The 52270-nt window shown below is 66.9% G+C and carries 60 protein-coding genes and 1 tRNA gene (1 of these 61 cut by a window edge); 40 read left to right on the top strand and 21 right to left on the bottom strand.

The window, feature by feature from the left end:
• The first annotated feature begins 167 nt into the window (after window positions 1-167).
• The 19 genes from ACWH43_RS15395 (at window position 168) to ACWH43_RS15305 (ending at window position 15874) form a co-directional block, all read left to right on the top strand.
• A complete protein-coding gene (locus ACWH43_RS15395; protein WP_260347955.1) occupies window positions 168-566 on the top strand; it encodes a hypothetical protein in 399 nt (132 codons plus the stop codon).
• On the top strand, window positions 481-2322 hold the full coding sequence (locus ACWH43_RS15390) for a terminase large subunit (protein ID WP_260347954.1): 1842 nt from the start codon (window positions 481-483) through the stop codon (window positions 2320-2322). The genes ACWH43_RS15395 and ACWH43_RS15390 overlap by 86 nt, the downstream gene beginning before the upstream one ends.
• Entirely contained in the window at window positions 2322-3722 is a 1401-nt protein-coding gene (locus ACWH43_RS15385) for a phage portal protein (protein WP_260348058.1), read from the top strand. The genes ACWH43_RS15390 and ACWH43_RS15385 overlap by 1 nt, the downstream gene beginning before the upstream one ends.
• Window positions 3723-3733: 11 nt before the next feature.
• Complete coding sequence (locus tag ACWH43_RS15380) at window positions 3734-4768, top strand: HK97 family phage prohead protease (RefSeq protein WP_260347953.1); 1035 nt, start codon at window positions 3734-3736, stop codon at window positions 4766-4768.
• Window positions 4769-4853: 85 nt separating this feature from the next.
• Window positions 4854-6224, top strand: coding sequence for a phage major capsid protein (locus tag ACWH43_RS15375; RefSeq protein ID WP_260347952.1), 1371 nt, complete (start codon window positions 4854-4856; stop codon window positions 6222-6224).
• A gap of 82 nt (window positions 6225-6306) precedes the next feature.
• Complete coding sequence (locus ACWH43_RS15370; RefSeq protein ID WP_260347951.1) at window positions 6307-6690, top strand: hypothetical protein; 384 nt, start codon at window positions 6307-6309, stop codon at window positions 6688-6690.
• Window positions 6691-6799: 109 nt separating this feature from the next.
• Window positions 6800-7426 carry a head-tail connector protein gene (locus ACWH43_RS15365; RefSeq protein WP_260347950.1) on the top strand — a complete coding sequence of 209 codons (627 nt, stop codon included), beginning with the start codon at window positions 6800-6802 and terminating at the stop codon, window positions 7424-7426.
• On the top strand, window positions 7426-7788 hold the full coding sequence (locus ACWH43_RS15360; RefSeq protein WP_448153534.1) for a phage head completion protein: 363 nt from the start codon (window positions 7426-7428) through the stop codon (window positions 7786-7788). The genes ACWH43_RS15365 and ACWH43_RS15360 overlap by 1 nt, the downstream gene beginning before the upstream one ends.
• A gap of 2 nt (window positions 7789-7790) precedes the next feature.
• Complete coding sequence (locus ACWH43_RS15355; RefSeq protein ID WP_260347948.1) at window positions 7791-8276, top strand: hypothetical protein; 486 nt, start codon at window positions 7791-7793, stop codon at window positions 8274-8276.
• Window positions 8273-8674, top strand: coding sequence for a DUF3168 domain-containing protein (locus ACWH43_RS15350; RefSeq protein WP_260347947.1), 402 nt, complete (start codon window positions 8273-8275; stop codon window positions 8672-8674). Before ACWH43_RS15355 ends, ACWH43_RS15350 begins: the two co-directional genes overlap by 4 nt.
• Window positions 8675-8751: 77 nt before the next feature.
• A complete protein-coding gene (locus ACWH43_RS15345) occupies window positions 8752-9018 on the top strand; it encodes a hypothetical protein (protein WP_260347946.1) in 267 nt (88 codons plus the stop codon).
• A complete protein-coding gene (locus tag ACWH43_RS15340; protein WP_260347945.1) occupies window positions 9011-9457 on the top strand; it encodes a hypothetical protein in 447 nt (148 codons plus the stop codon). Before ACWH43_RS15345 ends, ACWH43_RS15340 begins: the two co-directional genes overlap by 8 nt.
• A gap of 7 nt (window positions 9458-9464) precedes the next feature.
• The gene (locus ACWH43_RS15335) at window positions 9465-9932 is read left to right on the top strand and encodes a hypothetical protein (RefSeq protein ID WP_260347944.1); all 468 of its coding nucleotides are present in this window, start codon (window positions 9465-9467) and stop codon (window positions 9930-9932) included.
• A 74-nt stretch (window positions 9933-10006) separates the two neighbouring features.
• Complete coding sequence (locus ACWH43_RS15330) at window positions 10007-10147, top strand: hypothetical protein (protein WP_260347943.1); 141 nt, start codon at window positions 10007-10009, stop codon at window positions 10145-10147.
• Window positions 10144-10734, top strand: a complete 591-nt coding sequence (locus ACWH43_RS15325) for a hypothetical protein (RefSeq protein WP_260347942.1) — start codon at window positions 10144-10146, stop codon at window positions 10732-10734. Before ACWH43_RS15330 ends, ACWH43_RS15325 begins: the two co-directional genes overlap by 4 nt.
• Entirely contained in the window at window positions 10731-11297 is a 567-nt protein-coding gene (locus ACWH43_RS15320) for a class I SAM-dependent methyltransferase (RefSeq protein ID WP_260347941.1), read from the top strand. Before ACWH43_RS15325 ends, ACWH43_RS15320 begins: the two co-directional genes overlap by 4 nt.
• On the top strand, window positions 11294-12094 hold the full coding sequence (locus ACWH43_RS15315) for a hypothetical protein (protein ID WP_260347940.1): 801 nt from the start codon (window positions 11294-11296) through the stop codon (window positions 12092-12094). The genes ACWH43_RS15320 and ACWH43_RS15315 overlap by 4 nt, the downstream gene beginning before the upstream one ends.
• Window positions 12094-15489, top strand: a complete 3396-nt coding sequence (locus ACWH43_RS15310) for a tape measure protein (RefSeq protein ID WP_260347939.1) — start codon at window positions 12094-12096, stop codon at window positions 15487-15489. The genes ACWH43_RS15315 and ACWH43_RS15310 overlap by 1 nt, the downstream gene beginning before the upstream one ends.
• A gap of 1 nt (window position 15490) precedes the next feature.
• Complete coding sequence (locus tag ACWH43_RS15305; protein ID WP_260347938.1) at window positions 15491-15874, top strand: hypothetical protein; 384 nt, start codon at window positions 15491-15493, stop codon at window positions 15872-15874.
• 155 nt (window positions 15875-16029) lie between these two features.
• On the opposite strand, the gene ACWH43_RS15300 is transcribed toward ACWH43_RS15305, so the two are convergent.
• The gene (locus ACWH43_RS15300) at window positions 16030-16587 is read right to left on the bottom strand and encodes a hypothetical protein (RefSeq protein WP_260347937.1); all 558 of its coding nucleotides are present in this window, start codon (window positions 16585-16587) and stop codon (window positions 16030-16032) included.
• 75 nt (window positions 16588-16662) lie between these two features.
• On the opposite strand from ACWH43_RS15300, the gene ACWH43_RS15295 reads away from it, so the two are divergent.
• The 11 genes from ACWH43_RS15295 to ACWH43_RS15245 all read left to right on the top strand — a co-directional run bounded on the left by ACWH43_RS15295 (window position 16663) and on the right by ACWH43_RS15245 (window position 26738).
• Window positions 16663-17175 carry a DUF1833 domain-containing protein gene (locus tag ACWH43_RS15295; protein WP_260347936.1) on the top strand — a complete coding sequence of 171 codons (513 nt, stop codon included), beginning with the start codon at window positions 16663-16665 and terminating at the stop codon, window positions 17173-17175.
• A 2-nt stretch (window positions 17176-17177) separates the two neighbouring features.
• Window positions 17178-17825 (top strand): hypothetical protein, encoded by a 648-nt coding sequence (locus ACWH43_RS15290; RefSeq protein ID WP_260347935.1) that lies wholly within the window; start codon window positions 17178-17180, stop codon window positions 17823-17825.
• Complete coding sequence (locus tag ACWH43_RS15285; protein ID WP_260347934.1) at window positions 17822-18226, top strand: glycoside hydrolase; 405 nt, start codon at window positions 17822-17824, stop codon at window positions 18224-18226. Before ACWH43_RS15290 ends, ACWH43_RS15285 begins: the two co-directional genes overlap by 4 nt.
• Window positions 18223-21426 (top strand): host specificity factor TipJ family phage tail protein, encoded by a 3204-nt coding sequence (locus ACWH43_RS15280; protein ID WP_260347933.1) that lies wholly within the window; start codon window positions 18223-18225, stop codon window positions 21424-21426. The genes ACWH43_RS15285 and ACWH43_RS15280 overlap by 4 nt, the downstream gene beginning before the upstream one ends.
• A complete protein-coding gene (locus ACWH43_RS15275; RefSeq protein WP_260347932.1) occupies window positions 21426-21728 on the top strand; it encodes a hypothetical protein in 303 nt (100 codons plus the stop codon). The genes ACWH43_RS15280 and ACWH43_RS15275 overlap by 1 nt, the downstream gene beginning before the upstream one ends.
• Entirely contained in the window at window positions 21728-22396 is a 669-nt protein-coding gene (locus tag ACWH43_RS15270) for a hypothetical protein (RefSeq protein ID WP_260347931.1), read from the top strand. The genes ACWH43_RS15275 and ACWH43_RS15270 overlap by 1 nt, the downstream gene beginning before the upstream one ends.
• A gap of 19 nt (window positions 22397-22415) precedes the next feature.
• Window positions 22416-24170, top strand: a complete 1755-nt coding sequence (locus ACWH43_RS15265; RefSeq protein WP_260347930.1) for a hypothetical protein — start codon at window positions 22416-22418, stop codon at window positions 24168-24170.
• Entirely contained in the window at window positions 24167-24616 is a 450-nt protein-coding gene (locus ACWH43_RS15260) for a hypothetical protein (RefSeq protein ID WP_260347929.1), read from the top strand. The genes ACWH43_RS15265 and ACWH43_RS15260 overlap by 4 nt, the downstream gene beginning before the upstream one ends.
• A gap of 67 nt (window positions 24617-24683) precedes the next feature.
• Window positions 24684-25439, top strand: a complete 756-nt coding sequence (locus ACWH43_RS15255) for a hypothetical protein (protein WP_260347928.1) — start codon at window positions 24684-24686, stop codon at window positions 25437-25439.
• Entirely contained in the window at window positions 25436-25681 is a 246-nt protein-coding gene (locus ACWH43_RS15250) for a hypothetical protein (RefSeq protein ID WP_260347927.1), read from the top strand. The genes ACWH43_RS15255 and ACWH43_RS15250 overlap by 4 nt, the downstream gene beginning before the upstream one ends.
• A 727-nt stretch (window positions 25682-26408) precedes the next feature.
• Window positions 26409-26738 (top strand): hypothetical protein, encoded by a 330-nt coding sequence (locus ACWH43_RS15245; RefSeq protein WP_260347926.1) that lies wholly within the window; start codon window positions 26409-26411, stop codon window positions 26736-26738.
• Between the two features lie 446 nt (window positions 26739-27184).
• Here the strand turns inward: ACWH43_RS15245 and ACWH43_RS15240 are convergent, their stop codons facing one another.
• The 12 genes from ACWH43_RS15240 to gph all read right to left on the bottom strand — a co-directional run bounded on the left by ACWH43_RS15240 (window position 27185) and on the right by gph (window position 33298).
• Complete coding sequence (locus tag ACWH43_RS15240; protein ID WP_260347925.1) at window positions 27185-27547, bottom strand: hypothetical protein; 363 nt, start codon at window positions 27545-27547, stop codon at window positions 27185-27187.
• Window positions 27537-27752, bottom strand: coding sequence for a hypothetical protein (locus ACWH43_RS15235; RefSeq protein ID WP_260347924.1), 216 nt, complete (start codon window positions 27750-27752; stop codon window positions 27537-27539). Before ACWH43_RS15235 ends, ACWH43_RS15240 begins: the two co-directional genes overlap by 11 nt.
• Complete coding sequence (locus ACWH43_RS15230) at window positions 27745-28050, bottom strand: hypothetical protein (protein ID WP_260347923.1); 306 nt, start codon at window positions 28048-28050, stop codon at window positions 27745-27747. The genes ACWH43_RS15235 and ACWH43_RS15230 overlap by 8 nt, the downstream gene beginning before the upstream one ends.
• Window positions 28043-28456, bottom strand: a complete 414-nt coding sequence (locus tag ACWH43_RS15225; protein WP_260347922.1) for a hypothetical protein — start codon at window positions 28454-28456, stop codon at window positions 28043-28045. Before ACWH43_RS15225 ends, ACWH43_RS15230 begins: the two co-directional genes overlap by 8 nt.
• Complete coding sequence (locus ACWH43_RS15220; protein WP_260347921.1) at window positions 28453-29931, bottom strand: hypothetical protein; 1479 nt, start codon at window positions 29929-29931, stop codon at window positions 28453-28455. Before ACWH43_RS15220 ends, ACWH43_RS15225 begins: the two co-directional genes overlap by 4 nt.
• On the bottom strand, window positions 29928-30230 hold the full coding sequence (locus ACWH43_RS15215) for a hypothetical protein (RefSeq protein WP_260347920.1): 303 nt from the start codon (window positions 30228-30230) through the stop codon (window positions 29928-29930). The genes ACWH43_RS15220 and ACWH43_RS15215 overlap by 4 nt, the downstream gene beginning before the upstream one ends.
• Entirely contained in the window at window positions 30227-30709 is a 483-nt protein-coding gene (locus ACWH43_RS15210; protein WP_448153533.1) for a hypothetical protein, read from the bottom strand. Before ACWH43_RS15210 ends, ACWH43_RS15215 begins: the two co-directional genes overlap by 4 nt.
• Entirely contained in the window at window positions 30706-31419 is a 714-nt protein-coding gene (locus ACWH43_RS15205; RefSeq protein WP_260347918.1) for a DNA cytosine methyltransferase, read from the bottom strand. Before ACWH43_RS15205 ends, ACWH43_RS15210 begins: the two co-directional genes overlap by 4 nt.
• Complete coding sequence (locus tag ACWH43_RS15200; protein ID WP_260347917.1) at window positions 31416-31781, bottom strand: hypothetical protein; 366 nt, start codon at window positions 31779-31781, stop codon at window positions 31416-31418. The genes ACWH43_RS15205 and ACWH43_RS15200 overlap by 4 nt, the downstream gene beginning before the upstream one ends.
• A complete protein-coding gene (locus ACWH43_RS15195) occupies window positions 31774-32337 on the bottom strand; it encodes a hypothetical protein (protein WP_260347916.1) in 564 nt (187 codons plus the stop codon). The genes ACWH43_RS15200 and ACWH43_RS15195 overlap by 8 nt, the downstream gene beginning before the upstream one ends.
• 143 nt (window positions 32338-32480) lie before the next feature.
• A tRNA-Val gene (locus tag ACWH43_RS15190) sits at window positions 32481-32555 on the bottom strand.
• Window positions 32556-32608: 53 nt separating this feature from the next.
• A complete protein-coding gene (gene gph, locus ACWH43_RS15185; RefSeq protein WP_158444586.1) occupies window positions 32609-33298 on the bottom strand; it encodes a phosphoglycolate phosphatase in 690 nt (229 codons plus the stop codon).
• A 174-nt stretch (window positions 33299-33472) separates the two neighbouring features.
• On the opposite strand from gph, the gene ACWH43_RS15180 reads away from it, so the two are divergent.
• The 4 genes from ACWH43_RS15180 (at window position 33473) to ACWH43_RS15165 (ending at window position 36451) form a co-directional block, all read left to right on the top strand.
• The gene (locus ACWH43_RS15180) at window positions 33473-33865 is read left to right on the top strand and encodes a hypothetical protein (RefSeq protein ID WP_375796993.1); all 393 of its coding nucleotides are present in this window, start codon (window positions 33473-33475) and stop codon (window positions 33863-33865) included.
• Window positions 33866-33984: 119 nt separating this feature from the next.
• On the top strand, window positions 33985-34686 hold the full coding sequence (gene rpiA, locus ACWH43_RS15175) for a ribose-5-phosphate isomerase RpiA (RefSeq protein WP_158444585.1): 702 nt from the start codon (window positions 33985-33987) through the stop codon (window positions 34684-34686).
• Window positions 34687-34795: 109 nt separating this feature from the next.
• Window positions 34796-35293: a DUF2059 domain-containing protein gene (locus ACWH43_RS15170; RefSeq protein ID WP_158444584.1), complete on the top strand. Its 498-nt coding sequence runs from the start codon at window positions 34796-34798 to the stop codon at window positions 35291-35293.
• Window positions 35294-35407: 114 nt separating this feature from the next.
• On the top strand, window positions 35408-36451 hold the full coding sequence (locus ACWH43_RS15165) for an SDR family oxidoreductase (protein WP_158444583.1): 1044 nt from the start codon (window positions 35408-35410) through the stop codon (window positions 36449-36451).
• Here the strand turns inward: ACWH43_RS15165 and ACWH43_RS15160 are convergent.
• The 3 genes from ACWH43_RS15160 to ACWH43_RS15150 all read right to left on the bottom strand — a co-directional run bounded on the left by ACWH43_RS15160 (window position 36432) and on the right by ACWH43_RS15150 (window position 39484).
• Window positions 36432-37931, bottom strand: coding sequence for a tripartite tricarboxylate transporter permease (locus ACWH43_RS15160; RefSeq protein WP_158444582.1), 1500 nt, complete (start codon window positions 37929-37931; stop codon window positions 36432-36434). The genes ACWH43_RS15165 and ACWH43_RS15160 overlap by 20 nt on opposite strands.
• A gap of 16 nt (window positions 37932-37947) precedes the next feature.
• Window positions 37948-38427, bottom strand: coding sequence for a tripartite tricarboxylate transporter TctB family protein (locus ACWH43_RS15155; RefSeq protein ID WP_158444581.1), 480 nt, complete (start codon window positions 38425-38427; stop codon window positions 37948-37950).
• A 91-nt stretch (window positions 38428-38518) separates the two neighbouring features.
• Entirely contained in the window at window positions 38519-39484 is a 966-nt protein-coding gene (locus tag ACWH43_RS15150; RefSeq protein WP_158444580.1) for a Bug family tripartite tricarboxylate transporter substrate binding protein, read from the bottom strand.
• A gap of 225 nt (window positions 39485-39709) precedes the next feature.
• On the opposite strand from ACWH43_RS15150, the gene ACWH43_RS15145 reads away from it, so the two are divergent.
• The 3 genes from ACWH43_RS15145 (at window position 39710) to ACWH43_RS15135 (ending at window position 43896) form a co-directional block, all read left to right on the top strand.
• Window positions 39710-40981, top strand: coding sequence for an O-antigen ligase family protein (locus tag ACWH43_RS15145; RefSeq protein ID WP_158444579.1), 1272 nt, complete (start codon window positions 39710-39712; stop codon window positions 40979-40981).
• Entirely contained in the window at window positions 40974-42341 is a 1368-nt protein-coding gene (gor, locus tag ACWH43_RS15140; RefSeq protein ID WP_158444578.1) for a glutathione-disulfide reductase, read from the top strand. The genes ACWH43_RS15145 and gor overlap by 8 nt, the downstream gene beginning before the upstream one ends.
• Window positions 42342-42510: 169 nt before the next feature.
• A complete protein-coding gene (locus ACWH43_RS15135; protein WP_158444577.1) occupies window positions 42511-43896 on the top strand; it encodes a class II 3-deoxy-7-phosphoheptulonate synthase in 1386 nt (461 codons plus the stop codon).
• A 78-nt stretch (window positions 43897-43974) separates the two neighbouring features.
• On the opposite strand, the gene ACWH43_RS15130 is transcribed toward ACWH43_RS15135, so the two are convergent.
• Complete coding sequence (locus ACWH43_RS15130; protein WP_158444576.1) at window positions 43975-44844, bottom strand: outer membrane protein; 870 nt, start codon at window positions 44842-44844, stop codon at window positions 43975-43977.
• Window positions 44845-45022: 178 nt separating this feature from the next.
• On the opposite strand from ACWH43_RS15130, the gene gltX reads away from it, so the two are divergent.
• Complete coding sequence (gltX, locus tag ACWH43_RS15125) at window positions 45023-46378, top strand: glutamate--tRNA ligase (RefSeq protein ID WP_158444575.1); 1356 nt, start codon at window positions 45023-45025, stop codon at window positions 46376-46378.
• A gap of 113 nt (window positions 46379-46491) precedes the next feature.
• Here gltX and ACWH43_RS15120 read toward each other — a convergent pair whose 3' ends face one another.
• Both ACWH43_RS15120 and ACWH43_RS15115 read right to left on the bottom strand, forming a co-directional pair.
• The gene (locus tag ACWH43_RS15120; protein WP_158444574.1) at window positions 46492-47820 is read right to left on the bottom strand and encodes an MFS transporter; all 1329 of its coding nucleotides are present in this window, start codon (window positions 47818-47820) and stop codon (window positions 46492-46494) included.
• 197 nt (window positions 47821-48017) lie between these two features.
• The gene (locus ACWH43_RS15115; RefSeq protein WP_260347915.1) at window positions 48018-49181 is read right to left on the bottom strand and encodes a DUF2865 domain-containing protein; all 1164 of its coding nucleotides are present in this window, start codon (window positions 49179-49181) and stop codon (window positions 48018-48020) included.
• Window positions 49182-49597: 416 nt separating this feature from the next.
• Between ACWH43_RS15115 and ACWH43_RS15110 the strand changes: the two genes are divergently transcribed.
• Entirely contained in the window at window positions 49598-50548 is a 951-nt protein-coding gene (locus tag ACWH43_RS15110) for a phosphoribosylaminoimidazolesuccinocarboxamide synthase (protein ID WP_158444572.1), read from the top strand.
• Window positions 50549-50601: 53 nt separating this feature from the next.
• Here ACWH43_RS15110 and ACWH43_RS15105 read toward each other — a convergent pair whose 3' ends face one another.
• On the bottom strand, window positions 50602-51099 hold the full coding sequence (locus tag ACWH43_RS15105; protein WP_260347914.1) for a MarR family winged helix-turn-helix transcriptional regulator: 498 nt from the start codon (window positions 51097-51099) through the stop codon (window positions 50602-50604).
• 183 nt (window positions 51100-51282) lie between these two features.
• Here ACWH43_RS15105 and ACWH43_RS15100 point away from each other — a divergent pair, with 183 nt between their 5' ends.
• Window positions 51283-52170 carry a CHAD domain-containing protein gene (locus tag ACWH43_RS15100; RefSeq protein WP_260347913.1) on the top strand — a complete coding sequence of 296 codons (888 nt, stop codon included), beginning with the start codon at window positions 51283-51285 and terminating at the stop codon, window positions 52168-52170.
• 40 nt (window positions 52171-52210) lie between these two features.
• On the opposite strand, the gene ACWH43_RS15095 is transcribed toward ACWH43_RS15100, so the two are convergent.
• Window positions 52211-52270: the final stretch of a TRAP transporter substrate-binding protein gene (locus tag ACWH43_RS15095; protein WP_158448250.1), read on the bottom strand. Its footprint extends 1026 nt past the window's final position; the window shows 60 of its 1086 coding nt (coding positions 1027-1086); its start codon lies beyond the right edge, outside the window — the gene reads right to left on this strand; its stop codon occupies window positions 52211-52213.

The raw sequence follows: 52270 nt of genomic DNA, 5'->3' as shown, positions 1-52270 counted from the left end.
GCAAGGCGTGGAACCGGCGGGCCAAGCGGCCGGTGACAATCGACGGAAGTAAGGCGGTCTCCGTCGTAGCCAGACAAACCCGGAGCCACCCTAGCCCGCTGTAAGGCGTCGGGGCGCAAACGACGCAGGGCCGCCCGCAAGCGGCCACAACCATTTCTAGGCGCACCATGGCAGCAGTTCGCCGCCTCGCTGAGGCGCCCAGCACCATCACGCCGGCGGACAAGAACGTCGTGGCGCACCCCGCCTTTCGCGAGATCCCGAAATGCTTGTTTCCGCTCAAGACCGTGGAGGCGCAGTCGGAGTACGACGCCTTGGCGCGTGCGCTCTTCGACGTCGGCAAGCTGACGCTCGGCGCGCATCGGTCGCTGTCGAGCTACGCTATGCAGTTCGACACGATCACCGCGGCGGCGGCCGAGGGCAAGCAGGTTCGCGGCTCGTGGTTCGCGCAGCTCGATAAGGCTCGCAACGAGCTCCGTCTCGATGACATCGACAAGCCCATCGCTGCGCCGGCAGGCGCGCCGAGCAATAAGTTCTCGCGCGTCGGTTTCGCGTCGGGCCGCCGATAAGGTCTTCAAGCCTATCCTGATCGACGGGGACGAGTTCCCTGATTATCCGGGAATGGCGGTCTGGTACTGCTCGGAGGTGATCGCGGGCCGCGTGCCGGCCTGCAAGTTCGAGGTTCTGGCCTGCAAGCGCTTCCTGGAGATGCGCGGGATGGCGTTGAGCGGGAAGGCCGAGTTCGTCTGGTCCGACGATCATCTCGTAGATGCCTGCGCCTTCCTGGAGATGCTGCCGCACGTCAAGGCGTTCGATGGCACGATCGTCCTGGAGCCGGTGCAGTGCTTCTGGATCGCGGGCATCTTCGCGTTCCGCGAGAAGGCGACAGGGCTGCGATGGGTCCGATCAGTTCGGATCTGGTGCCCCCGCAAGAATGCAAAAACGACGACCAGCACGGGCGTCGTGCTCTTCTGCACGAACTATGAGGGCGAGGTCGGCGCCGAGGCCGTGATCTCGGCGGGCTCCGAGGCTCAAGCGAACATCCCATATAGCGCGATCCGCAAGACGCTGGAGATGGACGATGAGCTCGCGGCGGACATTGGCGCGCACCATACACGCGACGGCGCCGAGTTCTCGAAGACGGGCGGTTCGATCAAGATCGCTCACTCGCGGGCGAAGAACCTCGACGGCCTCAACCCACATCTGCTGCTGCAGGAGGAACTCCACGCGCAGGACCAGGAAGTCATCGGCGTTCTGAAGACCGCGCAGGGCGCTCGCAAGGCGCCGCTGGACCTTGGCATCAGTACCGCGGGCCGCGATGTCACCTCGGCGGCCTATGACGACTGGAAGACCTGCGTATCGGTGCTGGAAGGCCGGCTTAAGTCGACCAGGCTCTTCACGGTCATGTATGCCGGCGACGAGCACGACAAGGACCGGAAATTCGACCTCCACACGATCGAGAAGCTCAACCCGCTCTATGGGGTGGCGCTCAACCCGGTCGGCATCGAGGAGGAAATCTTCGAAGCCCGGAAGTCGGAGTCGAAGCTCAACGAGTATCTGCGCACCCGGCTCAACATCTGGGCGCGCGCCGCGGGCAACCTGATCTCGCTGGAGGAATGGGAACGCTGCGCTGACCCGAAGCTGAAGCTGGACCTGCTGAAGGGCTTCCCGCTCTATGTCGGAATCGACCTCGCCAGCCGGCAGGATCTGAACGCAGCCAGCTTCATGGTGAAGGTCGGGGACGTCGTCTACACCACGGCGCTGTACTGGATCTGCGAGAACGCGCCGCGCCTGCGCGACGATCGGTTCGCTGACGATTTCCTGCGCTGGCATCGGGAAGAGGCGCTTTCGCTGACGCCGGGCGCTTTCATCGACTACAAGGTCATCCTCCGCGACATCCTCGCGATGTTGGCTGGCCACAATGTCGTGGCGGTGGGGCTCGACGACTATCAGGCCAACCTCATGGCCACGGAGATCGAAGAAGCCGGGTATCAGGCGATCATCGTCAAGAAGACGGCACGCTACCTCACCGCGGCGACAGAGGACATCATCGCGCGGGTCGCCGATCCTGGGCTCTTCCAGCACGACGGGAACCCGGTGACGGCTTGGTGCGCTGGCAACGTCGTCGGCTACTGGGATTCGAACGACAACGTCCTGCCGAAGAAGGAAAAGCGCGGCTCGCGCTCCTCGATCGACGGCATCGACGCATTGATCACCGCCAACGCTCTGCGGATCGACGATGAGGCCGGCGTGCTCGGCCTCTCCGAGAAAGAGCGTGAGAAGGTCAACCCGTATCTCGAGCGTGGCCTGGCCGGAGCAGCTTGATGAATTTCAGCACTGGCGGCTCATTCTCGCTCGACATGAGCGGGAAGGGCGGCATCACCCTCGACGCCGGGCCGAATGCAGGCCCGCTCCAGGCCTCCTCCTCGGAGGGCTGGGACATGTTCGATGTCGGCTGGGATGACCTGTCCGAGTTTCTCGGCTTGGGTGGCCTTAGCCGCGGCTTCGGCATCGATGCGGTCGGTATGGCACTGGCGATCCAGTGCGCCGATGTGAAGGCCCGCGACATCTCGAAAACGGAGATGATGCTGTGGCGCCGGGAGAACCGGCAGTGGAGCATGGTGGAGCCGCGCGAGCACTGGTTCGCCAAGCTGCTCGCTCGCAAGCCGAACAGCGTCCATGGCTGGGTCGAGTTCTGGCGCATGGTTGTGCTTCATCTCGAGCTCGCGCAGAACGCCTACATCCTGCCGCGCATCACGCGCCGCGGCGAGGTGACGGAGCTGATCCCGATCATGCCGGCGCGCTGCCGGCCGCGTGTCAGCCCGAACGGCTCGCTCTTCTACGAGATTGCCGCTGCGACCGAATTCGAACGCTCCCAGATCGGCGACAGCTACATCATCGTGCCGGCGAGCCGCATTATCCACCTGCGCGGCCGTCTCTGGGATGGGCTTATGGGGTTGTCGAACCAGATCTTGGGCTCGCCGACCTTCCAACTTCTCCGGGCCATCAACGACTACCAGACCGGCCTCTTCGGCAACGACGGCAAGCAGCCGCTGGTCTTCGAGACCGACCATGTTTTCGGTAACAGCGACCAGTCCGACGCCGCGTTCCAGCGCCTGAAGCGGCAGCTCACGGAGCGCAGCCGCAAGCAGCGCGCCAACGGTGATCCGATTCTGCTGGAAGCTGGTCTGAAGGCGAAGGCCATCGCGATTGACTCGCAGGAGGCAGCCACGACGCAGACCTACAACCAGCAGGTCATGCGCGTCTGTGGCCTGATGCAGACCCCGCCGCACAAGATCTTCGCCTACGAGTCGGTGAAGTACGACAACATGGCGGCGGCCGACGCCCAGTACGCGAACGACTGCCTGGTGCCGATCGCCTGCAACATCGAAGAGAAGTTCCGCAACGCGCTCCTCACTGAAGACGAGTGGGACACGCTGTTCCCCGAGTTCGACCGCGAGATGATGGTCGCCGGCGACGTGAAGGCCCAGAACGAGCGGATCAAGGTCGGCATGCAGACCGGCCTGATGGAATTCGATGAGGGCCGCGCCCGCCTCGGCCTCAACCCGCTGGGCGGCAAGGCCGGCCGCCATCGCCTGATCCCCGTCAACATGGCTCTGGTCGACGAAGACGGCGAGATCGTCGCCGAAGCCGCGGACGGCCAGCCGAACAATGACGGCGAAACCGAGCGCACCACCCCGCGCCTCGCCGTCGACAACTCCTGAAAGGGCACGACATGGCCGACGATATCGTTTCCGTCGATGAGTTCCTCGCCGAGCGCAAGGCGTTCGTGAAGACCGTCGAGGGCCGGAGCGGCGATGTGCTGATGAAGGCCTCGCGCTCGGCGCCGTCGTCGTGGGATGCTTCGGCGCGCACGATCCGCTTTGTCATGTCGGCCGAGGTCGAGGATCGCGACAAGGACATCATCAGCCAGGCCGGTCTCGCCATCGACGAGTTCATGAAGAACCCCGTCGCGCCGTTCGCGCACCGCTCCTACGATTTCCCCATCGGGACGTGGTCGGATGTCGAGAAGGTTCTCGGGGGGCGGCCGAAACGCACCGAGGGCACGCTCAAGCTGGTGCCGGAGGGCGATGACGTCGCCGACCGGCTCGCCGTGCACCTCTCCGCTGGCACGATCCGCGCCTGCTCGATCGGTTTCATCCCGAAGCTGATCAAGCGCCGGGAGAAGCCGCAGGAAGCCGACGAGTGGAAGTGGCCCGGCTACGAAATCATTGAGGCCGAACTGGTCGAGTGCTCGCCCTGCGCGATCCCCTCGAATCCCGCCGCGCTGGCGAAGTCCGCCGCCAAGGGCGACGTGATGGCCCGCGAACTGATCGAGGAGGTGCTCGACACCTGGGCGAAGCATCCCGAGACCGGTCTGCTGATCCCGCGCTCGGAGTTCGAGGCCGCAGCGAAGGAGGCGAGCGGCAACAAGCTTTCGCTGGTCGTCAACGCGAAGGTGAACACCAAAGGCTTCGACACGCTGCAGGCTGCGGCCGAGAAGGTCGGTGCCGCTCTGGCTGAGTTCGAGACCGCGAAGGGCGCGCTCGGAGTCGAGGTCGAGACGGAAGCGGTTGATGAGCCCGACATCAAGCCGGAAGCCAAATCTCTCCTGCAGCGCGCATTCGGGCTGCTTTTCGGCAGCGAGAAGGCGACCGGAGATATCGAGCAGGAAAATCTTGAGGTCACCATTCCTTCTCTGACGAAAGCACTGGCGGCCAAGCGCCATGACGAAATCGAGGCCCGACTGAAGGAGAAGGGCCTGATCTGATCGGCTCGCGAAGCCGTAACGCGAAGCTCTCCCGCGATCCGGAGAGTTCAGGGCGCCGCGAGCGCCCTTTTTCATGGAGAACCAGATGAATCTGGAACAGCTCCGCGCTCAGCTTCGCGAGAAGCACGGCGCGCTCGCCCCCCTGCGCGAGAAGGCCATGGCCGACGGCGCTCCCAAGCCGGACTTCGACGCCTACGAGCAGGCGGTGAAGGATCTGGAGGCCATCGAGGCCAAGATCGCGCTGCTCGAGCGTGACGAGGCGATCGAAGCCAAGGCCAGCAAGCCGGCCAATGCACCGGTCAGCGGCGAGAAGGATACGGTTCCGGCCGTTCCTCAGATCAAGATCGAGCCGGCCCAGAAGATCGGCCTGATCGCGGCGGCGAACATCAAAGCCAAGGATCTCGGAGAACCGGCCCTCAAGGTGCTGGAAGACGAGGGGTATGGCGAGTTCGCCAAGGAACTCGACGCCGGCGCCAAGCGGATGGGGAAGAAGACCGTTCAGGTCGGTTCCTCGGCCGATGGCGGCATTCTGGTCCCCACCACGCTGCAGAGCGAGATCATCGAACTGCTGCGCCCGGAGGTGACTTTCCTGCAGGGCGGACCGCGGCGCGTCCAGTTCGTCGGCGGCAAGTTCAAACAGCCGCGCGGCGCGACCGGCGCGACTGCCGGGTATGTCGGGGAGATGGACAAGAAGCCCATCAGCTCGCCGACCTTCGAGGCGATCGACATGTCGGCCAAGAAGCTGGCCGGCATCGTCCCGCTGACCCTCGAAGCCAAGATGTGGACCGTCGGCAACATCGAGGCCTACGTCCGCGACGATCTGCGCATGGCCATGGGCCAGACCATGGACCTGAACGCGTATTTCGGCACGGGCACTGGCGATGCGCCGCTCGGCATTCTCAACAAGCCGGGTATCGGCTCGTACGATGCCTCCGGCTTCGCGGTGAATCCGCTGGCCCCGACCATCGCGGAAATCGACCGGATGGCCTCGAAACTGGTGCTCCACCTCACCCTCGCCAATATCGGCCAGGCCCAGAGCTGGAAGTGGCTGATGAACTACCGGACGCTGGAGTACCTCAAGAACATCCGCGTCGGCGACAACGATGGCGAGTTCGCCTATCCGTCGCTTCAGGGCGCCAGCCCGACCTGGAAGGGCTTCGGCGTGCTCGTCACCAATCAGGTGCCGATCAACGGCGGCGGCACGACCGACGAGACCACCATCGCGCTCATCGACTTCCGCCATGTGCTGTATGGCGACGAAGGCTCGATGATCGTGAAGTCCTCGGATGTGGCCACCATGGATATGGGCGGCGGTACGTTGGTCCACGCCCTGCAGCAGAACGTCATGTTCATCCTGATGGAGACCTTCCACGACTTCGGTCTCCGTCTCAGCCAGGCGGTCGCCAAGCTGACCAAGGTTCGCTGGGGCGCTGACCTCGACGACGTGACGGCCTGACCGTCTCCTCCCTGACCACCACGATGACCACCGTCGGCCCCGGCCGGCGGCTCCATCCCCTCCATCGCAACAGGAACCCGCCATGGACCTGCAGGATTTCGAAAAGCTCGTGCGCCGGTCCACCGGGCTCGTGCCGATGCTGATGACCCAGGACGTCACGCCCGACTTCAAGGGCTCGACGGTCGGCCTCTTCCCCAAGATGGCCAAGGAGTATTTCGAGAAGGGCTTCGCCACCCCGATCGGCAAGGACGGCGCGCCAGTGAAGATCAAGGCGGCTGGCAAGGCCAAGCCGACCAAGTCCGCGCCGAACCCGGCCGGCGAGGTCGCCATCCCCGACGACTGGCGCGATCTCCACCACCTCCAGATGCTGCCGATCGCCTCCGCTATCGCGGGCGAGAAGGTCGCGAAGAAGGACGAGGCCATTGCCATCATCGAACTCGAACTCAAGCGCCGCGCCGAAGGCTGAGAAGCCCGCGGACGATCGCAAGAAGGAGCAGGGCGCCAAGCAGGGTCGCTACGACGACCGCATGCTGCGCCCAGCGCCGACCGGCCGATATCAGACCAAGGGCTGAGCCATGGATTTTCGGCGGACTTCGACCGCGCTGACGCGTGAGCAGAAGCTTGCCGTGGTCTCCGTGGCTGACGTGAAGGCGCAGGAGCGCATCACGAATAGCTACGAGGACGCGCTGATCGGTCAGTACATCGAGGCGGCCTATGACTATCTCGCTGGGCCCGACGGCTGGCTCGGACGGTGCTGCCTGCTGGAAGAGACCTTCGAGGCGTATATCCCGAACCCTGGCGGCGGCTTCGAACTGCCGATTCGCCCGGTTGTCGATCTTTCATCGATCACGGGCTTCGAGGTCTCTGATGGTGCCGGCGGGTACGATCCCGTCTCAGCCGCCCTCTACGCCAAGAGCGTGAACGAGGGCTTCGGCTACATCCTCCACTCCGGGCAGAGCTCATGGCCGATTTCAATCGGCGTTGATCCGCGCCGCTACAAGGTGACGTTCAAGGCCGGGTTCGGTGCGGCGGATGACGTGCCCAGTCCGATCAAGCTCGGCATCATCATGCTGGCCTCGCACTTCTACCAGAACCGCGAGGCGACCTTTTCCGACAACCGCATCACTGCGGTCAGCCGCCAGATCGAGTTCGGGCTCCGAAATCTCTGCGGCCGCTATCGCATCTCGCGGGATCATAGCTGATGTCCCGCAACGGGAGGCGCTCCTGCCTGATCCAGTTCTATGAGGGCGCGGACACGCCCGACGAGTTCGGCTTCCCCGGCGGCGGAACGCTCTGGAAAACGATCTGGGGCGACATCGTTGCGGAGCGAGGTTCGGAAACCACGATGGCCGATCAGAGGACCATCGAGAACTACGGCTGGGCCTCTGTGGATTACCTGGAGCTTTGCGAGGGCGCGCCGCCGGCGCTGATCGGCACGCAGCGGCTCGGCGCGATGCGGCTGGTCCACGAAGGCCGCTCCTACGACGTCGATTCGATCAAGGCCGACCACGTCACGAAGCGCGATGTCGTGCTGCGGCTGGTCGAGCGGGCTTCTGGAACCTGACCATGGCTGTGAAGGGCGCTGATAGCGTCGCTGGCGTGCTTCGGCGCCTGGCGGGCGTGCCGACCTCGGCGCAGGCGCGCGGTGCCCGTGTGCGGGCTCTCAAGCCCGTCGTTGAGGATGCAAAGACCATCCTTGCCGGGAATGGCTCCGTCATCACTGGAAAGCTCCGCCGCGCCATGGGCACCGGCGAGAAGGATCGCAACACCACGGCTGCCGGCCCGCGCAAAGGCATGGATCACACGAACGTCGCGCATCTGGTCGAGTTCGGCACCTTGGCGCACCCCATCGTGGCGAAGAACGCGCCCAATCTCGTGTTCACGGCGAAGGACGGCAGGAAGGTTGTCACGAAGTCGGTCAGCCACCCCGGCGCGAAGCCGTATCCCTTCATGCGCCCGGCTTTCGAGCGGAACAAGGAACTGGTGATCCAGAACCTCGGGAAGGAACTGGTCGGGGTGATCGAGAAGGCCGCGAAAGGGCGCGAGCGGTGAAGAGCCCGATTCCTGACCTCCGCGCGCGGCTGGTCGCTGATGGGGCGTTGGTCGCGCTGCTCGGCGGACAGAAGGTCTACCAGCATGAGGCCGCCCAAGGCGAGACCCGGCCGCTGGTAATGTTCGGGGAGATTTCCGGCCAGCCCGTCGGCGAGACCCTACAATCCAGCACTGCGGCATGGGAGCGGCGCCTGTCCGCAGACTGCCAGGCTGCGACGCCGATTGCGGCTGATGCCATCGGCGATCGCGTGGTGGCGCTGCTCGACAATCTGATCGGAACGGTAGGGACGATCTTCGTCCAGCGGTGCCGCGTCGTCTCAGACGTGACCGGCTACGACGACACCGTTCGGATCTGTCGGCGCATCGTCGACTTCCGCATCACCTATCACCTCGCCTGAGAGACGCTGCCATGGGCAAAATCCCATCCCGCCGCACCCGGCGGTCGCGGAAGCTTGTCCGCGAGGTCGCAGAGGCCGTGGTCGAGCAGGTCGGCGACGCGCTGACCGATGCTCCCGAGCCGCAAGCATCGACGGAGTCGAAACCGCTCGCCGAGCCGCGCGACTGCCGGGATGGCGAGCCCTGCGCCCTGAAATTCAAGCCTTGGTCTGGCCGCGACTGCTGGCGCTGCAGCGTCTGCGGCTTCCAGACCTTCGACAAGGCCGAAGCCGCGACCCGCGCCGCGGCGGTGGGCCAATCTCCCATCACTGGCGCGGATCACAGCATGGAGAACCACAATGGCTGACAAGGTTCGGATCGGCTCTGGCTCGATCCTGAAGATGAGCGACGGCGCCGCCTCGCCGGATTTCATCACGGTCGCCGAGGTCGAGACGATCGGCGCGATCACCCAGCAGCGTCCGGAGGTCAATGCGACGCCGCTCGCCGCCTCGGCTGTCCGCTATATCGGCGGCCTGAAGGATGGCCAGAACATCGAAATCGCGCTGTTCATGCTCACCGATGACCCGACACAGGACGGTGCCACCGGCCTGGAAAAGGCGTTCAACGACAACGAAGAGCGCGAGTTCGTGGTGTGCCCTCCCGTCGGTATCGCGAAGCAGTTCCGCTTCAGCGGCGTGATCACGCAGCATTCAGTCGGCCCGTTCAATGCCGGCGACCCGATGCGGCGGAATATCACGGTGCGTCTGTCCAGCGACGTCACGAGCGAAGCCAACACCAACGTCTAGGTGATCCATGGCTGAGGCCAAGACCAAGACCTTCAACAACGCTGTGCCCTTCCCGGAGGCCGGGGAGGGCGTCGTGCTGCGCTTCCGCACGATCGACCTGATCAAGCTGGAGGAGAAGTACGGAGAGAGCTTTACCGAAGTGATTTCCCGACTACTCAGCGCGAACAGCTCGGCGTGCATGGTGGAGTGCCTCAAGCATGGCCTGAAGAAGGAAGACGGTCGCACGCCGTTCGGCCGGCTCGACTTCAATGATCTTCCCTTCTCCATCGTCGAGGCGCGCGAGAGCATCTTCGACGCGATCACCTGCGCGATCACAGGCCAGAGCTTTGCAGCCCTGCTCGACGCGCGCGCCAGGATCGTGGAGGGCGATCAGCCCGCGGACCCTCTTCAGGGCTCGGAGACGGCGGAATCGTCCGCAGAACGCTCCGAGCCGGAGATGGAGCCGGCATCCGTCGAGCCGACATCCTCGACCTGACGCCGGCCGAGGTCTTCGAGATAGCCGATGCGGTCGCTCAGCAGCGCCTCGAAGCGGCTCGCCTCACGGCATGGATGACCGCTTCCCTGACCGGGTTCGCCAAGGTGCCTCCTTTCGACAAGTGCTTCCCGCCGAAGGTGGAGAAGAAGGGCGTGGTTAGCGAGATCGAGGCGATGTTCGCTTCGCTCGGCGCTGAGGTCAGGAAGTCGGCGTGATCAAGCGCGAGTGGGCCGGCGAGACAGCGGTGATCATCGCGGGCGGCCCGAGCCTGACCGTAGAGGACGCCGTATATTGCCAGGGCAGGGCGCGGGCCGTCGTCGTCAATGACGGATACCGCATCGCGCCTTTCGCTGACCTGCTCTATGCGGGCGACGCTGCATGGTGGGACGGCCATCAGGGCGCTCCGTCCTTCGCGGGCCAGAAATGGACGCAGAGCAAGGTTGCCGCGCTGCGCTGGAGCCTGCGCCACATCCAGAGCCAGCACGCCTACGGCATCTCGGATAGCCCGGAGCGTATCCACAGCGGCCAGAACAGCGGGTTCCAGGCTCTCAACCTGACCTATCTCCTCGGCGCGCGTCGCATCCTTCTGCTGGGCTTCGACATGCAGCCGACCGGCGGCTCGCGCCACTGGTTCGGCAACCATCCGCCGGAACTCCATCGGGACAGCAACTATGCCGCTTGGCGCGGCTGGTTCGACATCGCCGCGAAGCAGTTGGTCTGCCGCGGCGTCGAGGTCGTGAACTGCTCCCGCGAGACCGCGCTGACCGTCTTCCCCCGCTCGACGATTCAGGCTTGCCTATGACGTTCTCCGGCCGCCGCGCCAGCCAGCATCCCGACGAACTCGCCGAGTTCATCGCGCTCATGCAGTGCGAGGGCGTCCGGTCCTATCTGGAGATCGGCGCGCGACATGGCGATACCTTCCATGAGGTGGCGCTGAACCTCCACACGCCGTCGGTCATGGCCGCTGTGGATCTGCCCGGCGGGAACTGGGGCGTGAGGACGAGCCAGTCGCATCTCGACCGCGCCGCCGAGTCCTGCCGCGACATGGGCCACAATATCGCACTGATGCTCGGCGACAGCCGGTCGAAGGACGTGATCTCGATGGTCGAGGGATACGGCCCGTTCGACGCTGCACTGATCGACGGCGACCATCTCTATGACGGCGTGAAGGCTGATTGGCTCAACTACGGGCCGATGGCGCACATCGTCGCGTTCCACGACATCGCCGGCGATGGTGTTTTGCAGAAGTCGTCCAAGCTTCCCGTCGAGGTGCCGCGGCTCTGGAACGAGATCAAGGGCGGCTTTCGCCACGTCGAGATCGTCGCGCCGGGCTCTACCATGGGTATCGGAGTGATCTGGCGGTGAAGATCGCCATCGTGTCGTCTCGCGCGACACACCATTCTGCTCATGCGGGCGCGATGCGGGACGGCCTCGCTCGCCATGGGATCGCTGCAAGCATCATCCCGTCGAACACGGTCACAGATGCCGATGTCGTGGTGTGCTGGGGCTGGCGTAAGGGGAAGACCTATCGCGAGCAGGGCCGCGACGTTCTGGTCATGGAGCGCGGCTACCTCGGAGATCGGTTCGCATGGACCTCGCTGGGCTGGAACGGGTTGAACGGCAGGGCGTCATGGCCTGAACCGCAGGACGGCGGTGCACGCTTCTTGCGGCGCTTCGCCAATCTGCGCCGGCCATGGCGGGAGCGCCCCGGTGGCTATGCGCTGATCATCGGGCAGGTGCTCGGCGACGCTGCGCTTGACGGCGTCGACATGCTGCGCTGGTATCTCGACGCGCGCGCCGCGATGCGCCGGCGCGGCTATGACGTGTTGTTCCGGCCCCACCCGGAATCGTTCCGCAAGGGCCACAACATCGGCCCTCTGGCGCATCTCGCCGCAGGCGGGACGCTCGACGACGCTCTGTCCGGCGCCGCGGTCGTAGTCACATGGAACAGCAACACCGGCGTCGACGCAACGTTGGCCGGCATTCCCGCCATCACCTGTGACGACGGCGCCATGGCTCGCCCTGTCACCGCAAACGGGCTCGATGCCGCATTGGTCATGCCGGATCGCTCGGATTGGCTTCATCGCATGGCATGGCGGCAATGGTCGCTCGATGAGATCGCCTCCGGTGCCGCCTGGGACGCGATCAAGGATATCCGCTGATGGTCGCTACTGTCGGTTCCATCGAAGTCCTGCTGAAGCTCGTCGGAGCGGAGAAGTACGCGCTCGACATGCGCGGTTCCGCGACTGCCACAGAGCAGGGCGCTCGCCGGATTGATACCGCGATCAGGGGCACGTCGAAGAGCACCGAAGGGCTGGCGAATTCGCTCGCCGGGCTGACGCGCGGTAACTCGGCGATCAACTCGCTGGCCCTGTCTAGTCTGCGCGCAACCACCAGCGTCGGCGCTCTGACGCGATCCTTCACTGCTCTCGGTGCTGCCGTCGGTGGTGTCTCCGGCGCGCTCGCGCTCAAGACCGTGACCGACTATGCCGATGCCTACACGAGCGTTCAAAACAGGATCGCGTCGGTCGTCACCCAGCAGAAGGCGAGGGGGGCGGTCGAGAACGAACTGTTCGAGATAGCCCAGCGCACCAGGTCGAATCTTGATGCGACTGTCCAGCTTTATCAGCGCCTGACGCTTGCATCGAACAACCTCGGGGCCAGCCAGCGCGATATTCTTCGTGTGGTCGAAACGACCCAAAAGGCCTTTGTCACAGGTGGGTCTACGGTTCAGGAAGCGGCTTCGACCGCCACGCAGCTTTCTCAGGCTCTTGGGTCAGGGCGCCTGCAGGGCGACGAATTCAGGGCAATCTCCGAGAACGCCCCGATCCTGTTCCAAGCAATCGCCAATCATTTCAAAGTATCGACTGGTGAGCTCAAAAAGATGAGCTCTGAAGGGCTTCTCAATGCGAAGGCGGTGTTCGAGGCAATTCTGGCCGCGACCGCTGAGGTTGACGAGGCCTTCGCGCGCACCAGCCCGACGATAGCGGCCGGCATCCAGCAGATTGACAACGCGCTTCAGCGCTATATCGGCCAGACCGACAAGGCTCTCGGCGCCTCGCAGAAGCTCGCCGGCGGACTGAAATACGTCGCGGACAACATCTCCACCATCGGAGACGCCGCTCAATATGCCGTCGCGCTGGTCGGCGCGAACCTCTTCAGCCGCCTGCTCACGAATACCGCAACGGCTGCCGTCGCGCCTCTCGCGAAGCTGCGTTCCGACTCCCGGCGCGCGGTTGAGGAAGCTAAAGCAGCACAGGAAGCTGCGCAGGCGGCGTTGAGCCGGGCTCGTCAGTCTTTGCTCGATATCGATCGCGCCGATCGCTTGAGCTTTGCTGACCGAGGCATCACGCGACAGGTTGCAAAGGCTGAATATCAGGTCGCACGCACGCCGCTCGGGACCGATGCATTCTCGGCCGCAGCCCGGCGGCGCGACGACTTGGTCGCGCTTCAGAACAACAGTGCGAACGCCGCGCAGAAGGCTGCTGCTGCTGCGGCTACTGCCGAGATCCAAAAGCAGACGCTTGCGCTCGGCGCTGCTAACACTGCGATGGCGACCGCGCAGCGCAGTGCGACCGCTCTCGGCGGCGCTCTGTCCAGCGTCGGGTCGATCGGCAAGACCGTGTTCGGTGGGCTCGTCGCAGCGCTCGGCGGCGGCTTCAACGCGGCGCTGACGGCCGTGAGCGTCGGTCTCATCGGATACAGCATCTATCAGGCGCGCGCGGCAGAGCAGGCGAAGGTCCACAAGGAGGCCGTCGAAGCCCTGACTGGCGCGCTCGAAGAGGCAAAGCGCGCTCAGAGCGACCTCAGCAACGCCCAGATCATCGCGAACCAGCAGACCATCATCAACGCGAAGAAGGGTATCGATGACGCGCGCGCGGAGGCTGAGGCGCTGATTCCGCAGGTCACGCCGGTTTCTGGCATCGACGCCAGCAGCCGCGAAGGCATGCAGAAGGTCAATGACCTGCGCCAGTCGCTGCGAAACCTCTTCGACGACATTCTGCGCGGCAAGAAGGAGCCAGAGGATCTGGCCAAGGCGCTCGCTGCGGTCGGCGGCGGCGTGGATCTTACTGGCGTCCAGGCTCAGTTCATCGCGCTTGCCCAGAGCGTCGCCGGGGCCACAGCGAAAGTTGATGACCTGACCGCTGCAATCCGGGCGGCACAGCGAGCCCAAGGCGACAAACTGTTCAATGTCGCGGCAATGAGCCTCGACAACACGATCGATGCCGAGAAGCGGATCACGGAAGCAGCCTCCGGAACACGGCGCGAAGCCGACCTCGCGCTGGATGCGGTCGAGAAGACGAACAAGGAGCGCGCCGTTGCGGCGATGCTCGAGCGCAAGCTTGCCGAGGCCAGCCGGTCGAGCAAGGAAAGCCGGATCATCACCGAGCGGGATAATCTCCTCTCCCAGTCTCGGTCGCTCGGTGCTGGTATCACGCCGGAAGAGGCTCGCCGCCAGGCCGAACGCATCATTGCCGCCGAGGACCGCGTCAGCGCCTCGGAAAAGAAGCCGAAGAAGTCCGCTGGTGAGAAGGCGGCTGAGACGCTGGCGAAAAAGCTCTCGGAGCTTCAGCAGGATGCAGCAGTCGCCGGACTCTCGGACCTTGACCAGAAGACGGTGCGCTTCGCGCAGAGCGCCAAGGTCGCGGCCGGGAACATCGATCAGTTCGTGAAGGCGCTTCAGTCCGGCGATCTCTCGAAAATTCCGCCCGACCTCGAAAAGATCAGGACCGAGATCGAGAAACTGGAATCGACCAAGTTCGCACGCGGGCAGCTCGATGATCTCTTCCCGGCCCGGAAGATGGAGCAGCAGCTCAAACAGCTCGCGATCGCGGCCCAGAGCATGCCGGAGGTCGCAGCGAACTTCGACAAGCTTTCGGAGCAAATCCGGGTCGCCAATGCGCCGGATTGGGCGAAGGACGCGGCAAGCGCGATCAGCGACTTCGCATCGTCAGCGATCACCGATTTCGACAACATTGGACAGGCTGCCGATAACCTCGTCAAGGCGCTTCTGAATGTTGCCCTCAAAGCGACGATCCTGAAGCCTCTGGAAAATGCGCTGACCTCGTTTCTCGGAGGCGCCAATCCGCTGTCGTTCTTGGGGCTCGGTGGGAGCGCCGGCGTCAGCGTCGCGGCGGCCAAGATGCACTCCGGCGGCCTGGGCGGGGTCGACGGGACGCGCATCAGCGTTCCAGCCGCTGCTTTCGCGAACGCTCCTCGCTTTCACACCGGGCTTGGCTCGCGGGAGTTCGCGGCGGTGCTGGAGATGGGCGAGCGCGTCCTAACCAGCCGTCAGACCACGCGATGGGCGAACACGATGGCAGGACTATCAAGCGCGGCCGCCACGCCTGTCCCTGTGGCACAGGCGCCGAAGATCACCATCAACAACAACGCCAGCAATCAGGTGCAGGCGACGGCGGGGCAGGGCTCTGATGGAAATCTCGAAATCATGATCAAGGCCATCGAAGGCAATATTGCCGACCGGTTTACCCGCGGTCAGGGGCCGCTTTCGACGGCCTTCGGTGCTCGCCAGAGCAACCGGCAACTGCGAGGCTGACATGGCGATCGCGGTTTGGCCCTCTCAGGTGCCGCACTGTCAATTGCGGGAGGGCGCAGGTGTGCCGGTTCTGGCCGCGGCACCGATCTCATCGGAAACTGAAGGAGGCCCCGCGCTGATGCGGCCTCGACCGGGGCCGATCGCCACCGAGATTTCATGGCGCAGCGTGCCGTGGAACGGCGAGCAGTATCAGGCATTTCACCAGTTCCTCATGCGAACGCTCTATCAGGGCACGCAGCATTTCAGAATGCCAGTCTACAAGCCTGGCGAGTGCTATGTGACGCGGATCTGCCAGATCAAGGGCGGTGCAGGCGGTGTCGCGGTCGATGAGAGCCAAGCGCCACTGTTCTCGGTCTCCTTCACCCTGATCGTCTTCAACTGGTGAGCGCATGAAGCCGTCGCGCCCAAGAACCGCGGCCAATGACTGGGGCCTGACGATCCCGTTACCCGACGGGGTCACGGACGGCATGATCCATGACGGCGCGGAGGAATTTTGCGACTGCACCGGATGGAACGATGAGAGCCCGGCCGATGCTGCGGTCAGGATCTGGGCGGCGATGGAGAAGGCTCGGAAGGCCGGGAAGCGGAGCCCGCAGCAAGAAGGAAGGCCGTTAGTACACGGACGCTATCGATAAATCGGCAACGATGCGTTTCGACATCGGCTGCCGAAGAGCCACCGACATATTCCGGCAAGGTCAATGCTTCTGTCCTCTCGCTGATCGGCGACGCTGCGAACGAGAGTTGCTCGAAGCTATGGGCAAATTCATTTCGGATCTTCCGGATGACTTGCATATCCTCATGAGCAGGTTGGCCGACCAGGTCGAGGGCATAGGCCATCGCGATCTTTGAAGAGAATGTGCCCATTGCGGAATTGGGGCCTTCAAATAGCGCTTTTCGATGATCCGGCGAATGGACGCAGAGCCGAGATTGAATGGCGCGTTCCAATAGCTCCTCAACGTAAGCGGCTCCGACGAGCGCTACGCCCCTGTCTGTCTGCGCACGCAGTTCGTCGAACACTCTGCGGATGTCCTCAGGCAGATCGGCATTGAATCCTGTCAGCGCCGGCTGATCTGCCGGCTTCAAACGCTTCTTTCGCATCGTAGCCCCCCGATCGTCGATGATTGCGCGGTCGCGGTCTGGGTGTCGATCCCTTCAACCGGAGAGAGTACGGCTATGACCATCTCGGCCGCGATGGCGGAGGCCTATGCGTCGAACGATGTGAAGGCGGATCTTCTCTGCACCTTGCAATTCGACCATCCGACTTTCGCCAATCCGTTGCGCTTTGTTCGTGGCACGCGCGTGCCGGAGATCTACGAGAAGGTGTTGCTGCCAGTGCCGGGCGATGCGGCGGCAGAGTTCCTCGTCGTGGATTTCGGATGGCAGAGGCCCGGCCAGGAGGAAGGCGGCACGACGAAGGCGCGCATTCGCGTCGACAATGTCAGCCGGGCGCTGCAGGAGGCGCTGCGCGCCGCGATCTCCTCCGACAAGCCATTCGAGGTCACCTATCGCGAGTACCTGACCAGCGATCCGAACCATCCCGAGATCTATGACGGCCTGCGCATGGGCTCGGTCTCGGTCACGGCACTCTCCGCCTCCGGGGATCTCTACTATGAGGAGATCGAGATGAAGGCCTTCCCCGGCCAGACCTATTCGCTCGATCTCTATCCGGCGCTCTACGGGCAGTAATCATGATCGATCATCTTCTGCGCTTCGACGACGAGGCCGCGGCGCTCGCGGCCTTTCCCGATCTCCATGGCGAGGACGGCTGGTCCGGCGAGGTCCTGAGGGTCGGGCTGGTGACGGCCGATGCCGTGTTCGGGGAGGACGACGGGGACGGCGCGCCCATCCTCGTCTCGCCGGCTCAGACGAAGCCCGGCTTCTGGCTACTGGCCGCGACCGCAGGCCTGCCGGGCGAGGTCGCTGCGATCGAGCGCGCGAGCGGCCGGATCGTCGCGGGCGATACTGCGCTTGCCGGCGTGCGGCTCGATCCGGTGTGGGCCGGCGCGGAGCCGCTGCTGTCCCTCGCCGCGCCCGGGACCGAGCCCCAGCCGGCGCTTGCCGCCATCTCCGACCGACAGTTCGCGCAGCAGCTCGCCGTCCTCGGCGCGATCAGCGAAGCCGAGGCGCTGGCCTGGGCCGCGCGCGGCGAGCTGCCGGCGGCGATCGAGGCCGCAGTTGACGCGCTCCCGGAGGAGCAGCGCTTCGGCGCCCGCATGCTGCTCGCCTCCGCCACGACCTATGAGCGGGGCCATCCGCTCGTCGCGGCGCTGGCGGATCTCCTCGGCTATGACGCCGGTGCAGTCGACGATCTCTGGCGCGCGGCGGTGCTGCTATGACGCCCGCGGAGTTCGCCGCCGGCCTGATCGGCCGCGCCTATGAGCCGGCCGGGCTGCATTGCTGGGAGCTGGTGCGCCAGTGCCAGAGCCTCGTCTATGGCCGCGAGCTGCCGCCGGTGCTGGTCGCGCCGGAGCGGATGCGCGAGCTCGTCGGGATGATGGATCTGCGCCATTCCTATCCCGGCTGGCAGCAGGTCGACGTCCCGTCAGACGGCGCCGTCGTGTTCATGACCCGCCACGGCCATGAGGCGGCGAAGGCGGCCTGCCATGCCGGCGTCTACCTCGCCCTCGACGGCGGTGGCGTGCTGCACACCGACGCGCCGCATGGCGTCGTCTTCGAATCCGTCCCTGAACTCACCGCCCGCAACTGGGCCGATCTGAGCTTCTACCTGCCAGCATGAGCCAAGTTCTCTTCCAGCGTGTCGACGGCAAGCCGATGGGCAAGCCGGTCGATCTTCCGCGCGCGCGGCGCCGTCTCTCGGCTCTGGTGCGCCGCCATGCCGATCACTCGCGACCCTATATCGTCTCGGTTCATCGCCGGCAGGGGTTGCGTGGTGCCGATCCGCTGGCCGTGACCGACATGTCGGTTCGGCTGCGCAAGACTTGGTCCGCCACTACGATCGGGCCGCGCGATGTCGTGATCGTCACCTATCTGCCGCGGGGCGGTGGGGGCGGAGCGTCCGGCCAATCGCGGGCGGCCAAGGGCGCGAGCATCGGCCTGCTCGTCGCCACGGTCGCGCTGGCGGCTGTGGGGCAGTTCTGGGCGATCGGCGCGATCAATGGAGCCCTCGGCTTCGCAGCCGGTAGCGCAGTTGGCGGCACGATCTGGGCCGGCGTCTCCGCCGCCGCGCTCGCGGGCGGCGCCTATCTGCTGTCGCGGGCGACGCAGGCGAAGGCGAACAAGACGGATGATCGGCCTGTCTATGGCGTCAGCGGCGGCGGCAACCTGCCGCGCTCGGGCGACCGCATCCCGGTGATCTACGGCCGCTGCTGGACCACGCCGGACCTGTCGCAGCCCGACTACACCGTCTATGTCGGCGACGACAGCCAGGACCTCTACAAGCGCCTGACGATCGGCTGCGGCAAGTATGCCTTCAAGTCGATCCGGGTCGCCGGCGTCACCATGTGGACGGCCGATGGCGGGCTGACGCCGGCCTTCACCGGCTCGCAGATCGAGTTCATCGCGCCCGGCGCCGTCTCGGCACTGGTGCCCGGCCAGGTCGCCACCGTCGCGGCCGTCGGCAGCAACACCCTGCCCAAGGTCGCGGATTTCCCGAACTACGCCGGACCCTTCGAGTTCGGCTCGGGCGCGCCGCTGCAGCAGCGCATCCAGCTCGACTTCTCGCTGCCGCAGGGCTGCTACGCCATTCCCGAGGCCGGGAAGTTCGAAGGCAAGCAGTATCCGACCGGCTGGGGCGTTCTGTTCGAATATGCTCCATGCGACATCGACGGCACGCCGACCGGCCCATTCACCGCGCTCTGGAGCGAGGGCGGCAACGTCCTCTCGACGCGGCCAATGCGGTACACGCGCATAGTCGACATCCCGCTCGGCCGCTACACCTTCCGCGCCCGCAACACCGGCGCGTCGGACAGCGTGGCGCACCCGGCCGGCTTCAGCGCCAAGGTGACCAATGCCGTGGTCTGGGAGGGGCTGCGCGCCCATATCCCGCAGGCGGCGGTGCGGCCGGGCATCACCGAGCTGGCGATGAAGATCCATGCCGGCAAGGAGCTCTCCGTCACCTCCTTCGGCGAGGTCGAGGTCGAGGTCTCGCGCATCCTGCCGGTTTGGAACGGCACGGGCTGGACCGACCAGGAAACCGAGAAATGCGTCTGGGCCTTCGCCGACGTGCTGATGGACCAGCGCCATGGCTGCGGCCTGCCTGCCGGCAAGCTCGATCTCGACCGGCTGCTGCACTATGCAACCACGTTGACGGAGTTCGACGGCTTCTCCGGCGTGATCCGCGGGCCGGTCTCGGCCTATGAGGCGCTGTCGACGATCCTGGGCACGATGCGCGCCTCGCCGTTGCGCCTCGGCAGCGTCTGGACGCTGGTGCGCGACGAGGCGAAGGCGGTGCGCAAGCACGTCATCAGCCGCCGCCAGATCCTGAAGGACACGACCGGGCAGACCTTCAACCTCGACCTGTCGGACGGCTCGGCCGACATCATCGTCGAATGGCTGGCCGACGGCGACCCGCGCCGCACCCGCTCGCAGCGGGTGACCTTCGGCACGCAGACGGCCAATCCGCGCCGCATGCAGGCGACGGGGGCGCGCACCGCCGAGCACGCCATCCACATCGCCACATGGGCGGCGGCTACGGCCTATTACCGGCGCGAGCGGCGCGCCTTCAGCATGGAATATGCCGGGCGGATGCTGCTGCCGAACGACGCCGCGGTCGTCGATGCCTGGTATTTCGACGCGCTGGAAGCGGCCGGCGTGCTCGAGCGCGAGGGGCTGGCGCTGACGTTCGACACCGAGCTTGTCCTTCCGCCGGACAGCTGGGCCATCCTGCGCGGCCGGGACGGGCTGGAATGGGGGCCGGTGGCGGTGACGCAGGACGGCGACCGCATCCTGCTCAACGCCGACGACGTCGCGGCTGCGCAGGCGCAGAGCGGCCTTGATCTCGACGATGTCCTCAGCACGGCGACGCAGGCGGCGACCACCGTGGTGATCGGCGCACTCTCGACCGTGCAGGACGGCTGGCTGGTCCGCTCGATCCAGTTCGACGGCGAGACAAGGGTCAATGTCGAAGCGGTGTTCGATGCGCCGCAGGTCTGGAGCGCGCTGGCGGAGCCGATCGTGGAGCCGCCGCCGCCGCCATCCTCCGGGCTGGAGACCGAGGCCTCCGTCACCCTGTCCTATGTGTCGGCGCTGGCCGTGCAGCGCAATGCCGCGATGTTCATGGACTGGACGGTCGGCAGGGCGCGCTCGGCGGCCGAGTACCAGGTCGTCATCAGCTATGACGACTGGGTCACCTCCGAGCCGGTCTATCGCGGCCCGGCCTCCTCCGGCTCGCATCCGCTGCGCGAGTTCACCGGCACGATCCGCATCCGGGCGCGCGGCATCGCGGCGAGCGGGCTGGTCAGCCCCTGGATCGAGAGCGCCTTCAGCGTCGCTCCGGCGGTGATCGACCTCGGCAATTCCGGCGAGGGCACGCTGCCGATCAAAGCCTTTCTCGCCGGCATGCAGCCAGTCGGCATCGTCGACGCGCTGCCGGACCTGTTCGGCTACGAGGGGCCGAATGTCGTGGTGCTGGTCGAGCCCGGCGAGAAGCCGCGCATGTACCAGATCGCCGAGGGCGCCACCGAATGGGCGCCGCTGGCCGCCGAGGACTATGTCGCCAACACCATCACCGCCGCGGCGATCCAGGCCGGCGCGGTCAAGGCGACCGCGATCGACGTCGCCTATCTCTCGGCGATCTCGGCTCAGCTCGGCTCCATCCTCGGCGGCTCGCTCAACATAAACAATCGCTTCCTCGTCGCTGCCGACGGCACCTTGACGCTGACGGATGGAGGCCCCGATCCGGGGCTGACGCTGAACAACCGGCTGCTGCAGGTCTTCTACGAAGGTGGCGGCCTCGCCTTGCGCCTGGGCAGGTGGTGATGCCGGCAGGCCTCGAAATCTACGACCGCTTCGGCAACCTGCGGGTTTCCTACAGCGACCGGCTGTTCCGCTTCCTCGGCGACCCGCTGATCGTGGGGCCGGGCGGCAGCGGCGTCGTCACCAATGACGGCTTCCTGACCGGGGCGCCGGATTTCATCGCCAACGTCTTCAGCCCGGACGGCACCAGCTACTGGCCGGGCGAAGGCCTGCTGCCGCCGGACGTCACCTTCTCCGACAACCAGATGTTCTATTCCGTGCCGTCCTATCTGCCGACGCAGATCATCCAGTACGGCGTCTCCTGATGCCGGCGGGGCTCACGCTCTACAACAGCTGGGGCACGGTGCAGATCGACCAGAACTGGCGGAACTACGGCTTCCGCCAGAAGATTCCGGTCACGATCACCTCCTACTACACCTCGCCGCCGAACCCTGCGGGCTTTCCGGGGACAACCTATCAGCTGGTGGTGGCGGGCACGCCGGCGCTGCTGGTCGCCTGCAAGGCGTCGACGCTGCAGCCGATCAGGATGCATTCCTACTACGCGGACGGCATCTGGACGTTCAACTGGTGCTTCGTCATTCCGTTTACCGATGCCGTCACCGAGACGGTCGAGTTCTTCGTCTTCGACACGATGAACGGCAGCTATTCGAATGTCGGGCTCGAGGTCTTCAACCAGGCCGGAGAGCGCGTCTTTCATTCGGACGCTCCGGTGATGAAGGTGGCGCCCGGGCAGCCCTGCGATGTCGATTTCACCGGCACGCCGGGCAAGAACTATGTGCCGCTGATCACGCGCAACCCGATTTTCGGATACCTCGCCGGCTTCCCGGCCGGCTACCGCATCGGCGCCCACACCCTGCGGGTCTCCGGCTCGAACATCGTCACCAGCACCGTCGGCTTCGCGAGCTGGGGCGCCAGCGGCGAATACGCCAATGGCGGCGCCTTCATCCCGGTCGACGTGACCGGGCTTTCCTGACCAACCCACGGATGATGCCATGAGCAACACGATCGCGGTCTTCCAGATCTCGACGGAAGAGGATCTGCGCTTCCAGCTCGATTTCACCGGGCTCGATCTGGCCGGGCGCACGCTGCGGGTCAATGTACGCGAGCGCGCTTCCAATGCGCTCAAGGTGTCGCTGGTCGCGCCGGCGAATCTGACGCTGGTCGGCGCTGGCAATCTGACCGCCTTCTATCCCAAGGGCTCGATGAACGCCTGGGCAACGGGAGAGTACGAAGCCGATGTGGTCGATGAGACCGGCGGAAGCTTCACCCGGATCATGGCTGTGCGCTTCGTCTACGACGAACCCGGCAAGCTGGTCTACGGCGTCAAGGGCAACCAGGCGACGGTAAAATGGGGCGGCAACCAGGCTGTCGTCACGGCGATCGGTGGTGTCGGGCCGCCAGGTCCGGCCAATGTGCTGACCATCGGTGATGTCGAGACCTTGGAGACCGGCGAGCCGGCGACGGCCGCGATCACCGGAACCGCCCCGAACCAGACGCTCAATCTCGGCCTGCCGAAGGGTAACACCGGCGAGAAGGGCTGGGCGCCGGTCTTCGCCCTTGCCGCGGACGGCGAGCGCTTCGTCTTTATGCTGACCGATTGGGTCGGCGGAGAGGGCGACCCACCGCCGACGACCTCCGGCGGTGATCCGCTCTATATCGGGGCAGGTGGCCTCACGCCGGTCATCGGAGATGCCTTCGACACACGCGGAGGCCCCGGCCCGCAAGGTGATCCGGGCGGTAAGGGCTGGTCGCCGGTCTTCGCGATCGCGGTAGACGGGGCGCGCCGTGTTCTCCAGGTTTATGACTGGGTCGGCGGAGAAGGCACGAAGCCAGCGACCGGAGGCTATGTCGCCGACGATGGGCTTACGCCGACGATCGGCGATGCGGCCGACATCCGTGGCCCGGCCGGCACGGCGACCATCGTTGACGGCGACAAGGGCGACATCACGACTTCGGACGACGGCGATACCTGGACGATCAATGCCGGCGCGGTCGACAACGCCAAGCTCGCCAGCATGGCGACGGCGCGGATCAAGGGCCGCGTGACTGCTGGAACGGGCGACCCTGAAGACCTGACGGCGGCGCAGGTGAAGACCGCGCTCGCCTTTACCGCTGCTGGCGATGCCATGGTCACCGCGGCTACCGCAGCGGCGCAGACTGCACTTCTGTCAGCGTTCGTAGGCGACAGCGGCTCCGGCGGCACGAAGGGCCTTGTTCCGGCTCCGGCCGCAGGCGATGCCGCTGCCGGAAAATTCCTGGCTGCGGACGGGACATACAAGACCATTACGCTGCCCGCGCCATCGGTCATCGACAGGGTTGTGGCGACGAACACGACCTATTCGCTCTTCAGCTCGGTCATCCCGCTCGACGACACGATTCCACAGAGCAACGAAGGCTCGCAGATCCTCGCGGCAACGATTACGCCAAAGAGCGCGACGAACAAGCTGAGGATCACGGCTGAATTGCCGTGCGCTTCCCAGACGGCAGTCGGCGCCGTCTGCGCGGCGATTTTCGACGGCACGGCGAACGCTCTGAAAGCGGTCTGGCGATACGGTGCGCTCAACTACGGCGGCGTCATCGTCCTCACGCATGAATACGTCAACGGCAGCGTCGGTCCGGTCACGATCGCTGTTCGCATGGGAGCCGGCAGTTCCAGCAACGGCGTATCGATCAACGGCACAGCGAGCGGTCGTCTCTTCGGCGGAACGATGTCCTGTCGGCTTGAGGTCGAGGAGATCAAGGCATGAGCTACACCATCCTGTCGGCTACCTATTGCAATGAGGATGGCTCAGCGGTCATCGCGCATACCGAGGAGGTCGGATCGGTCATCATCAGCCGGGACGACATGCCGGACCTCTGGGCACTGTTGGATGGCATCGACATCGCGTCTTTCGCTCCACCGCAGGTCGACCCGGAGGACATCTCCGACCGGCAATTCGCGCAGCAGCTCGCCATCATGGGAACGATCACCGAGGCGGAAGCGGTCGCGTGGGCTGCCCGCGGCGAACTGCCGCCGGCGATGGAGGCCGCTGTTGCGGCGCTGCCGGAAGGCGAGCGTTTCGCCGCGACGATGCTCCTCTCATCCGCCAGGACATACGAGTTTTCCCACCCCCTCGGCCCGCAGATCGGAGCGCTCCTCGGCTTCAGCGAAGAGCAGCGGCGCGCGCTCTGGCTGGCTGCCGCCGCCCTGTAGCAATAGCCCTCGCACCCTGACCGTCCCCGCCCGCCTCTGGCGGGTTTTTCTTTGCCGGGAGCAGCACATGAACCGCACCACGTTCTTCGCCTATGCGCGCCGCGCGCCCTTCGGCGGAAGGCTGTCCCGATCTCAGGTCGATGGGATGAACAAGATCCTTGATGAATGGGCTTGGCACCGCCTGACCGACGATCGGTGGCTGGCTTACATCCTGGCCACGGCCTTCCACGAAACAGCGGGGAAGATGCAGCCGATCCGCGAGATGGGCGGTGAAGCCTACCTCAAGAAAAAGCCCTACTATCCGTGGGTCGGTGAAGGGCTTGTGCAGGTCACGTGGGAAGCCAATCACCGGAAGTTCGGCGCGACCAAGCCGGGCCAGCTTTTGACCTGGCCGATCGCTCTCCGGGCCATATTCGACGGCATGACGAAGGGCATGTTCACCGGCAAGAAGCTGTCCGACTATTTCAGCGCGACCGTCGATGACCCGATCGGGGCGCGGCGCATCGTCAACGGAACGGACAAGGCCAAGCTGATCGCCGGCTATCACAAGAACTTCCTCGACGCGATCCGCGCCGCGCAGGAAGCCCAGCCGGCCGATGTGAAGGACGAAGACGCCAAGCCGGACGATGTGCCTGCTAGCCAGTCCGGTAGCGTGGGGACGATAGCCGTCTCCACCGGCGCCGCCGCTGCCAGCTCCCTCGTTGCGGGGGTGCAGAACCCTTGGGCGCTGGCGGCCCTCGGCCTGATCATCGTTGCCGGTGGCGTCTTCGCCTGGCTGATCCTGTCCGGCCGCCTGACGATCAACCGGAGCAAGGCGGTATGACGATCCTGACGGCCCTCTGGACCCGCTTCGCCGGGTACATCGCTGCGCTCGGGGCTCTCCTGGCTCTGATCGTCGGGGCGTTTCTCAAAGGACGCTCTGAAGGAAAGGCCATCATGGCGGAGGAGCAGGAGCGTCACCGGCGCGAAGCCCTCGCAGCGAAAAGGAAGATCGACAGTGAGATTGATGATTTGGCTCCTGCTGATTTGGACAGCCGCTTTCGCGAGTGGATCAAGAAGGATTAAGCCACATGTCGCCAGGAATGGCCTGCAATGATATCGTGAATCGAGCTAGGTGATATCGCGAACCGACGCGCCAATGCACGTTGAGACACGCCTTTGGCGTGTAGGTTTCGCACGAGAATTACCTTGTCGGGGTCCATTTTGGCGGTGTTGACTTTGATGCCTATCGTCATGGTTCCGTGGGCTCGACTGTCAGACTGATTTTCACGCATCGTCCCCCATTTTAGGTGATGCCTGTTAACGCATCCCAAGTGGCCATTCCCGCAGATGTGGAGCGCTTTTTCTACCCCCGGATTCGGCGTGCCGTGGTGGCGCTCGCAAACTATCCGATGCGCGTAAGATGTCCTCCCCCTCCATCGAATTTGGCCATACCCCATGTTGTTACGGGAAAACGGCCAGATGATGCACTGGTCGTCACGGTTAGGCCTCGCAAACATCGCGTCTATGAACGCTGCTGGCTTACCTCTGTTCAAAATGGATCTCTTCTTACTGCTCATCAGCAAACCTCCATTGCATCCTTATATGCGAGGGGTATCATGAGAAAATGTACCATATCTGCTTTTTGCATCATACTATTGCTTTCAGGATGCTCACATGAACTAGGCGAATTCTGCGACGTGGCCTCTCCCTTTCGACCTTCGGAAGCCTCGGTCCTCGCCATGACGGACCGGGAGAAGGCAACTATCCTCAAGCACAATGAATTCGGCAGGGATCAATGCGGGTGGCGCCCATGAGCATGAAGGTCAACGACGACGGGAAGTTCTTCGGCCGGGTCGTCGCTGCTTTCGCAGGTGCTGCTCCGGTTCTCGCGGTCGGTGCCATCATCTGGTGGCGTGATGCGGGCCTTGCTGACAGCCGAGCAGCCGAAGCCATCGGCCGCATCGAAAAGCGGCTGGACCGCGTCGAGAACGATGGCCAGGAGATGCGTCGGTCGGCTGCCGAGGACCGTCAGAAGACCGCAGAGCTTGCCGGCGATGTCCGCAACGTCCTGCGCTCAACGGCCCGCATTGAAGCGCTTCTCGATCGCTGGACAGCGGCGCCGTCCCCATCGCGGCCCTGAGCCGCTGATCGCCCGGCCGGCGTAACCGGCTTCGAATGGCTCCTGAGCCCTTCGGTTCGCCTCCCTGTTAAACTAGCCGGCGGCTCCATTCGTGGGGTCGTCGGCGCCTTTTTGCGTTTCGGGCTATAGGTTTTGGCCGGAATCGCGCGGATGCCACGAATAATCATCGCCAAGCCCCTGTCACCCACCCATACACCCCGACAATCACCAGAGCCTTGAAGGTGATGGCGATGGTGAAGCCTTTGGGGCGAATCAAGGTGCTATCACTTACCGTAGCCGGCCGCTCCGATGAGCACCGTGAGAAGCATGCCCCCCATGGAGAGGGCGGCGCCCAAGTAGGCTAGCGCCGACCCAAAGCGATTGTTGAAGCGGAATGATATGGCAATCAGGCCAATCCCCGCCGGCACTGCGGACAAAGCAACCACGATAAGCGTAAGAAGCCCCATCTACTCCCCCTGCGCCCGTATGGCTGCGGCATCCGACAGGACGACTTTCGGCTCTGTGTCTGCCGGAAAGACGATGCCCTTCGATCGTGCATAATCCATCGCCCAGACAAGGCGAGCAATCCGCCGATCTCGCGCTGCGATGGTGCGCTCAGCCCGCTCCTTCTCCGCCAGGATCGGGGCGAAGAGGTCTAGGATGGCTCGGGCCTGACCAAGATAGAGCTTCCAACAGAGGTTCGTGCCGGGAGCATCTGAAATTCCGTTCGGGTCATAGTCAAAGTCAGGGTTATTGCCCTGAGCGATGCACAACGCCCGTGCGATCTCCTCCGCCCCCGGCATCTCGGCAGGGGCTGTGTCAGCGCTCATCGCGGGGCTCCAAGGCGGCGAGGTCTTCGCGGAGATAGTCGAGACGTGCTTGCATTTCCTCGAGGAAGCGCTTGACGGCACCTGGGGTCATCAGCTCGTTGACTTTCTCTGGTAGCGTCAGACAAGACCCGGCCCATTGAGCGCACTGGCTTGCCATATAGGCGATGCGTTCCGCGAACTGTGCATGCGTCAGCTTCTCAGCCATGGCCTTCGTTCTCCTTGGCGGGGCGGGTGGGGAAAGCCCAGCGAAACGGGTCAGGGCGCGGCGTGAACGGCCCATATTCCGCCTTCATGTCGGCTTCCCATTTCGCCTGTTTCCATTCGGCGTCTCGTTTAGCTTCCTGCCAGTGCGGGTAGCAGAGGCGCGGGCCGTTCTTGTGGTGGAAGAACCCGGAAACCCCGCAGACGTGGCAGGTGTATCCGACATACTTTCCGCCCGGCCAATGATGCTGAGCCTCGGCATTCCACTTCGGCCCACCGGTCACAGATGAGACCTCACCCATGGGTGTCTTCCTCCTTCGGCATGGCGGGGTGGGAGGGGGATTTTGAGTGCGCATCCGCGAGACCTGCGGGGCTGTTCTCCCGAACCCTGCGCTCGGCAAGCGCTGCCCGCTTGTTAGCCTCAAACACGTCCAGTTTGAGCTTGTCGGCCCATTCACGAACAGCTTGAGGGCTGAAGAACTCAGAACCTCCGGGCGTCACACGCTGAAAGGCCGCACGCCACCGGCAAAGCTCATCGACCGCCGCGCGCTCTGATGCCCTCAGACGGTCAATCTCCTCGATCAAGGGTTCGATTGCTGACGCTCCTACGCCGATCAGAGAGCCGTTGGCCAACCCCGCGCGGATGAAACGCTCGTCCTCGCTAAGCTCTTGGGGACAGCTCGCGGATGCCACATCAGATCCCTTCACGACTTCCTCCCCTCAGTCGCGGGCGCTAGGGCGGCGGTGGGCAGCGGAAACATCGGGCGCCAATACAATGGCGAGGCTGAGCCGGTGACATCTCCGATCAAATCCTCGCAATAGGACCAGTATCCAGGCTCCCCGATTTCCTCGATCTCGTCGGCTGAATATGCCTGCCAGCGCATCGCTTGCGGGTAAGCATCGTCAGGGCCGATGCCGAAGAACGCCATCCCATCCTTCGGCGCCGTACTAATGTCCTGCCAGCTCTCCACCGTGGCGGGCGCGGGATGCGCGTAGAGGGCCTGCTGCGTCCATCCATGTTTCCTGTCCGCTATAGTGAGCGGTTGAGAGACGAGAGCCTGTCCGTGCTGCGGGTGATCGATGCGGTAAGCCACCGGCTCCACCGCAGGGCCGGCAGAGGACGAGAGGGCGGCGAGCTTGCGGGCTTGGTCACAGACCGCATGCCAGTCGGCTGGGCGTAACTTGACGGCCTCTTTCGCGGGAAGAGTGCCCGCGCCGTCCTCCGCTCGCTGGATGGCCTTCATCAGCGTCTTGAGCGCGTGTCTTTCCGCCACATCCCCGCCCGCAGGCGAGGAGGCGGGCTTGGCGAGGGCGGCGGCGATAGCGCGCGCGTCTTGTTCGCGCCAAGCCCGGCAGACCTCGCGCCCCTCGCTTAGGGACACGACGCCGAAATCACAGCAGTCGGTGGGGATGCCCTTGCAGAGGCGCGCCTCGTACGGGCCTTTCGTCTCCGCCTCCCGCACATCCCCGCCCGCAGGCGAGGAGGCGGGCTTGGCGAGGATGGAGCCAGTGGCGCGGCGCATTCGCTCGCGTTCGCGGTCTTTTTCATCTCCGGTCCAGCAGTCGCGATCATTCCACACGCCGTCCCAGTAGGATGCGCAGGCCGCGTCAAGCCGTTCCGCCGTCAGGGAGAGGCGAGACAGGCCCGTCGTCATGTTGTCGATCTGGCTGAGAATGCCTTCCGCGTCTTCGAGAGGCTGCCAGCCGGCCCCATCATCCGCGTAGTGCTTCTCGTGCAGGGCAACTGCGAGAGCGCGAAGCTGCCGCAGAAGGCGCTCGCCACCCTCCGACCCGCTCGTCGGGGCCGGGGTGGCGTCGCTGGAGAGGGAGGCGCGGTCGGCCTCCCAAGCACGCTTTAGCGCGCTCGTATTGCAGCCCATGAACTGCGGACCTTCCATCTTCACGTCGACGCGGACGGCTTCGCGGTAGAGGTCCAGCACCCCGCTCGGTGACGCAGGCGAGGCGGCAGGGGATGGGGAGGCGGTGAGCATGGCCGCATACGCCATGATCTCGGGGGCGCGCTCACGACGCCACTGAGCGTCGATGGTCATCCCGCCAACACCGCCACGCCGTGCTTTGCGGAAGGCTTCATACATGGCTTCGATCTGCGTCTCGTCAGGCTCGACGGGGACCAGTTTCCAGCCGGCCACAGGCCACTGCGCGGAGGTTGATGGGGTGGTCATGGGCGGGGCTCCTGTAAAGCGCCGTGAACGCGGCCGATTTCCATAAATTTCTCGATCTTCGCGAGCTTGGCGGCTGTGTGCTCCGGGCTGGGCCATACCGCCCCGATGACGCCCGCCGAATAGAGAATGTGAGCCACCGAGATCAGGTCATGCAGCTCCTCGACGATGCGCTGAGCGTTCGTCAGTTCCTGACCCTTCTGGATTTCCTTGAGGCCAAAGCGGAGGGCCTTGCTGACGCGCTGCCCAACCTCGCAGCACTCTTCCGACAAGCATTCGAGCAAGTGTTCGGTGCGGTTCATACGCCCGCCTCCCTCTGTTCCGTCCCTGGATCGGAGGGGGGATTATTTGTGGCATCCGCGAGCGCGCTGCGGATTGCTTGGAGCACGTCACGCGGCATCGTGTTCTCAGCCGACTTGCACGCCTCAAGGTTTTCGACAGACGCTCCGCAAAGCGGACACGGGTTCGGCTCTTCGTGGCGGCAAGGACACCGGCTTTCGGCCCAGTGCTTTACCTTCCGCAACGCCGCGTCCTTGGCGGCTCCCCTCTCTTCCGAGGCTTTGATGGCGGCTAGGGCTTCGTCGCGCTGGCGGGTGGCGGACTTGAGCGCTGCGTCTTTCGCCAGCCACTGAGCTTCGATGTATTCGATATGCTCACGCCCTCGCTCGATGACATTGGCTGCGCGTCGCATGCACTTGCCAAGCGGTTCGCCCGCTCGCGCGTCGCAATCTGCAAGAGACCGCAGGCTCTCAACGAGCCCTGCAATGTCGACCCCGCTCATGCTGCGGCCCTCCGGTCATGGAGCGCAGACAGAATGGCCTGGCCGATCAGCTCCGGGATTTGCGGGACTACGGCGTTTCCGAGGGCGCTTCGTCGATAAGCGTCCATCCCTCGGGGTAGCCCATGCGCCGCTCGAGAGTGCGAGGCGCCAAATCCGTCACCGCCCGACAGCCAGGCCACTTCTGCATCGAAGGGCAGGTCTGGTTTGCTGTCTCGGTAGGCGTAGCCGCAAATCCAGATGCGCGGGCGCCTGTGGTCGTGTCCGACGGCACAAGCCGGAATTTCAAGCGCCCCGACACCGTAACCGATGGCTTCCAAGTCAGAAACCACGGGCTCGAGGTCCATGCTCTCGATGTGAGTAACGTTCTCACCAATGATCCAAGAGGGTGAGCTTTCGGCAATAACGCGGAGCATTTCAGGCCAGAGAGCGCGGTCATCTCCCGCGCCCTTGCGTCGCCCGCGCGAGGCGCTGCTGTAGGGCTGGCAAGGGAATCCGCCGCAAACAACGTCGATTGGCCCATATTGCAGTCCATGTAGCGTCCTCACATCGTCATGGCACGGCACCTCCGGCCAGTGCTTGGCCAGCACGCGCCGGCAGAAGGGGTCGATCTCGCAGAAGGCAGCAGTCTCAAAGCCACCCGTGCGCTCAAGGCCCAGCGAAAACCCGCCGATGCCTGAGAAAAGGTCGAGCACGCGCAAGACCCCGCTCATGGCGCGATCTCCCCTGGAAGGGGGTTTTTCGGGGTGGCATCCGCGTGGTTCGTGAGACCTTCGGCTTTGGCGATGGCGGCAGCGAGCAGAAGGTGGTCGCCCCGCTCTTCTTCGATGCTCTCGCTTACATACCCGCGATCAAGAACTCGCTTTGCAGCTTCCAACAGATCAGGCGCGGCGGCGATCAGGCGAGCGTCAGCTAGGCCGTCGCCAGTCCTCGGGTCGAACCCGACGCAGGCAATATTCTGGTCCTGCTTCTTGGCCTCGTCGTAGCGATTGACGCTATGCCATTCGCCGCCGTTCATCCTGAAGCGGACACCGCTGACGAACCACGGCCCCTTCGTGCTTGCCCGCTCACCCACGGCTGGACTCCTGCGAAGGAGAGGCGAGACGCTTGCGGGTTTCTTGAGCCGTTTCCTCGTCGACGATGACGAAGTGATGCTTGGCGGCGGCTTCGCGCCAGTGGCTCTCGACCTTGATGCCCGGCTGGAAATACCGGTCGTAGGCATACTTGCCGGGGATGGCGGCGATGTCCTGATGGTTGCTCAGGATCGCGTCCCACTTCATCAGCAGGAGCGGCCCCTTGCCGGCCATGATCGCTTCGTCGATCAGCCTCGCCTCGGGCTGCAAGGCGTAGGTCGTCGGCTTGCGATACTCGAATACCGCGTCGCCATCCCAGTCGCGCAGGACGGTGCCGTTCCAGTTGCCGTCATCAACGATAAACCGGTGCTCGACGCCTTCGACCATGACGATGCCATGGGCGGTGACATTGATCGCGTCGTGCCGGTCGCGATCTAGGATCGTGACGCTCGGGTGATCGCACCAGCCCCCAGCGGCTTCCGCGATCATCTGCATGACATCTTCCTGCAAGTGGGCAGGGACCGTGGCCTCGAAGGCCTGCTGCGCGCGCTCACCCACGGGAAGCACTCCGGGGGAGAGGGGAACGGAGAGAGGAACGCTGCGGGAACAAGTTCCCCCAGTATGCCCCCAGCAGACCGCGCGCGTTCACGCACCGTTCTGCACGGCGGTGCGCAACTGGTCCGGGAAAACCTGAGAAAAAATGGTGGGCGATACAGGGATCGAACCTGTGACCCCTCCCGTGTGAAGGGAGTGCTCTACCGCTGAGCTAATCGCCCGGACGCGCTTCTCCTAGTCGGCGCATCGGGTGCCGTCAAGGACAAGTCTGCGCTCAGGAGACGATGGCGGCAGGATCGAGCGCGCGGGCGACCGCGGCCGGCAGCTCGTCGAAATGCTGGATCACGAAATCCGGCTCCAGCGTCTCGATCGGCACGTCCGTATAGCCGAAGGGCACGCAGATCGAGGGGATGCCGGCGGCCCGCGCGGTCGCGATGTCGGTGCGCGAATCGCCGATCATCACGGCCCGGCGCGGATCGCCCTTCGCCATCTCGATCGTCAGGGTGAGGTGACGCGGATCGGGCTTGAAATAGGGGAAGCTGTCGCGGCCGGCCACGGCGGCGAAGCGCCCGGCGATGTCGAAATGGTCGAGAATCAGCCGGGTGTGCAGGATCGGCTTGTTGGTGCAGACAGCGAGCGCGAAGCCCTCGGCCAAGAGCGCGTCCATCGCGCCCAGAACCCCGTCGAAGAGATGGCTGCTGGAGGCGACGTCCCGCGCATAGACCGCCAGGAATTCCTGGAACAGGCGCTCCAGCGTCTCCGGGTCGAGCGGCCGGCCCGAAACCTTGAAGCCGCGCTCGATCAGCGCCTTCGCCCCGGCGCCGACCAGCTCGCGCGCCCGTCCGAGCGGCAATGCGGCGAGGCCTTCCTGCTCCAGGATGACGTTCAGCGTGCGCATGATGTCGGGCGCCGTCTCGGCCAGGGTGCCGTCGAGATCGAAGACGACGATGGGGGTGAGGCTCATGGTCGCGTTTCCCTTGGGCCGCCGGTCCGGCCGCATCGCCAAGGCTTAAACGGGCTCGGCCCCGCTTTGGCAAGCGCCCGCGGCGCAACCCGGTCAGGCGCCGCCTCAATCCGGCCGGCATGGTGCTATCCTGTGCCGCGATTCGCCGCCGGTCGGCGCGCAGGGAAGCCCGTGATGTCGAAGCTCGTGATGTCGAAGATGGTCGAGATGCTGCCGCGCGGCCTGCGCTGGTCGGTCCTGCCGCTGGCCCTGGCCGGGCCGGCCCTCGCCGGCAATTTCGCCTTCGCCCCGGCCCCGCAGAACGATCTCAACCGCGTCTACCGCGTCGACCGGGCGACGGGGGAGGTTGGCGCCTGCCAGTTCCAGCTCAAGGAAGGCGGCGTCGGCGTCACCATCTGCTTCCCGGCGGGCGAGGGCGCCGGCCCGCAGGCGCCGGGCGAATACGGGCTGATGCCCTCCCGCCACGAGAAGGAGGGCGGCATCTTCCGCGTCAATCTGCGCACCGGCGAGATGAGCATCTGCTACGTCTTCGACGACAAGACCGTCTGCACGCCTCAGGGGAAATAGCGGCGCGGCGGGCGCGAAGGCGTGGGGCGGGGCTGGACTCTCGCGCGCCGGCGCGGCAGGAGGGCGCCGCCATCCGCTGCGGATCGGCCCGATGTCCCGCGAACGCCACGGATGGAACGATGAGCGCCGATGAACTGAAGAGGCAGGCTGCGGCCCGCGCGCTCGAGCTGGTCCGTCCCGGCATGCGGCTGGGCCTCGGGACGGGCTCGACCGCGAAGCACTTCGTCGACCTGCTCGGCCGGCGCGTCGCCGAGGGACTCGACGTCCTCTGCGTCGCGACCTCCGAGGCGACGCAGGCGCAGGCGGTTTCCCTGAACATCCCGATGTCGACCCTCGACGAGACGCCCGCGCTCGACCTGACGGTCGACGGCGCCGACGAGATCGACCCGCAACTGCGCCTGATCAAGGGCGGCGGGGCCGCGCTGCTGCGCGAGAAGATCGTCGCCGCGGCCTCCGCCCGCATGGTCGTGATCGCCGATGACGGCAAGCTCGTGCCGACGCTCGGCCGTTTTCCGCTGCCGATCGAGGTCGTTCCCTTCGGGCTGGAGGCGACGCGCCGGGCGGTCGCGACCGCGATCGCGGCCTCGGGCGCCGCAGGGGATATCGCGCTGCGCCGGCGCCCCGATGGCGGCCCCCTGGTCACCGATGGCGGGCATTTCATCCTCGATGCCCGGCTCGGCGCCATAGAGCGGCCCGAATTGCTGGCTCAGGCTCTCAACATGGTTCCGGGCGTGGTCGAGCACGGCCTGTTCATCGGCCTCGCCAGCGGAGCCATCCTCGCCGGCGCCGGGGGGCTCAGGCTGCTCGGCCGGATCGAGTGATTCCATTCCGGCGCGATCCACGCTAAGGAACGCGCGAACGCGGCCCGCGGGGCCAGGGGCGCTGCCGGGCCTGCCGGCGCGCCCTCAACGACGAAGGGGTTTTGAATCGATGGTCCGCCACTCTCTCGCCAGCGCGTTTCTGGGCCTGGTGCTGCTCTGCGCCGCCCCCGCCTTCGCGCAGGCCCCGAGCCTGACCCCGAGCCATCTCCAGGCGGCCCGCGAGGTCATGGACCTGACCGGCGTCACCCAGAACATCACGAACATCTACAAGGAGTTCGAGGACAGCGCGCAGCAGCTCGTCGCGACGCGGCCCGAGATGAAGAAGGACGCCGACGCGGTCGCGGCCGAGCTGAAGCCCGAGGCCGAGAAGCGCATCGACGAGATGGCGAAGACCTCGGCGGCGGTCTTCGCCAGCAAGATGACGGAAGACGACCTCAAGGCGGTCGTCGCATTCTTCAAGTCGCCGGTCGGCCAGCGCTATACCAGCCTGCGCGGCGAGGCGATGAAGGACATCTTCCCGCTGCTGCAGGCCTGGAGCGTCCAGACCAGCAACTATCTGTTCGATCGCTTCTCGCAGGAGATGCGCAAGCGCGGCCACACGCTCTGACGCGCCGCGCCTTGCCGGGCGCCGGCCGGATATCCGACGAAGGCCGGCGCTTTCCGCCGGCCTTTTTCATATGCCGCGGCGACGACCGCCGCCTCTGACGCCGGAGATATCGACATGGCCCGCGAGACCGTTCTCGTCACTGGCGGCTCCGGCTTCGTCGCCGGCCATTGCATCCTGGCCCTGCTCGATGCGGGCTACGCTGTCCGCGCCAGCCTGCGCTCCGGCGCCCGCGAGGCCGGGCTGCGGGCCGCGCTCGCCGGGGCGGGGGCCGCGCTCGACGGGCGCTTCGAGACCGTGACCGCCGATCTGATGGCGGATGACGGCTGGGACGCCGCGGTGGCCGGCTGCACCCATATATTGCATGTCGCCTCGCCGCTGCTCGCCGCGGCGCCGCGCGACGAGGCGGAACTGCTCGGCCCGGCGCGCGACGGCACCTTGCGCGTGCTGCGCGCCGCGCATCGGGCCGGCGTCCGGCGGGTGGTGCTGACCTCCTCCTTCGCGGCGATCGGCTATGGCCGCGCGCTTCGCCGCCCCTATGACGAGCGCGACTGGACCGATCCGGCGGCGCCGGGGCTCGCTGCCTATCCCCGGTCGAAGACGCTGGCCGAGCAGGCGGCCTGGCGCTTCGTCGACGGCGAGGGGCAGGGCATGGAACTGGCCGTGGTCAATCCGGTCGGCATCTTCGGCCCCTTGCTCGGCCCCGACCTCTCGCCCTCGATCGTGCTGGTGAAGAGCCTGCTGGAGGGCCGCCCTCCGGCCCTGCCGCAGCTCATGTTCGGCGTCGTCGACGTTCGCGACGTGGCCGATCTGCATCTGCGCGCCATGCGCGATCCGGCGGCGGCGGGCGAGCGCTTCCTGGCGGTCGCCGGGAATTTCATGACGATGCAGGAGATCGCGCTGGCGCTGAAGGCGGGTCTGGGCGAGAGGGCGCGCCGGGTTCCGACGCGGGTTTTGCCGAACTGGCTGGTGCGGGCCGCGGCCCGCTTCAGCGCGGTGGCGCGGCTGGCGGCGACGCCGGAGCTCGGGCGCCGCAAGAACGCGACGAGCGCCAAGGCGATGACCATGCTCGGCTGGGAGCCCCGGCCGGCGGCCGAGGCGCTGGTCGCGACCGGCAAGAGCCTGTTCCGGCTCGGCCTCGTCAGTCCTCCGAAGCCTTGAAGCGGTTGAGACCCTTCATCACGAAGGGAGCGACCAGCGCGATGAAGGCGATGCCGAGCAGCGTCGCCGAGATCGGGTTCTCCAGCAGGATCATCGGATCGCCGAGGCTGATCTGCAAAGCGCGCCGGAGCTGCGCCTCCGCCATCGGCCCGAGGATGAGCCCAACCACCATTGGCGCGACCGGATAATCGTAGCGGCGCATCAGGTAGCCGATGAAGCCGAAGGCGAAGAGCATCGTCAGCTCGACCGGCGAGCCGTTGACCGCGAGCGTGCCCATCGTCGCGAAGACGAGGATGCCGGCATAGAGCCAGGGCTGCGGGATCGCCAGCAGCCGCACCCAGAGCCCGACCAGCGGCAGGTTGAGGATCACCAGCATGACGTTGGCGATGAACAGCGAGGCGATCAGGCCCCAGACCAGGTCGGGCTTCTCGGCGAAGAGCAGCGGGCCGGGGTTGAGCCCGTATTGCTGGAAGCCGGCGAGCATGATCGCCGCCGTCGCCGAGGTCGGCAGGCCGAGCGTCAGCAGCGGCACCAGCGTGCCGGCGGCGGAGGCGTTGTTGGCGGCTTCCGGCCCGGCGACGCCCTCGATCGCGCCCTTGCCGAACTCGCCGGGATATTTGCAGAGCTTCTTCTCGGTCGAATAGCTCAGGAAGGTCGGCACCTCGGCGCCGCCGGCCGGCAAAGCGCCGATCGGGAAGCCGAAGGCGGTGCCGCGCAGCCACGGCGCCCAGGAGCGCTTCCAGTCCTCCTTCGTCATCCACAGCGAGCCCTTGATCGGGATGATCTCCTCGGGGTCGCGGAAGCGCTTGGAGGCGACGTAGAAAGCCTCGCCCACCGCGAACAGGCCGACGGCGAGCGTCGTCACCTCGACGCCGTTGAGCAGCTCCGGCACACCGAAGGTGAGGCGCGCCTGGCCGGTCAGCTTGTCGATGCCGATCAGGCCGAGCGCGATGCCGAGGAACAGGCTGGTGAGGCCGCGCAGCGGGGAATCGCCGAAGGTCGCCGAGACGGTGACGAAGGCGACGATCATCAGCGCGAAATAATCCCAGGGGCCGAACTTCACCGCGACCTCGACCAGCCAGGGCGCCAGGAAGGCGAGGCCGATCGTGGCGATGAGGCCGGCGACGAAGGAGCCGATGGCGGAGGTCGCCAGCGCCGGCCCGCCGCGGCCGGCCTTGGCCATCTTCGAGCCTTCGAGCGCGGTCGCGAGCGAGGCGCTCTCGCCCGGCGCGTTGAGCAGGATCGCGGTGGTCGAGCCGCCATACATGCCGCCATAGTAGATGCCGGCGAACATGATCAGCGAGCCGCCGGGGTCGAGCTTGAAGGTCACCGGCAGCAGCAGCGCGACCGTCAGCGCCGGGCCGATGCCCGGCAGCACGCCGACGGCGGTGCCGAGGAAGACGCCGATCAGGCAGAACAGCAGCTTGGCGGGCTCGAAGGCGACGGTGAAGCCGTGGAGCAGGGAGAGCAGGGTGTCCATGGGGCGCTCCGCCGGGTCAGAGGAACAGCCGCTCGAGCGGCCCGGACGGCAGGATCAGCGTCAGCAGCTTGGCGAAGGCGAGGAAGATCGCGAGGCCGAGGACGAAGCCGATCGCGAGATCGACCGCGAAGGCCCGCCGGCCCATGCCGCGCGCGGTGCAGGCGAAGAGCAGCGCGATGGCGATGACGAAGCCGCCGCCCAGCGCGATGCAGCCGATCAGGCAGACCAGGCCGGCGGCGATCCAGAGCAGGGCCTTGCCGTCGGCGGCCTCCGGCTTGGGAAGCCCGCCGCGGAAGGCCACGACGAAATGGCTGAAGCCGAGGATGACGAGCCCGCAGGCGACGACATAGGGCATCGCCGTCGGGCCGAGGCCGTAGGTCGCGACGATGGTCTGCTGCGCGGCGTCGTAGCCGACGAGGAAGGCGACGACCAGCAGCAGCACGCCCACGATCAGGGCCGGCTTGTCGGCGCCCTGCGCCCGAATGTCGTTCGTCATGGCGGGTCCGGACGATGGCGGCGCCTGGCGGCGCGTCTGGAAAGGGAGAGGGGAGGCCGGTGTCCCGGCCTCCCGGATCGGGGCGGCCGGCCTACTTCACCAGCCCGACTTCGTGCATCACCTTGGAGACGCGCTCGATCTCGTTCTTCAGGAAGCTGTCGAACTCGGCGCCGGCCAGGTAGGAATCATCCCAGCCGCGGGCCTTCAGGATCTCCTGCCACTCCTTCGACTTGACCATCTTCTCGACGGTGTCGATCAGCGCCTTGGTCTGCTCGGCCGAGAGGCCGGGAGGGGCGACGACCGAACGCCAGTTCAAGAGCTCGAGATCGATGCCCTGCTCCTTGAGGGTCGGGGCGTCGGGGGCGTTCTCCAGCCGCTTGCCCGAGGAGACGGCGAGCACGCGCAGCTTGCCGGCCTTGATCTGGCCCTCGAACTCGCCATAGCCGGAGACGCCGGCGGTGACGCGCCCGCCGAGCATCGCCGCGAGCGCCTCGCCGCCGCCCGAGAACGGGATGTAGTTGATCTTCTTGGCATCGGCGCCGACGGCCTGGGCGAACAGCGCGGCGAGGATGTGGTCGGTGCCGCCGGCCGAGCCGCCGGCCCAGGTCACCTTGGCCGGGTCGGCCTTCAGCTTCTCGGCGAGGTCCTTGGCCGTCTTGAGCGGCGATTCGGTCGGCACGACGATGACCTCGGCCTCGGCCGTCAGCCGCGCGATCGGCGTCGTCTGCGACAGGTTGACCGGCGATTTGTTGAGCAGGATCGCCCCGACCATGACGAAGCCGTTGACCATGAGCTGGTCGCCCTGGCCCTTGGCGCCGATCAATTGGGCGAGGCCGATGGTGCCGCCGGCGCCGGTGACGTTGTTGACCTGCACGCTCTTGACGATGCCGGCGCCGGTGAGGGCCTGCTGCATCGAGCGGGCGGTGCCGTCCCAGCCGCCGCCGGGGGCCGCCGGGGCCATGATCTTGAGCTCATTGACCTGGGCGAACGCCGCCGTCGAGAGCGCCGCGAACGCAACCGCCGTGATCGCGCCGCGCTTCAGGAACGATGTCAGCATGGATTTCCTCCGGATTCCGGCCTTTGCCGTCGGTTATTGGGGCGGCAAGCCTGTGACACCCTGCCGCGCCAAGCGTCAATTGCGCCCGATTGAATAATCTCCTGTCAATAATTTTCGAATTCAAGCGGTGTTCGCGGCAGAGTCTACACCTTTCGATTTACGACCCTGCCGCGGGGTTTTCATTCCCGGCTGGCGGCCTTTCCTCCGATCGCGTAAGCGCAAGCCATGAGCCAGACGCGTTCCGCCGATCGCAACGAAACCGGGCCGGACCGGGGAGTGCTGCCGCAGCGCCTCGCCGGCCTCGGCGCGGCCCTGATGGTGCTGATGCCGCTCGCCATGTGGCTGGCCAATCGCTCGGCGCCGCTGACGCTCGGCCTGGCGGCCGCGCTCCTGCTTGCCGCGGCGGCCGCGGCCGGGAGCTCGCGGGAGGTCGCGGCGCGGCTGCGCCGCCTGCTGGCGACGCCGCCGGGGCTGGCGCTCGCCGCCTTTCTCGGCTGGGCGCTGCTCTCGATCCTGTGGAGCCATGACAAGGCGGCCTCGCTGCGGGCCTGGGGCGAGCTCGCTCTGCCGATCGTCTTCGCGCTGGCGCTCGCGGCCTCCGGCCGGTTCAGGCCGCGCCCGACCTGGCTGCGGGCGCTGGCCTTCGCGATCCTTCTCGCCTGCCTGCTGGTGATGGTGGAGCTCGCCTCGGGCCTGTCGCAGCGCGCCGCGCTCGGCCTCGGCAAGCTGATGAGCTTCGTCTTCAACCGCCCCGCGATCACCGCGCTGGTCCTGGCCGCGCCGACGATCCATGGCCTCTGGAGCCTGCCGGAGGGGCGCCGTTTCGACCGGATCCTGGCGATCGCGCTGGCCCTGGCGGTCGCGGCCTGCGCCCTGCGCTCGGAGAGCGCCTCGGCACGGCTCGGCGTCGCGGTCTGCGCCCTCTGCTGGGGGCTGGCGGCGCTATGGCCGCGCCTGACCCTGACGGCCGCCGGCTGCGCCTTCGTCGTCGCCATGGCGATGGCGCCGGTGCTCGGCATCGCCGCGCGGGACGGGCTGCCTTCGCTGATCCTGAACCGTTTCGCGGTGATGACCGGGCAGGCCCGCATCGACATCTGGCTGAGCTTCGGCGAGGTGGCGCGGGCGCGGCCGCTCGCCGGCGCGGGCTTCGGCACCTCGGCCACGATGCACCGCAATCCGGTCGTTGCGGAGGTCGCGCCCGAGCATCGCCTGCTTCTGGGAGCGGGCCACCCGCACGACATGCCGCTGCAGGCCTGGGCCGAGACCGGCGCGGTCGGAGCCGGTCTCCTCGTCCTTGCCGGCCTGCTGCTGCTGGCGCGGCTTCGCCGCCTGCCGGCGCGGGAGATGGCGCCCCGCCTCGCGCTGTTCGCGGCGGCCTTCGCGATTTCCGTCGTCGGGCACGGCGCCTGGCAGGGCTGGTGGATTGCCGTTCTGGGGGCCGGAATCCTCTGGTTCGGTCCGGGTGCGGCGCGGCCGCAGGGAGAAGACCATGGCTGACTACGACGTCGATCTCTTCGTCATCGGCGCCGGCTCCGGCGGCACGCGCGCCGCGCGCATCGCGGCCGGCCACGGCGCCCGCGTGATGATCGCGGAGGAGGACAGGATCGGCGGCACCTGCGTCGTCCGCGGCTGCGTGCCGAAGAAGCTTTTCGTCTATGCCAGCCGCTTCGCCGAGGATTTCGAGGACGCCGCCGGCTTTGGCTGGACGCTGCCCGGCAAGCCCGTCTTCGACTGGCCGACGCTGCGCGACGCGGTGGCGGACGAGGTCACCCGCCTCTCCGGCCTCTACCGCAAGGGGCTGGAGGGCGCGAAGGCCGAGATCCGCGAGGAGCGGGCGGTGGTCGAGGGGCCGCACGAGGTGCGCCTGCAGAAGAGCGGCGCGCTCGTCCGCGCCCGCCATATCCTGGTCGCGACCGGCGGCTGGCCCTCCTTCGATCCGCCGATCCCGGGCGGCGAGCTCGGCATCTCCTCCAACGAGGTCTTCCATCTGCCGGCGCTGCCGAAGCGGCTGCTCGTCGTCGGCGGCGGCTATATCGCGCTCGAATTCGCCAGCCTCTTCGCCCGGCTCGGCGTCGCGGTGACGGTGCTGCATCGCGGCGACAACATCCTGCGCGGCTTCGACGAGGATATCCGCACCCGCCTGCGCGACGCCCTGGCCGAGGCCGGGATCGCCTTCCGCCTGGGCTGCACCATCCGGCGCATCGAGGCGCTGCCGGACGGCAGCCGCCGCGCCCATTGCGCGTCGGGCGACCCGATCGAGGCGGATGTCGTGCTCGTCGCCACCGGCCGCCGGCCCAATACGAAAGGGCTCGGCCTCGATAAGGCCGGGGTCGCGCTGGGGGCGCTCGGCGAGATCGTCGTCGACGCCACCTCGGCCAGCAGCGTGCCCTCGATCCATGCGGTCGGCGACGTCACCAACCGGGTCAACCTGACGCCGGTCGCGATCCGCGAGGGCCATGCCTTCGCCGACACCGTCTTCGGCGGCAAGCCCTGGACCGTGGATCACGGCACCGTCGCCTCGGCCGTCTTCACCACGCCGGAGATCGGCACCGTCGGGCTGAGCGAGGCGCAGGCCGTTGCCGCGGGGCACAGGCTGCGCATCTTCGAATCGAACTTCCGGCCGATGAAGGCGACGATTTCGGGCCGGCGCGAGCGCATCTACATGAAGCTCATCGTCGACGCGAAGACCGACAAGGTGCTCGGCGTCCACATCCTCGGCCACGATGCCGGCGAGATCGTCCAGGCCACCGCGATCGCGGTGACGATGGGCGCGACCAAGGCCGATTTCGACCGCACCGTGGCGCTGCATCCCAGCGCGGCCGAGGAGCTGGTGACGATGCGGACGCCGTCGCGCTGAACGTCTCTCTGGGGGAGAGGGGCGGTCCTTCCCCGATCGGCCGGGGCAGGCCCCGGCGGCCTGCATGGCGCGCAGTGGCTATTCCGCAAGCTTGGGTGTATAGCCGCCCCTTCGCGCGACCAAAGGTTAACGATGCGCGATCTTCGAGAGGTCAGGAGCACGTAGTCCCATGTCCGAGCGGTGGACGCCAGAGAGCTGGAGGGCCAGGCCCGCCCAGCAGATTCCGGATTATCCGGACCAGGCAGCCTTGAAGGCGGTCGAGCAGCAGCTCGCCGGCTTTCCGCCGCTCGTTTTTGCAGGCGAGGCGCGCAAGCTCAAACGGGCGTTGGGCAAGGTCGCGGCCGGCGAGGCCTTCCTCCTCCAGGGCGGCGACTGCGCGGAGAGCTTCGCCGAGCATTCCGCCGACAACATCCGCGACTTCTTCCGGCTGTTCCTGCAGATGGCGGTGGTGCTGACCTTCGCCGGCGGCTCGCCGGTGGTGAAGGTCGGGCGCATCGCCGGGCAGTTCGCCAAGCCGCGTTCGGCGCCGACGGAGAAGATCGGCGACGAGGAGCTGCCGAGCTACAAGGGCGACATCGTCAACGACATCGCCTTCACGGCCGAGGCCCGCGTCCCGGATCCGCGCCGCCAGCTCGAGGCCTATCGCCAGTCGGCGGCGACGCTGAACCTGATCCGCGCCTTCGCGACCGGCGGCTACGCCAATCTCGACAATGCGCATCGCTGGATGCTCGGCTTCGTCAAGGACTCGCCGCAGTCGCATCGCTACCAGGAGGTGGCGGAGCGCATCACCGAGACGCTCGACTTCATGCGCGCCATCGGCATCGACCCGGAGACCCATCCGGAGATGCGCACGACGGACTTCTACACCAGCCACGAGGCGCTGCTGCTCGGCTATGAGCAGGCCCTGACGCGCACGGATTCGACCACCGGCGAGTGGTACGACACCTCCGGCCACATGATCTGGATTGGCGACCGCACGCGCCAGCTCGACCACGCCCATGTCGAGTTCTTCCGCGGCATCAGGAACCCGATCGGCCTGAAATGCGGCCCCTCGACCACGGTCGACGGCCTGCTCAAGCTGATCGACGTGCTCGATCCGCAGAACCAGCCCGGCCGGCTGACCCTGATCGGCCGCTTCGGCGCCGACAAGGTCTTCGACAACCTGCCGGCGCTGGTGCGGGCGACGAAGCGGGAAGGCCGCAACGTCGTCTGGTCCTGCGACCCGATGCACGGCAACACGGTCAAGGCGGCGAGCGGCTACAAGACGCGGCCCTTCGACCTGATCATGACCGAGGTGAAGAACTTCTTCGCCGTCCACCAGGCCGAGGGCACCCGCGCCGGCGGCCTGCATCTGGAGATGACCGGCAAGAACGTCACCGAATGCACCGGCGGCGCCCGCGGCATGACCGATGCGGATCTGAACGACCGCTACCACACGGTCTGCGATCCGCGCCTCAACGCCGAGCAGGCGCTGGAGCTCGCCTTCCTGGTCGCCGAGCTGGTCAAGCGCGACCGCGCCGGCCGGGCCCGGCCGGAGGTCGAGGCGGCCGAGTAGGCGCGTTCGGCGAGTCTGCGAACATGCGAAAAGGCCGGGACGCTCGTCCCGGCCTTTTCGCCGTGCGGCTGCCGGCTGTCAGAACTTGACGCCCACCGCGGCGCGGGCGGTGTTGACGGTCGTCGTCGTGCCCTCGACATCGGCGAAGCGGATGAGCTGGTATTCGCCGCGCAGGAAGATGTTCTCCGCCAGGGCCCAGTCGACGCCGCCGCCGACGGTGAGGCCGAAGCCGTAGACGTTCTTCTTGCTGGCGCCGACGGTCAGCGGATAGCCGGCGGCCTGTCCCTGGCTGACCGTTCCGGTCAGCGGGTTGGTCTGGGTGAGGTTCCACCGCGCGTCGATGGTCGAGCTGGTGTTGAAGCGGCCGACCGCGCCGCCGAGCGTGGCGAAGGGCATGATGCTGCCGAAGGCCCAGCCCAGGCGAAGCCGCGCGGTCGCGTAGTCGTCGAGCTTGGCGGCCTGCTGCGTGGTCAGCGAGATGTCGTTGACGTCGCCATTGGCCGTGACGAACCGGCGGGCGATGTAGTCGTCGATGCGGTAGCTGTGGCCGGAGCGGGTGTAGTCGGCCTCGATGCCGATCACCGCGTCGCCGAAGGCGACATTGTAGCCGAGGAAGCCGAAATAGGTGGCGCCGCTGTCGCTCTTCTCGGGCAGGTTGTTGACCAGCCCGCCCATGTCGACCTGCTGGCCCAGCGCCGTGTTGCGGAAGGCGAAGCGCGCCAGGTCCTGCAATCCCGTATCGGGCTTGAACTTGGTGTCGGAGACGCCGGCGCCGCCGCCGACATAGAAGCCGGTCCAGTTGTAGGAGCCGGCATAGAGGCTGGGAGTGGGCGCGTCCTCGATCTGGGAGCCGCGCAGCACCGGATAGTCGGCTGCGAGGGCGGGAGCGCTCAACAGGGCGGCCAGGGCTGCGGCGCCGGCCGCGCCTCTCACGGTACCGATGTGCATCCCGACCTCCCCGGCAGCGATTCGGTTCCGTCCCGTCCAGCCCTGCCCAGGGGCGATTCATGCATTGGTAACCCTAACGCTGGGTTAACGTCGCCTGTGCCGGCAGCCCGCTCCGGCCGGCGCCTGCGAGGCTTCGCGTCGATTGTCGGCGCCGGCCAAAAGCGCCATAAGCCACATCATGACATCCTCCGCCTCGACCGCGCCCCTGGTTCGCTTCGCCCCGTCGCCCACGGGCTATCTCCATATCGGCAACGCCCGGCCGGCGCTGTTCAACTGGCTGTTCGCCCGCCGCCATCGCGGCCGCTTCCTGCTGCGCTACGACGACACCGACACCGCCCGCTCGAAGCCGGAATATGCCGAGGCGATCGCTGAGGATCTCGGCTGGCTCGGGATCGTGCCGGACGAGGTCGTCCGGCAGTCGCAGCGCCTGGCGATCTACGACGCCGCCGCCGCGCGCCTGCGTGCGGCCGGGCGCCTCTATGCCTGCTACGAGACGCCCGGCGAGCTGGACCGCCGCCGCAAGCGGCAGCTCGCCCGCGGCCTGCCGCCGATCTACGACCGGGCCGCGCTGAAGCTGACGCCCGAGCAGAAGGCGGCCTTCGAGGCCGAGGGCCGCAAGCCTCATTGGCGTTTCCTGCTCGAGGCGCGCGAAATCGCCTGGGACGATCTTGTGCGCGGCCCGTCCCATGTCGACTGCGCCTCGCTCTCCGACCCGGTTCTGGTCCGCGAGGACGGCAGCTATCTCTACACGCTGCCTTCGGTGGTCGACGACATCGAGACCGGCGTGACCCATGTCATCCGCGGCGAGGACCATGTCACCAACACGGCGGTGCAGGCCCAGATCTTCGCGGCGCTCGGGGCGGCCCTGCCGGTCTTCGGCCATCACAACCTGCTGACCACGGCGAGCGGGGAGGGGCTGTCGAAGCGGCTCGGCCATCTTTCGCTGCGGGGCCTGCGCGAGTCCGGGGTGGAGCCGCTGGCGGTGGCGGCGCTCGCCGTCCTCGTCGGCACGTCGGACGCGGTGCGCCCCGTCGAGAGCCTTGACGAGCTCGCCGGCCTCGTCGAGCTCGCTCATGTCTCGCGCGCCCCGGCCAAGTTCGACGAGCATGAGCTGGAGGCGCTGAGCGCCCGCACGCTTCACCATATGCCGTACGCCGTCGCGGCCGGGCGCCTCGCCGAGGCGGGTATCGCTGGCGGCGAGGCCTTCTGGCTGGCCGTGCGCGGCAATCTCGCGACCTTCGCCGAGGCGAAGCTCTGGTGGCAGGTCGTGCAGGGGCCGGTCGCGCCGGCCGTCGCCGATGCCGGTTTCGCGGCGAAGGCGGCCGCGCTGCTGCCGCAGGAGCCCTTCGACGCCACGAGCTGGAAGAGCTGGACGCAAGCCGTCGCCGCCGCCACCGGCGCCAGGGGCAAGGCGCTGTTCATGCCGCTGCGGCAGGCGCTGACCGGGCTCGACCACGGCCCGGAGCTGGCCGCCCTGCTGCCGCTGATCGGGCGCGAGAAGGCGCTGAGGCGGCTGGCCGGCGAGAGCGCCTGACGGCGCCACCCGTCATTGCGAGCGCAGCGAAGCCATCCGGGGGGACTTGGCTGAACCGTCAGCCCCGCCGCCCCCGGAGGGCTTCGTCGCTGCGCAATGACGATGCCGAGCCCTCATTCGTGCCGGTGCATCGCCGAGGCGTGCTTGGTGTCGCGCATCAGGGCGTAGACCAGGAACGAGATGAAGATGATCCCGGCGAGGTAGTAGTAGAACCACTCCTCATGGCCCTGCTGCTTGAAGAACAGGGCGATGGCCGGCGCCGTGCCGCCGAAGATCGAGACGGTCAGCGCATAGGGCACCGCGACGCCGGTGGCGCGCACCGAGGTCGGGAACAGCTCGGCCTTCACCACCGCGTTGATCGAGGTGTAGCCGGCGGTGAAGATCCAGGCGCCGCAGATCAGCAGGAAGGCGATCCAGGGCGATTTGGTCCCCGAAAGCGTGGTCAGGATCGGCACGGTGAGCAGCGTGCCGGCGATGCCGAAGAACATCAGCACCGGCTTGCGGCCGATCCGGTCCGAGAGCGCCCCGTAGAGCGGCTGCAGGATCGCCGCGAAGATCAGCGAGGCGGCGATGACATAGGTGGTGACGATGTCGGAAAGGCCGACCGTCTGCTTGACGAAGGTCTGCATATAGGTGGTGAAGGTGTAGAAGGCGGCGGTGCCGCCCGCCGTGAGGCCGACCACGATCGCGACCTCGCGCGGATAGCGCAGCAGGCCGCGCAGCGAGCTTTCGCGCTTCATCGTGCTCTTGGCCGCCTCGAAGGCCTCGGTTTCCTGCATGTGGCGCCGCATGAACATCGCGGTGATGGCGAGCCCGGCGCCGATCACGAAGGGGATGCGCCAGCCCCAGGCGACGAGCTGCTCATGCGTCAGGAAGACGTTCTGGAGCAGCAGCAGCACCAGGATGGCGGTGAGCTGGCCGCCGATCAGCGTGACGTACTGGAAGCTCGAATAGAAGCCGCGATGCTCGGGATCGGCGATCTCGGTGAGATAGGTCGCGCTCGCGCCGTATTCGCCGCCGAGGCTCAGCCCCTCGATGATGCGCGCCAGCGCCAGCAGGGCCGGCGCCGCGAAGCCGATCGTCTCATAGGTGGGCGTGAAGGCGATGAGCAGCGAGCCGAAGCACATCATCAGCACCGAGACCATCAGCGAGAGGCGCCGGCCGTAGCGATCGGCGAGGTGGCCGAACAGCCAGCCGCCGACGGGGCGGACGATGAAGCCGGCCGCGAACAGCGTCGCGGCGTTGAGCTGCTGCACCACCGGGTCGTGCGAGGGGAAGAAGGCCCCGGCGAAATACAGCGCGAAGGCGGTGTAGGCGTAGAAATCGTACCATTCGACGAGGTTGCCGACGGAGCCGATGAAGATCGCCTTGATCCGGCGCTTGGCGTCGGCGAGTTCGATCGGGTGCGGATGATGCGGCTGTGACGCGCTGACGTCCGACATGAAGGCCTCTGCATGTGGCGTCGGGAGCGTCAGAGGCAGAAGTCCGCATGGAAGATGCGGGCACGGTGCGGTCTGGCGGCCTCCCGAGGGGGCGGCGAGATTCGCCGTTTATGCGACGGTCCGGGTCATGCGTCCAGCGCCGAGCGCAGCGTTCGCCGGCAATGCCGCTTACCACCCGCGCATGGAACCTTTTCCGGTCAGGGCCTGACCAGTTGCGGGCTGAGATTGGGCGCCAGGTTGGGCGCGACGATCCTGACCGCGCGGCGCTCGCCGGTGACGCTGCGCGACTCGCTCTTCAGGCCGTCGCCCTTGTCCAGCGTCTTCTCGTCGACCGTGTCGGGGCCGACGCCGGCCGATTCCGTGCCGGAGGTCGGCGAGTTCTCGGAGGGCAGCGGCGCCTCGTCCGGGATCTGGGGCAGCGCGGTGGTCGCGGCGGCGGGCTCGGGCGTGGCGTTGCGGCGCTTCGGATCGACCTTGGGCCGCGACAGCTCGGCGGCGCGCTGCTCGGTGACGATGACGTCGCCCTTGCGCTTGTCGAGCAGGTATTCGGCGCTCTTCAGGGCCTCCGACCAGCTCTGACCCTGGCCGCGGCAGGTGCAGGCCGAATCGAAGCTGCGCTGGTACTTGCCGGCGTTCGGCAGGGAGGAATAGGGCTGGCCGGTCGAGCGCGAGGCGGCGTTCTGGATGTCGCCCCCGGTGCTCATGCCGAAGGCGGTCGTCTCCGTGCCCGGGCAGAGCGCCTGGCACATCTCGTCGGCATTGCCGGTATTGTTGGCGAGCGGGAAGAAATAGCCGTCGCAGGTCCGGACGCAGACGGTCTGCGGGCCGCCGAGGCGCGGCTTGTCCGGCTCGATCACCGAGCGCTCCGGGTCGAGCTCGGGCATGGTCGAATCGACCTCGCCGGGGCCGGGATCGCGGCCGAAGATCGTATCGAAGAAGCCGCGCGGACGCGGGCCGCAATTGTTGCTGATCGCGGCGGCGAGCTGGGCGCGCCGCTGCTCGAGCCCGCCGCCCTGCGCCTGGCGCTGCAGCGCGCCATATTGCGCCTGGAGCTGGCCGAGCTGGGCGCGGATGGCGCCGCATTGCGGCGGAGGCTGCTCGCCGAAGAACAGGAAGCCGCCGCGCTCGCAGCCCATGGCGCGATACTGGTCGCTCATCCGGGCGAGCTGGGCGCCGACGCGCTGGGCCGCCTGCGCGGCGCGCGCATCGCCGCCGCTGCGGCCCTGCAGGCTCTGCAGCTCCGCGCGCCACGCCTCGCAGGAGGCGGACTGCGCGGCGGCCGTTCCGCTCAGGGCCGCCAGCGCCAGCAGGGCCATGCCGAAGCGTCTGGAGAATCGCAGCATCATCGCAAGTCGGGTCACGTCATCCACTGTCGGAGCAGCCCGTGCGGCCGCAAGCTCCTGCCAACAACACCCGCCAAACACGACGGAACTATGGAACCCCGCACGCAAGCCCGGCGCTGACTCGGCAGGGATGGCGCCGCCCCCGCATGCCACATCCGGGCCGGCGCAGCAATCCGGCGCGAGTCGGATCGCCGTGGTGGAAAACTGGCGCATTCCCTCGGCGGCGGCGCCGGGCGGTGCCGGAGCGGCCATTCCGGGCTTGACCCGGAATCCGTGGTAGAGCACTGAGCCGATGAGGGATTCCGGGCGGCAGCGCTGTCGCGCTCCGGCCGGGATGACGGGCCTGTTTCCGCGCCAAGGCAGCATGCTCTAAGAACCGCGGCGGGTCGGGCCTGAGCCGGATCGCCGCCTGTCATCGCGAGGCCAGCGCCGCCATGTCCGACTATCTGCCGCTTCACGAAGCCGTCATCCCGGAGCTGCCGAACTATTATCGCGGCAAGGTGCGCGAGAATTACGACCTGCCGGACGGGCGCCGCATCCTGATTTCGACCGACCGGCTCTCGGCCTTCGACCGCGCCATCGCCTCGATCCCGCTCAAGGGGCAGGTGCTGACCCAGACGGCGCGCTACTGGTTCGAGCACACGGCCGACATCTGCCCCAACCACGTCCTCGACTATCCCGACCCCAACGTCGTCGTCGGCAGGCGCCTCGAGATCCTGCCGGTCGAGATGGTGGTGCGCGGCTATCTCGCCGGCACCACCGGCACCTCGATCCTGACCATGTACAAGCAGGGCCGGCGCGAGATGTACGGCATCCGCCTGCCGGACGGGCTGCGCGACAACCAGGAATTGCCGCAGGCGATCATCACCCCGACCAGCAAGGCCTTCGACGGCGGCCATGACGAGCCGCTTTCGGCGGCGCGGATCGTCGGCGAGGGGCTGCTGACGCAGAAGCAGTGGGACATCGTCTCGGCCCATGCGCTGGCGCTGTTCGCCCGCGGCCAGAAGCTCGCCCGCGAGCGCGGCCTCATCCTCGCCGACACGAAATACGAGTTCGGCACCGACGCCGAGGGCAACATCCTGCTCGCGGACGAGATCCATACGCCGGATTCGAGCCGCTACTGGTTCGCCGGGAGCTATCCGGAGCGCTTCGCCGGCGGCGGCAAGCCGGAATCCTTCGACAAGGACTTCGTCCGCAACTGGGTGGTGGCGCGCTGCGATCCCTACAAGGAGGAGCTGCCGCCGATCCCGCAGGAGCTGATCGACCAGACCTCCGCCGTCTATGTCCGCGCCTATGAGACGATCACCGGGCAGGCCTTCGCCTACCCGCCCAGGGGCGAGAACCCGCAGGAGCGGATCAGGCGCAACCTGGCCAAGTATTTCTGACGAGCTTCAGGCGTTCGATCGAACCGCGCCCCTCATTCCGGGGCGGGATATTCCTAAGACCCGTCCTCCTCGCGGTAGTTCCCTGCGAGCAGCCGGCCGCGCTCGGTCAGGGTCGAGAGCACGCGCTCGAACACCTTGATCTCGTCGGGCGCGATGCCCTCGATCCAGCGCGCCTCGAAGCCGAGCGCCAGCGGCACGATCTGGTCGTAGACGCGCTTGCCGGCGGCTGTCAGCGTCACGAAGGATTCGCGCCGGTCCTGCCGGTTCTCGGCGCGCGAGACGAAGCCGCGCTTCTCCAGTTCCGTCACCGCGCGGGAGACCTTGGTCTTGTGCATCTGGGCGAGCTCGCCGATGTCGCGCGAGGTCAGCTTGCCGAACTCGCCGAGCTGCGCCACCACGCGCCATTCCGGGATGCCGATGCCGAAATGTTCGGCATAGATCCGGCCGAGCGCCCGGCCGCCCAGCGTGCCCACGACATTGAGGCGATAGGGCAGGAAGCGCTCGAGCCGGAGCATCTGGTCCTGGGCGGCGGACGGGTTTTTCTCTGTCATGGGCAGCTCTGTAGCGGGTTCCGGAAAATCCGGCGAGCCGGCGCGGCGGTCATTCACAGGGAGGACCGGACGATACAGGCGAACGCGGCCGCTGTCGCGCGGCGCCCGCTTGCTTCCGTCGGAACCATGATAGAATCCGGCGGTTGCCCGGCCTCGTCCGGGATTGCGGGACAGGGAGGCGGCGTGGCCGAGGCGTCCGGGGCCGGAACAGGTGGCGGCGTGACGATGCGGCATTGGGCCCGGCACTGGCTGCGGACCTGCCGCAGGATGCCGCTCCGCGCGCTCGACCGGCTCGCCCGCGACGGGATCGCGCCCGAGCAGACGATCCACGAGTTCCGCCGCCTGATGAAGGCCTGGCGGGCCCTGCTCAAGCTCGCGCCCGCCGGCCTGTCGCAGCAGGCGCGGGCGGTCAGGGCCGCGGCCGGGCGCCTGCGGCGCGGCTTCGGCCCCTCCCGCGACCGGGCCGTCATCGCCGGGGTTCTCCGCAAGCTCTGCCCGCAGCGGCTCCCGCCGGACGACGCCGAAGCGGCGGCTGCGGCGGCCGGCGCCCTGCTGCGCGAACAGGGCGAAGCCGTCCGGACGGAATTGCGCAGGCTCTCCGCCGCCATGGCGGAGTGGTCCCTCGCGGATGAGACGGGCGATTTCCTGGTCCGGGCTTGCGGGCGCAGCTACCGGCGGGCGCGGCGCCGGGCGCGCAAGGACGCCCGGCGGATGAGCATCGAGCGCCTGCATGACTTCAGGAGCGCGGTGGTCGATCTCGGCTGCCAGCTCGGCTTCCTCGCCCCGGCCGAATCCGCGGGGCTGCGGCGGCAGGCCGCGCTGGCGGAGCGCCTGCGCTCGCGGCTCGGCCGCGCGATCGATCTGGACATGGCCCGGACCTGTCTCGCCGCGGAAGCCGGGATGGCGGATGGCGGCCGGCTCATGCGCGAGATCGAGCGCCGGATCGCCCGGCAGCGCCGCCGGGCGTCGAAGCTGGCGGACCGGCTGCTGGCGCGGCGCCCCGGGCGCGTCCGCGCCCGGCTGGCCGCGGCGCTGGGGCGCCATCCGCCGGGGCGGGCGAGCTTCGCCTGAGCCTGTTCCGGCGAGCGGCAGGGGCGGGGGGAGGCCGGGCTCAGCGCGCCTTCAGCCGGTTCATGAAGGAATCGTAGGAGAGTTCCGCGATCTGCCACCA

The sequence above is a fragment of the Allobosea minatitlanensis genome (genome assembly GCF_964020775.1).
This window is presented reverse-complemented; position numbering and strand designations above follow the sequence as displayed.

What these genes read in the sequence shown, in the direction of transcription:
- ACWH43_RS15395 (WP_260347955.1), top strand. Translation starts at nt 168, where the DNA reads ATGGCAGCAGTTCGCCGCCTCGCTGAGGCGCCCAGCACCATCACGCCG.
- ACWH43_RS15390 (WP_260347954.1), top strand. Translation starts at nt 481, where the DNA reads ATGACATCGACAAGCCCATCGCTGCGCCGGCAGGCGCGCCGAGCAATA.
- ACWH43_RS15385 (WP_260348058.1), top strand. Translation starts at nt 2,322, where the DNA reads ATGAATTTCAGCACTGGCGGCTCATTCTCGCTCGACATGAGCGGGAAG.
- ACWH43_RS15380 (WP_260347953.1), top strand. Translation starts at nt 3,734, where the DNA reads ATGGCCGACGATATCGTTTCCGTCGATGAGTTCCTCGCCGAGCGCAAG.
- ACWH43_RS15375 (WP_260347952.1), top strand. Translation starts at nt 4,854, where the DNA reads ATGAATCTGGAACAGCTCCGCGCTCAGCTTCGCGAGAAGCACGGCGCG.
- ACWH43_RS15370 (WP_260347951.1), top strand. Translation starts at nt 6,307, where the DNA reads ATGGACCTGCAGGATTTCGAAAAGCTCGTGCGCCGGTCCACCGGGCTC.
- ACWH43_RS15365 (WP_260347950.1), top strand. Translation starts at nt 6,800, where the DNA reads ATGGATTTTCGGCGGACTTCGACCGCGCTGACGCGTGAGCAGAAGCTT.
- ACWH43_RS15360 (WP_448153534.1), top strand. Translation starts at nt 7,426, where the DNA reads ATGTCCCGCAACGGGAGGCGCTCCTGCCTGATCCAGTTCTATGAGGGC.
- ACWH43_RS15355 (WP_260347948.1), top strand. Translation starts at nt 7,791, where the DNA reads ATGGCTGTGAAGGGCGCTGATAGCGTCGCTGGCGTGCTTCGGCGCCTG.
- ACWH43_RS15340 (WP_260347945.1), top strand. Translation starts at nt 9,011, where the DNA reads ATGGCTGACAAGGTTCGGATCGGCTCTGGCTCGATCCTGAAGATGAGC.
- ACWH43_RS15335 (WP_260347944.1), top strand. Translation starts at nt 9,465, where the DNA reads ATGGCTGAGGCCAAGACCAAGACCTTCAACAACGCTGTGCCCTTCCCG.
- ACWH43_RS15330 (WP_260347943.1), top strand. Translation starts at nt 10,007, where the DNA reads ATGACCGCTTCCCTGACCGGGTTCGCCAAGGTGCCTCCTTTCGACAAG.
- ACWH43_RS15320 (WP_260347941.1), top strand. Translation starts at nt 10,731, where the DNA reads ATGACGTTCTCCGGCCGCCGCGCCAGCCAGCATCCCGACGAACTCGCC.
- ACWH43_RS15310 (WP_260347939.1), top strand. Translation starts at nt 12,094, where the DNA reads ATGGTCGCTACTGTCGGTTCCATCGAAGTCCTGCTGAAGCTCGTCGGA.
- ACWH43_RS15305 (WP_260347938.1), top strand. Translation starts at nt 15,491, where the DNA reads ATGGCGATCGCGGTTTGGCCCTCTCAGGTGCCGCACTGTCAATTGCGG.
- ACWH43_RS15300 (WP_260347937.1), bottom strand. Translation starts at nt 16,587, where the DNA reads ATGCGAAAGAAGCGTTTGAAGCCGGCAGATCAGCCGGCGCTGACAGGA.
- ACWH43_RS15295 (WP_260347936.1), top strand. Translation starts at nt 16,663, where the DNA reads ATGACCATCTCGGCCGCGATGGCGGAGGCCTATGCGTCGAACGATGTG.
- ACWH43_RS15290 (WP_260347935.1), top strand. Translation starts at nt 17,178, where the DNA reads ATGATCGATCATCTTCTGCGCTTCGACGACGAGGCCGCGGCGCTCGCG.
- ACWH43_RS15285 (WP_260347934.1), top strand. Translation starts at nt 17,822, where the DNA reads ATGACGCCCGCGGAGTTCGCCGCCGGCCTGATCGGCCGCGCCTATGAG.
- ACWH43_RS15280 (WP_260347933.1), top strand. Translation starts at nt 18,223, where the DNA reads ATGAGCCAAGTTCTCTTCCAGCGTGTCGACGGCAAGCCGATGGGCAAG.
- ACWH43_RS15275 (WP_260347932.1), top strand. Translation starts at nt 21,426, where the DNA reads ATGCCGGCAGGCCTCGAAATCTACGACCGCTTCGGCAACCTGCGGGTT.
- ACWH43_RS15270 (WP_260347931.1), top strand. Translation starts at nt 21,728, where the DNA reads ATGCCGGCGGGGCTCACGCTCTACAACAGCTGGGGCACGGTGCAGATC.
- ACWH43_RS15265 (WP_260347930.1), top strand. Translation starts at nt 22,416, where the DNA reads ATGAGCAACACGATCGCGGTCTTCCAGATCTCGACGGAAGAGGATCTG.
- ACWH43_RS15260 (WP_260347929.1), top strand. Translation starts at nt 24,167, where the DNA reads ATGAGCTACACCATCCTGTCGGCTACCTATTGCAATGAGGATGGCTCA.
- ACWH43_RS15255 (WP_260347928.1), top strand. Translation starts at nt 24,684, where the DNA reads ATGAACCGCACCACGTTCTTCGCCTATGCGCGCCGCGCGCCCTTCGGC.
- ACWH43_RS15250 (WP_260347927.1), top strand. Translation starts at nt 25,436, where the DNA reads ATGACGATCCTGACGGCCCTCTGGACCCGCTTCGCCGGGTACATCGCT.
- ACWH43_RS15245 (WP_260347926.1), top strand. Translation starts at nt 26,409, where the DNA reads ATGAGCATGAAGGTCAACGACGACGGGAAGTTCTTCGGCCGGGTCGTC.
- ACWH43_RS15240 (WP_260347925.1), bottom strand. Translation starts at nt 27,547, where the DNA reads ATGAGCGCTGACACAGCCCCTGCCGAGATGCCGGGGGCGGAGGAGATC.
- ACWH43_RS15235 (WP_260347924.1), bottom strand. Translation starts at nt 27,752, where the DNA reads ATGGCTGAGAAGCTGACGCATGCACAGTTCGCGGAACGCATCGCCTAT.
- ACWH43_RS15230 (WP_260347923.1), bottom strand. Translation starts at nt 28,050, where the DNA reads ATGGGTGAGGTCTCATCTGTGACCGGTGGGCCGAAGTGGAATGCCGAG.
- ACWH43_RS15220 (WP_260347921.1), bottom strand. Translation starts at nt 29,931, where the DNA reads ATGACCACCCCATCAACCTCCGCGCAGTGGCCTGTGGCCGGCTGGAAA.
- ACWH43_RS15215 (WP_260347920.1), bottom strand. Translation starts at nt 30,230, where the DNA reads ATGAACCGCACCGAACACTTGCTCGAATGCTTGTCGGAAGAGTGCTGC.
- ACWH43_RS15210 (WP_448153533.1), bottom strand. Translation starts at nt 30,709, where the DNA reads ATGAGCGGGGTCGACATTGCAGGGCTCGTTGAGAGCCTGCGGTCTCTT.
- ACWH43_RS15205 (WP_260347918.1), bottom strand. Translation starts at nt 31,419, where the DNA reads ATGAGCGGGGTCTTGCGCGTGCTCGACCTTTTCTCAGGCATCGGCGGG.
- gph (WP_158444586.1), bottom strand. Translation starts at nt 33,298, where the DNA reads ATGAGCCTCACCCCCATCGTCGTCTTCGATCTCGACGGCACCCTGGCC.
- ACWH43_RS15180 (WP_375796993.1), top strand. Translation starts at nt 33,473, where the DNA reads ATGTCGAAGCTCGTGATGTCGAAGATGGTCGAGATGCTGCCGCGCGGC.
- rpiA (WP_158444585.1), top strand. Translation starts at nt 33,985, where the DNA reads ATGAGCGCCGATGAACTGAAGAGGCAGGCTGCGGCCCGCGCGCTCGAG.
- ACWH43_RS15170 (WP_158444584.1), top strand. Translation starts at nt 34,796, where the DNA reads ATGGTCCGCCACTCTCTCGCCAGCGCGTTTCTGGGCCTGGTGCTGCTC.
- ACWH43_RS15165 (WP_158444583.1), top strand. Translation starts at nt 35,408, where the DNA reads ATGGCCCGCGAGACCGTTCTCGTCACTGGCGGCTCCGGCTTCGTCGCC.
- ACWH43_RS15160 (WP_158444582.1), bottom strand. Translation starts at nt 37,931, where the DNA reads ATGGACACCCTGCTCTCCCTGCTCCACGGCTTCACCGTCGCCTTCGAG.
- ACWH43_RS15155 (WP_158444581.1), bottom strand. Translation starts at nt 38,427, where the DNA reads ATGACGAACGACATTCGGGCGCAGGGCGCCGACAAGCCGGCCCTGATC.
- ACWH43_RS15150 (WP_158444580.1), bottom strand. Translation starts at nt 39,484, where the DNA reads ATGCTGACATCGTTCCTGAAGCGCGGCGCGATCACGGCGGTTGCGTTC.
- ACWH43_RS15145 (WP_158444579.1), top strand. Translation starts at nt 39,710, where the DNA reads ATGAGCCAGACGCGTTCCGCCGATCGCAACGAAACCGGGCCGGACCGG.
- gor (WP_158444578.1), top strand. Translation starts at nt 40,974, where the DNA reads ATGGCTGACTACGACGTCGATCTCTTCGTCATCGGCGCCGGCTCCGGC.
- ACWH43_RS15135 (WP_158444577.1), top strand. Translation starts at nt 42,511, where the DNA reads ATGTCCGAGCGGTGGACGCCAGAGAGCTGGAGGGCCAGGCCCGCCCAG.
- ACWH43_RS15130 (WP_158444576.1), bottom strand. Translation starts at nt 44,844, where the DNA reads ATGCACATCGGTACCGTGAGAGGCGCGGCCGGCGCCGCAGCCCTGGCC.
- gltX (WP_158444575.1), top strand. Translation starts at nt 45,023, where the DNA reads ATGACATCCTCCGCCTCGACCGCGCCCCTGGTTCGCTTCGCCCCGTCG.
- ACWH43_RS15120 (WP_158444574.1), bottom strand. Translation starts at nt 47,820, where the DNA reads ATGTCGGACGTCAGCGCGTCACAGCCGCATCATCCGCACCCGATCGAA.
- ACWH43_RS15110 (WP_158444572.1), top strand. Translation starts at nt 49,598, where the DNA reads ATGTCCGACTATCTGCCGCTTCACGAAGCCGTCATCCCGGAGCTGCCG.
- ACWH43_RS15105 (WP_260347914.1), bottom strand. Translation starts at nt 51,099, where the DNA reads ATGACAGAGAAAAACCCGTCCGCCGCCCAGGACCAGATGCTCCGGCTC.